The organism is Bacillus sp. NEB1478 (assembly GCF_031582965.1).
In the GTDB taxonomy this organism is placed as follows: domain Bacteria; phylum Bacillota; class Bacilli; order Bacillales; family Fictibacillaceae; genus Fictibacillus.
Genome location: NZ_CP134049.1, coordinates 1,441,787 through 1,498,315, shown reverse-complemented (window position 1 = coordinate 1,498,315; position 56,529 = coordinate 1,441,787). Strand labels below are relative to the sequence as shown.

The 56,529-nt window shown below is 34.7% G+C and carries 64 protein-coding genes and 2 pseudogenes (2 of these 66 only partly in view); 25 read left to right on the top strand and 41 right to left on the bottom strand.

Translation table 11 applies throughout. From position 1 onward, the window contains the following. The 8 genes in view from RGB74_RS07235 to RGB74_RS07200 are tightly spaced (at most 14 nt apart) and all read right to left on the bottom strand, a layout consistent with a single transcriptional unit that may run on beyond the window. A protein-coding gene (locus tag RGB74_RS07235; RefSeq protein ID WP_310762317.1) for a class I SAM-dependent DNA methyltransferase crosses the window boundary here: on the bottom strand, nucleotides 1-686 show its 5' portion. Its footprint begins 58 nt before the window's first position; the window shows 686 of its 744 coding nt (coding positions 1-686); its start codon is at nucleotides 684-686; its stop codon lies beyond the left edge, outside the window. Beyond that, nucleotides 686-1,054: a ribosome silencing factor gene (rsfS, locus tag RGB74_RS07230; RefSeq protein ID WP_310762316.1), complete on the bottom strand. Its 369-nt coding sequence runs from the start codon at nucleotides 1,052-1,054 to the stop codon at nucleotides 686-688. Before rsfS ends, RGB74_RS07235 begins: the two co-directional genes overlap by 1 nt. Nucleotides 1,055-1,068: 14 nt before the next feature. Further along, nucleotides 1,069-1,641 carry a bis(5'-nucleosyl)-tetraphosphatase (symmetrical) YqeK gene (gene yqeK / locus RGB74_RS07225; protein WP_310762315.1) on the bottom strand — a complete coding sequence of 191 codons (573 nt, stop codon included), beginning with the start codon at nucleotides 1,639-1,641 and terminating at the stop codon, nucleotides 1,069-1,071. After that, entirely contained in the window at nucleotides 1,634-2,212 is a 579-nt protein-coding gene (locus RGB74_RS07220) for a nicotinate-nucleotide adenylyltransferase (RefSeq protein ID WP_310762314.1), read from the bottom strand. The genes yqeK and RGB74_RS07220 overlap by 8 nt, the downstream gene beginning before the upstream one ends. 12 nt (nucleotides 2,213-2,224) lie before the next feature. Further along, complete coding sequence (yhbY, locus tag RGB74_RS07215; RefSeq protein WP_310762313.1) at nucleotides 2,225-2,515, bottom strand: ribosome assembly RNA-binding protein YhbY; 291 nt, start codon at nucleotides 2,513-2,515, stop codon at nucleotides 2,225-2,227. Between the two features lie 2 nt (nucleotides 2,516-2,517). Next, complete coding sequence (gene aroE / locus RGB74_RS07210; protein ID WP_310762312.1) at nucleotides 2,518-3,345, bottom strand: shikimate dehydrogenase; 828 nt, start codon at nucleotides 3,343-3,345, stop codon at nucleotides 2,518-2,520. A gap of 12 nt (nucleotides 3,346-3,357) precedes the next feature. Then, on the bottom strand, nucleotides 3,358-4,461 hold the full coding sequence (gene yqeH / locus RGB74_RS07205) for a ribosome biogenesis GTPase YqeH (protein WP_310762813.1): 1,104 nt from the start codon (nucleotides 4,459-4,461) through the stop codon (nucleotides 3,358-3,360). Beyond that, entirely contained in the window at nucleotides 4,458-4,973 is a 516-nt protein-coding gene (locus tag RGB74_RS07200; RefSeq protein ID WP_310762311.1) for a YqeG family HAD IIIA-type phosphatase, read from the bottom strand. The genes yqeH and RGB74_RS07200 overlap by 4 nt, the downstream gene beginning before the upstream one ends. Nucleotides 4,974-5,383: 410 nt before the next feature. On the opposite strand from RGB74_RS07200, the gene RGB74_RS07195 reads away from it, so the two are divergent. Further along, the gene (locus RGB74_RS07195) at nucleotides 5,384-5,527 is read left to right on the top strand and encodes a sporulation histidine kinase inhibitor Sda (RefSeq protein WP_310762310.1); all 144 of its coding nucleotides are present in this window, start codon (nucleotides 5,384-5,386) and stop codon (nucleotides 5,525-5,527) included. 8 nt (nucleotides 5,528-5,535) lie between these two features. Here RGB74_RS07195 and RGB74_RS07190 read toward each other — a convergent pair whose 3' ends face one another. Next, nucleotides 5,536-5,952, bottom strand: coding sequence for a hypothetical protein (locus tag RGB74_RS07190; protein ID WP_310762309.1), 417 nt, complete (start codon nucleotides 5,950-5,952; stop codon nucleotides 5,536-5,538). Between the two features lie 174 nt (nucleotides 5,953-6,126). Between RGB74_RS07190 and RGB74_RS07185 the strand changes: the two genes are divergently transcribed. From RGB74_RS07185 to pssA, 7 genes are all read left to right on the top strand, one after another. Then, the gene (locus RGB74_RS07185; protein WP_310762308.1) at nucleotides 6,127-8,475 is read left to right on the top strand and encodes a Na+/H+ antiporter subunit A; all 2,349 of its coding nucleotides are present in this window, start codon (nucleotides 6,127-6,129) and stop codon (nucleotides 8,473-8,475) included. Continuing rightward, entirely contained in the window at nucleotides 8,475-8,813 is a 339-nt protein-coding gene (locus RGB74_RS07180; RefSeq protein ID WP_310258130.1) for a Na(+)/H(+) antiporter subunit C, read from the top strand. Before RGB74_RS07185 ends, RGB74_RS07180 begins: the two co-directional genes overlap by 1 nt. Next, complete coding sequence (locus RGB74_RS07175; RefSeq protein WP_310762307.1) at nucleotides 8,806-10,281, top strand: Na+/H+ antiporter subunit D; 1,476 nt, start codon at nucleotides 8,806-8,808, stop codon at nucleotides 10,279-10,281. The genes RGB74_RS07180 and RGB74_RS07175 overlap by 8 nt, the downstream gene beginning before the upstream one ends. A gap of 4 nt (nucleotides 10,282-10,285) precedes the next feature. Beyond that, complete coding sequence (locus RGB74_RS07170) at nucleotides 10,286-10,762, top strand: Na+/H+ antiporter subunit E (RefSeq protein ID WP_310762306.1); 477 nt, start codon at nucleotides 10,286-10,288, stop codon at nucleotides 10,760-10,762. After that, complete coding sequence (locus RGB74_RS07165) at nucleotides 10,759-11,049, top strand: Na(+)/H(+) antiporter subunit F1 (RefSeq protein ID WP_310762305.1); 291 nt, start codon at nucleotides 10,759-10,761, stop codon at nucleotides 11,047-11,049. Before RGB74_RS07170 ends, RGB74_RS07165 begins: the two co-directional genes overlap by 4 nt. Further along, entirely contained in the window at nucleotides 11,030-11,374 is a 345-nt protein-coding gene (mnhG, locus tag RGB74_RS07160) for a monovalent cation/H(+) antiporter subunit G (RefSeq protein ID WP_396136027.1), read from the top strand. The genes RGB74_RS07165 and mnhG overlap by 20 nt, the downstream gene beginning before the upstream one ends. A 107-nt stretch (nucleotides 11,375-11,481) precedes the next feature. After that, on the top strand, nucleotides 11,482-12,027 hold the full coding sequence (gene pssA / locus RGB74_RS07155) for a CDP-diacylglycerol--serine O-phosphatidyltransferase (RefSeq protein WP_310762303.1): 546 nt from the start codon (nucleotides 11,482-11,484) through the stop codon (nucleotides 12,025-12,027). Between the two features lie 138 nt (nucleotides 12,028-12,165). On the opposite strand, the gene RGB74_RS07150 is transcribed toward pssA, so the two are convergent. Then, the gene (locus tag RGB74_RS07150; RefSeq protein ID WP_310762302.1) at nucleotides 12,166-13,947 is read right to left on the bottom strand and encodes a M3 family oligoendopeptidase; all 1,782 of its coding nucleotides are present in this window, start codon (nucleotides 13,945-13,947) and stop codon (nucleotides 12,166-12,168) included. 309 nt (nucleotides 13,948-14,256) lie between these two features. Next, nucleotides 14,257-14,538, bottom strand: a complete 282-nt coding sequence (locus tag RGB74_RS07145) for an alpha/beta-type small acid-soluble spore protein (RefSeq protein WP_310762301.1) — start codon at nucleotides 14,536-14,538, stop codon at nucleotides 14,257-14,259. A gap of 190 nt (nucleotides 14,539-14,728) precedes the next feature. Between RGB74_RS07145 and hpt the strand changes: the two genes are divergently transcribed. Then, complete coding sequence (gene hpt, locus RGB74_RS07140) at nucleotides 14,729-15,256, top strand: hypoxanthine phosphoribosyltransferase (RefSeq protein WP_310762300.1); 528 nt, start codon at nucleotides 14,729-14,731, stop codon at nucleotides 15,254-15,256. 307 nt (nucleotides 15,257-15,563) lie between these two features. On the opposite strand, the pseudogene sigK reads toward hpt, so the two are convergent. Further along, nucleotides 15,564-16,085: pseudogene (gene sigK, locus RGB74_RS07135) on the bottom strand (RNA polymerase sporulation sigma factor SigK); the annotation flags it as partial. After that, a complete protein-coding gene (locus RGB74_RS07130; protein WP_310762299.1) occupies nucleotides 16,037-17,713 on the bottom strand; it encodes a recombinase family protein in 1,677 nt (558 codons plus the stop codon). The gene RGB74_RS07130 and the pseudogene sigK, both read right to left, overlap by 49 nt. Nucleotides 17,714-17,939: 226 nt before the next feature. On the opposite strand from RGB74_RS07130, the gene RGB74_RS07125 reads away from it, so the two are divergent. Further along, nucleotides 17,940-18,344 (top strand): hypothetical protein, encoded by a 405-nt coding sequence (locus tag RGB74_RS07125; protein ID WP_310762298.1) that lies wholly within the window; start codon nucleotides 17,940-17,942, stop codon nucleotides 18,342-18,344. 32 nt (nucleotides 18,345-18,376) lie between these two features. Here the strand turns inward: RGB74_RS07125 and RGB74_RS07120 are convergent, their stop codons facing one another. Beyond that, nucleotides 18,377-18,520, bottom strand: coding sequence for a hypothetical protein (locus RGB74_RS07120; protein ID WP_310762297.1), 144 nt, complete (start codon nucleotides 18,518-18,520; stop codon nucleotides 18,377-18,379). 215 nt (nucleotides 18,521-18,735) lie between these two features. Here RGB74_RS07120 and RGB74_RS07115 point away from each other — a divergent pair, with 215 nt between their 5' ends. After that, complete coding sequence (locus RGB74_RS07115; RefSeq protein ID WP_310762296.1) at nucleotides 18,736-19,377, top strand: hypothetical protein; 642 nt, start codon at nucleotides 18,736-18,738, stop codon at nucleotides 19,375-19,377. A 167-nt stretch (nucleotides 19,378-19,544) separates the two neighbouring features. Here the strand turns inward: RGB74_RS07115 and RGB74_RS07110 are convergent, their stop codons facing one another. From RGB74_RS07110 to RGB74_RS07100, 3 genes are all read right to left on the bottom strand, one after another. Next, nucleotides 19,545-20,414: a GIY-YIG nuclease family protein gene (locus tag RGB74_RS07110; RefSeq protein ID WP_310762295.1), complete on the bottom strand. Its 870-nt coding sequence runs from the start codon at nucleotides 20,412-20,414 to the stop codon at nucleotides 19,545-19,547. 176 nt (nucleotides 20,415-20,590) lie between these two features. After that, nucleotides 20,591-21,370 carry a hypothetical protein gene (locus RGB74_RS07105; protein WP_310762294.1) on the bottom strand — a complete coding sequence of 260 codons (780 nt, stop codon included), beginning with the start codon at nucleotides 21,368-21,370 and terminating at the stop codon, nucleotides 20,591-20,593. 89 nt (nucleotides 21,371-21,459) lie between these two features. Continuing rightward, nucleotides 21,460-21,897, bottom strand: a complete 438-nt coding sequence (locus RGB74_RS07100; protein ID WP_310762293.1) for a hypothetical protein — start codon at nucleotides 21,895-21,897, stop codon at nucleotides 21,460-21,462. Nucleotides 21,898-22,039: 142 nt separating this feature from the next. Here RGB74_RS07100 and RGB74_RS07095 point away from each other — a divergent pair, with 142 nt between their 5' ends. Together RGB74_RS07095 and RGB74_RS07090 are read left to right on the top strand one after the other, a co-directional pair. Next, on the top strand, nucleotides 22,040-22,375 hold the full coding sequence (locus RGB74_RS07095; RefSeq protein ID WP_310762292.1) for a YolD-like family protein: 336 nt from the start codon (nucleotides 22,040-22,042) through the stop codon (nucleotides 22,373-22,375). Between the two features lie 536 nt (nucleotides 22,376-22,911). Continuing rightward, a complete protein-coding gene (locus tag RGB74_RS07090; RefSeq protein ID WP_310762291.1) occupies nucleotides 22,912-23,682 on the top strand; it encodes a hypothetical protein in 771 nt (256 codons plus the stop codon). 481 nt (nucleotides 23,683-24,163) lie between these two features. Here RGB74_RS07090 and RGB74_RS07085 read toward each other — a convergent pair whose 3' ends face one another. Both RGB74_RS07085 and RGB74_RS07080 read right to left on the bottom strand, forming a co-directional pair. Then, nucleotides 24,164-25,339, bottom strand: a complete 1,176-nt coding sequence (locus RGB74_RS07085; protein WP_310762290.1) for a DNA cytosine methyltransferase — start codon at nucleotides 25,337-25,339, stop codon at nucleotides 24,164-24,166. Nucleotides 25,340-25,481: 142 nt separating this feature from the next. After that, nucleotides 25,482-27,068: an AlwI family type II restriction endonuclease gene (locus RGB74_RS07080; protein ID WP_310762289.1), complete on the bottom strand. Its 1,587-nt coding sequence runs from the start codon at nucleotides 27,066-27,068 to the stop codon at nucleotides 25,482-25,484. A gap of 164 nt (nucleotides 27,069-27,232) precedes the next feature. On the opposite strand from RGB74_RS07080, the gene RGB74_RS07075 reads away from it, so the two are divergent. Next, on the top strand, nucleotides 27,233-27,649 hold the full coding sequence (locus RGB74_RS07075) for a very short patch repair endonuclease (protein ID WP_310762288.1): 417 nt from the start codon (nucleotides 27,233-27,235) through the stop codon (nucleotides 27,647-27,649). Nucleotides 27,650-27,697: 48 nt separating this feature from the next. Here RGB74_RS07075 and RGB74_RS07070 read toward each other — a convergent pair whose 3' ends face one another. The 3 genes from RGB74_RS07070 to RGB74_RS07060 are packed head-to-tail and all read right to left on the bottom strand — an operon-like array spanning nucleotide 27,698 to nucleotide 30,425. Beyond that, the gene (locus RGB74_RS07070) at nucleotides 27,698-28,711 is read right to left on the bottom strand and encodes a hypothetical protein (RefSeq protein WP_310762287.1); all 1,014 of its coding nucleotides are present in this window, start codon (nucleotides 28,709-28,711) and stop codon (nucleotides 27,698-27,700) included. After that, nucleotides 28,665-29,156, bottom strand: coding sequence for a hypothetical protein (locus tag RGB74_RS07065; RefSeq protein WP_310762286.1), 492 nt, complete (start codon nucleotides 29,154-29,156; stop codon nucleotides 28,665-28,667). Before RGB74_RS07065 ends, RGB74_RS07070 begins: the two co-directional genes overlap by 47 nt. 6 nt (nucleotides 29,157-29,162) lie before the next feature. After that, nucleotides 29,163-30,425 (bottom strand): hypothetical protein, encoded by a 1,263-nt coding sequence (locus RGB74_RS07060; RefSeq protein ID WP_310762285.1) that lies wholly within the window; start codon nucleotides 30,423-30,425, stop codon nucleotides 29,163-29,165. A 296-nt stretch (nucleotides 30,426-30,721) separates the two neighbouring features. Between RGB74_RS07060 and RGB74_RS07055 the strand changes: the two genes are divergently transcribed. The 3 genes from RGB74_RS07055 (at nucleotide 30,722) to RGB74_RS07045 (ending at nucleotide 32,454) form a co-directional block, all read left to right on the top strand. Then, entirely contained in the window at nucleotides 30,722-31,375 is a 654-nt protein-coding gene (locus RGB74_RS07055; RefSeq protein WP_310762284.1) for a hypothetical protein, read from the top strand. Continuing rightward, the gene (locus tag RGB74_RS07050; protein WP_310762283.1) at nucleotides 31,375-32,067 is read left to right on the top strand and encodes a hypothetical protein; all 693 of its coding nucleotides are present in this window, start codon (nucleotides 31,375-31,377) and stop codon (nucleotides 32,065-32,067) included. Before RGB74_RS07055 ends, RGB74_RS07050 begins: the two co-directional genes overlap by 1 nt. A gap of 165 nt (nucleotides 32,068-32,232) precedes the next feature. After that, a complete protein-coding gene (locus RGB74_RS07045) occupies nucleotides 32,233-32,454 on the top strand; it encodes a hypothetical protein (protein WP_310762282.1) in 222 nt (73 codons plus the stop codon). Between the two features lie 13 nt (nucleotides 32,455-32,467). Here RGB74_RS07045 and RGB74_RS07040 read toward each other — a convergent pair whose 3' ends face one another. The 3 genes from RGB74_RS07040 to RGB74_RS07030 form a co-directional block, all read right to left on the bottom strand. Then, complete coding sequence (locus tag RGB74_RS07040; RefSeq protein ID WP_310762281.1) at nucleotides 32,468-32,611, bottom strand: hypothetical protein; 144 nt, start codon at nucleotides 32,609-32,611, stop codon at nucleotides 32,468-32,470. Between the two features lie 137 nt (nucleotides 32,612-32,748). Further along, a complete protein-coding gene (locus RGB74_RS07035) occupies nucleotides 32,749-34,128 on the bottom strand; it encodes a recombinase family protein (RefSeq protein ID WP_310762280.1) in 1,380 nt (459 codons plus the stop codon). Beyond that, nucleotides 34,125-35,543 (bottom strand): recombinase family protein, encoded by a 1,419-nt coding sequence (locus tag RGB74_RS07030; RefSeq protein ID WP_310762279.1) that lies wholly within the window; start codon nucleotides 35,541-35,543, stop codon nucleotides 34,125-34,127. Before RGB74_RS07030 ends, RGB74_RS07035 begins: the two co-directional genes overlap by 4 nt. Here RGB74_RS07030 and RGB74_RS07025 point away from each other — a divergent pair. After that, complete coding sequence (locus RGB74_RS07025) at nucleotides 35,459-35,929, top strand: helix-turn-helix domain-containing protein (protein ID WP_310762278.1); 471 nt, start codon at nucleotides 35,459-35,461, stop codon at nucleotides 35,927-35,929. The two genes, RGB74_RS07030 and RGB74_RS07025, sit on opposite strands and share 85 nt — an antisense overlap. Nucleotides 35,930-36,132: 203 nt before the next feature. Here the strand turns inward: RGB74_RS07025 and RGB74_RS07020 are convergent, their stop codons facing one another. From RGB74_RS07020 to RGB74_RS07010, 3 genes are all read right to left on the bottom strand, one after another. Beyond that, the gene (locus RGB74_RS07020; protein WP_310762277.1) at nucleotides 36,133-36,576 is read right to left on the bottom strand and encodes a hypothetical protein; all 444 of its coding nucleotides are present in this window, start codon (nucleotides 36,574-36,576) and stop codon (nucleotides 36,133-36,135) included. A 214-nt stretch (nucleotides 36,577-36,790) separates the two neighbouring features. Then, nucleotides 36,791-37,453, bottom strand: a complete 663-nt coding sequence (locus RGB74_RS07015; protein ID WP_310762276.1) for a hypothetical protein — start codon at nucleotides 37,451-37,453, stop codon at nucleotides 36,791-36,793. Between the two features lie 27 nt (nucleotides 37,454-37,480). Continuing rightward, on the bottom strand, nucleotides 37,481-38,830 hold the full coding sequence (locus RGB74_RS07010; protein ID WP_310762275.1) for a tetratricopeptide repeat protein: 1,350 nt from the start codon (nucleotides 38,828-38,830) through the stop codon (nucleotides 37,481-37,483). Nucleotides 38,831-39,035: 205 nt separating this feature from the next. Between RGB74_RS07010 and RGB74_RS07005 the strand changes: the two genes are divergently transcribed. The 3 genes from RGB74_RS07005 to RGB74_RS06995 all read left to right on the top strand — a co-directional run bounded on the left by RGB74_RS07005 (nucleotide 39,036) and on the right by RGB74_RS06995 (nucleotide 40,902). Continuing rightward, nucleotides 39,036-39,779 carry a hypothetical protein gene (locus RGB74_RS07005; protein WP_310762274.1) on the top strand — a complete coding sequence of 248 codons (744 nt, stop codon included), beginning with the start codon at nucleotides 39,036-39,038 and terminating at the stop codon, nucleotides 39,777-39,779. A 226-nt stretch (nucleotides 39,780-40,005) separates the two neighbouring features. Continuing rightward, entirely contained in the window at nucleotides 40,006-40,629 is a 624-nt protein-coding gene (locus RGB74_RS07000; RefSeq protein WP_310762273.1) for a hypothetical protein, read from the top strand. Nucleotides 40,630-40,695: 66 nt separating this feature from the next. Beyond that, nucleotides 40,696-40,902, top strand: coding sequence for a hypothetical protein (locus RGB74_RS06995; protein WP_310762271.1), 207 nt, complete (start codon nucleotides 40,696-40,698; stop codon nucleotides 40,900-40,902). Between the two features lie 472 nt (nucleotides 40,903-41,374). On the opposite strand, the pseudogene RGB74_RS06990 reads toward RGB74_RS06995, so the two are convergent. After that, nucleotides 41,375-41,575 (bottom strand): annotated as a pseudogene (locus RGB74_RS06990) (RNA polymerase subunit sigma-70); the annotation flags it as partial. A gap of 206 nt (nucleotides 41,576-41,781) precedes the next feature. Here RGB74_RS06990 and RGB74_RS06985 point away from each other — a divergent pair. Then, a complete protein-coding gene (locus RGB74_RS06985) occupies nucleotides 41,782-41,913 on the top strand; it encodes an ImmA/IrrE family metallo-endopeptidase (protein ID WP_310762270.1) in 132 nt (43 codons plus the stop codon). A gap of 356 nt (nucleotides 41,914-42,269) precedes the next feature. On the opposite strand, the gene RGB74_RS06980 is transcribed toward RGB74_RS06985, so the two are convergent. Both RGB74_RS06980 and RGB74_RS06975 read right to left on the bottom strand, forming a co-directional pair. After that, complete coding sequence (locus tag RGB74_RS06980) at nucleotides 42,270-42,539, bottom strand: AbrB/MazE/SpoVT family DNA-binding domain-containing protein (RefSeq protein ID WP_310762269.1); 270 nt, start codon at nucleotides 42,537-42,539, stop codon at nucleotides 42,270-42,272. Nucleotides 42,540-42,916: 377 nt separating this feature from the next. After that, nucleotides 42,917-43,267: a winged helix-turn-helix transcriptional regulator gene (locus RGB74_RS06975; protein WP_310258146.1), complete on the bottom strand. Its 351-nt coding sequence runs from the start codon at nucleotides 43,265-43,267 to the stop codon at nucleotides 42,917-42,919. Nucleotides 43,268-43,471: 204 nt separating this feature from the next. On the opposite strand from RGB74_RS06975, the gene hxlA reads away from it, so the two are divergent. From hxlA to RGB74_RS06960, 3 genes are all read left to right on the top strand, one after another. Further along, nucleotides 43,472-44,104 carry a 3-hexulose-6-phosphate synthase gene (gene hxlA, locus RGB74_RS06970; RefSeq protein WP_310762267.1) on the top strand — a complete coding sequence of 211 codons (633 nt, stop codon included), beginning with the start codon at nucleotides 43,472-43,474 and terminating at the stop codon, nucleotides 44,102-44,104. 8 nt (nucleotides 44,105-44,112) lie between these two features. Next, complete coding sequence (gene hxlB / locus RGB74_RS06965; RefSeq protein WP_310762266.1) at nucleotides 44,113-44,670, top strand: 6-phospho-3-hexuloisomerase; 558 nt, start codon at nucleotides 44,113-44,115, stop codon at nucleotides 44,668-44,670. A 115-nt stretch (nucleotides 44,671-44,785) separates the two neighbouring features. After that, the gene (locus RGB74_RS06960) at nucleotides 44,786-45,505 is read left to right on the top strand and encodes a 3-ketoacyl-ACP reductase (protein ID WP_310762265.1); all 720 of its coding nucleotides are present in this window, start codon (nucleotides 44,786-44,788) and stop codon (nucleotides 45,503-45,505) included. Nucleotides 45,506-45,564: 59 nt separating this feature from the next. On the opposite strand, the gene RGB74_RS06955 is transcribed toward RGB74_RS06960, so the two are convergent. The 10 genes from RGB74_RS06955 to RGB74_RS06910 all read right to left on the bottom strand — a co-directional run. Continuing rightward, the gene (locus tag RGB74_RS06955; RefSeq protein WP_310762264.1) at nucleotides 45,565-45,828 is read right to left on the bottom strand and encodes a hypothetical protein; all 264 of its coding nucleotides are present in this window, start codon (nucleotides 45,826-45,828) and stop codon (nucleotides 45,565-45,567) included. Nucleotides 45,829-46,157: 329 nt separating this feature from the next. Further along, complete coding sequence (locus RGB74_RS06950) at nucleotides 46,158-47,288, bottom strand: polysaccharide deacetylase family protein (protein ID WP_310762263.1); 1,131 nt, start codon at nucleotides 47,286-47,288, stop codon at nucleotides 46,158-46,160. A 585-nt stretch (nucleotides 47,289-47,873) separates the two neighbouring features. Further along, nucleotides 47,874-48,392 carry a YbaK/EbsC family protein gene (locus RGB74_RS06945; RefSeq protein ID WP_310762262.1) on the bottom strand — a complete coding sequence of 173 codons (519 nt, stop codon included), beginning with the start codon at nucleotides 48,390-48,392 and terminating at the stop codon, nucleotides 47,874-47,876. Nucleotides 48,393-48,572: 180 nt separating this feature from the next. Further along, on the bottom strand, nucleotides 48,573-49,760 hold the full coding sequence (locus RGB74_RS06940) for an iron-containing alcohol dehydrogenase (protein WP_310762261.1): 1,188 nt from the start codon (nucleotides 49,758-49,760) through the stop codon (nucleotides 48,573-48,575). An 812-nt stretch (nucleotides 49,761-50,572) separates the two neighbouring features. Further along, complete coding sequence (locus tag RGB74_RS06935) at nucleotides 50,573-51,637, bottom strand: Ger(x)C family spore germination protein (protein ID WP_310762260.1); 1,065 nt, start codon at nucleotides 51,635-51,637, stop codon at nucleotides 50,573-50,575. Continuing rightward, nucleotides 51,634-52,758 (bottom strand): GerAB/ArcD/ProY family transporter, encoded by a 1,125-nt coding sequence (locus RGB74_RS06930; RefSeq protein ID WP_310762259.1) that lies wholly within the window; start codon nucleotides 52,756-52,758, stop codon nucleotides 51,634-51,636. Before RGB74_RS06930 ends, RGB74_RS06935 begins: the two co-directional genes overlap by 4 nt. Next, nucleotides 52,755-54,251: a spore germination protein gene (locus tag RGB74_RS06925; RefSeq protein ID WP_310762258.1), complete on the bottom strand. Its 1,497-nt coding sequence runs from the start codon at nucleotides 54,249-54,251 to the stop codon at nucleotides 52,755-52,757. Before RGB74_RS06925 ends, RGB74_RS06930 begins: the two co-directional genes overlap by 4 nt. A gap of 839 nt (nucleotides 54,252-55,090) precedes the next feature. Next, nucleotides 55,091-55,870, bottom strand: a complete 780-nt coding sequence (locus RGB74_RS06920; RefSeq protein ID WP_310762257.1) for an aminoglycoside phosphotransferase family protein — start codon at nucleotides 55,868-55,870, stop codon at nucleotides 55,091-55,093. A gap of 78 nt (nucleotides 55,871-55,948) precedes the next feature. Further along, nucleotides 55,949-56,083, bottom strand: coding sequence for a hypothetical protein (locus RGB74_RS06915; protein ID WP_310762256.1), 135 nt, complete (start codon nucleotides 56,081-56,083; stop codon nucleotides 55,949-55,951). A gap of 410 nt (nucleotides 56,084-56,493) precedes the next feature. Beyond that, on the bottom strand, nucleotides 56,494-56,529 hold the 3' portion of the coding sequence (locus tag RGB74_RS06910; protein ID WP_310762255.1) for a phosphotransferase. It continues 1,092 nt past the right edge of the window; 36 of the gene's 1,128 nt are visible here — the last part of the coding sequence; its start codon lies off the right edge, out of view; the stop codon is at nucleotides 56,494-56,496.

The following is a 56,529-nucleotide window of genomic DNA, read 5'->3' as shown; positions in this document are numbered from 1 at the left end:
TCTTTAAAATCGCCGGTGATACTCAGCACTTGAAAGTTACATTCTTCAAGCCATGCAGTATATTTTTCAACAGCAAAAGTTCTTTGTGTATGTAATTCATCATAACGTTCGTAACAATCACCAGATTGGATAAAAAAAGACAGATCGTGTTCAACGCTGTTTTCTAATTCACCTTCATAACACTGCCATATATATGATAGATGATCATCATTGCTTCCAAATGTATTGCCCATAAAAATATGATGGATTTTATGTATAGAATGAACATCAAATAGTAATAGTCCTTCGGGACGCAAATGTTGGTTAGCTGAATCAAATACCTTCTTCACATCTTCCTCGGTCAAAATATAATTAAGAGAATCACATAGAATGGTAATAATATCAAACTGTCCAAGTCCTTCTAGTTCTCTCATATCCTGCTGAAAAAGTGAGAGTGCAACATTTTCATTATCTGCTTTTTCTTTTGCTACTGTCAGCATATCTGCGGATAGATCTACACCAGTTACTTCATAGCCTTCTTTTCCTAAAAGAACGCTTAATGAGCCTGTTCCGCAGCCTACATCTAATAATCGTTTTGCGTTTAAACAATAATTTTTGGATGCAGATTTAATAAAAGACAGCCACTTGGAATATGGCGCATCTTCCATGAGCTGATCATAAAGATAGGCAAATTGATTGTAGCTCATTATAGGTTTTGTTGTGGTGCAACAATTGAATCTACATCTACCGAAGATGCGTCACCCCATAATTTTTCTAAATTGTAGTAGCTTCGTTCTTCACGATGAAAGACATGAGCAACTACTCCGCCTAAGTCAATTAACACCCAGCGTGCATGGTCATACCCTTCCATCCTGCGTACTTGAACGTTATTTTCAAGCGCTATTTCTTTAATTTCTTTTGCAATTGCCTGTACTTGCTTTTCTGAATTACCATGACAGATCATAAAATAATCCGCAACGAGGGAAATACCCTCCATATCTAAAACAACAATATTTTCTGCTCTTTTGTCATCTGCTGTTTTTACAACCAATTCCATTAATTCTTTTATCTTCATCCAGAGCACTCCTCCTATTTCTTTTTGTTTACTTCATCCATAAGTGCATTATAAGCGGCAATTGATAACGGGTATATTTTCTGGTTTTGCCTTATTAAAAATTGGATCGTATTTCTTACTGCCATTAAACAAGCTTTATCTAAATCTAATATTGCAGCTTCTCTAACTTCTTCTACACCTGAAAAATGACGATTTGGTTCAATATAATCTGCTAGGAAAATGATTTTTTCTAAAAGGCTCATATTTACATTACCCGTTGTATGATAATAAATAGCTCTTAGAATCTCTTCATCATCTATTCCTGCTTCTTTTTTTACTAAACAAGCTCCAACAGGTGCGTGAAGAAGTTCTGTTCCATAATAAAGAAGATCCTCTGGAAGACTTTCTTCCTTTACGATTTGTCTCATTTCTTCCTTAGGTCGAAACTTGGCATAATCATGGAAAATGGCAGCCATTTCTGCCTTTTTAACATCAGCACCATATTTTTCAGCCAACATTACGCTCACCTCTAATACACCTAAAGTATGAACGTAACGATGATCTGTCAATTTCGGTCTGACAATCTCCAACGCTTCCTTTTTATTCATAAAGCCGGTTCTCCTTTATAAAACTCCAAACATCATCGGTAAGATAATATCTTATATTCTCATTTTTTTTACATTTTGAACGGATGTAAGTGGATGAAATCGCTATGTGCGGTACTTCAACATGTTTGACGTTATATTTCTCCCAATGATCATCTACAGGGTAATTCTCTCTTCCTACACCTGCAAATTGAACCATATCCTTAAGAAGATCAATTTGATGCCAGGTATCTAAAGAATGAACCATGTCACCGCCCATAATAAATGTAAAATCAGTGTCTGGGTATTTATCTTTTAGAAGACGCATTGTATCAATAGTATATGAAGGACCGCTTCTTTCAAATTCAAGCAATGAAAGGGAAAATTGATTATTGTTTCCAATAGTCTTCTCCACCATTCGAATACGATGCTGATCTGTAACTTCATTTACTTTATTCTTATGCGGAGGCTTAGAAACCGGCATCCACCAAACTTCATCCAGTTTTAATTGCTTACATGCTTCTTGAGCAATTATAAGATGACCTAAGTGAGGAGGATTAAATGTTCCGCCGAATAATCCGATGTGCTTGCCCACTTTTATCACTCCTTATGGGAGTTCTATACGTTTTTGATTGATAGATTCTTTGTAGAGTACGATTGTACTTCCGATGACTTGTACCAATTCAGCTTTTGTTCCATCAGATAATTCACCAGCTACTGTCTGTTTATCATCTTCACAATTTTGAAGAACGCTAACTTTAATCAATTCTCTTGCTTCTAAAGCTTCTTCAACTTGTTTTACCATATTCTCATTTACCCCGCCTTTTCCTACTTGAAAAATAGGATGGATATGATGAGCCTTTGATCGTAAATAGCGTTTCTGTTTTCCTGTTAACATAATTACCTCCTAAGTTGTTTCAAAACGGTTTGTTTCATTTTCTCTGTATCCGGGAAAGTGCCTGTCCATTTTTCAAAAGCCATGGCACCTTGCATGACGAGCATTGACACCCCATTATCCGTTACTGCGCCTTTTTCTTCTGCTTCCTGCAGCCATTTTGTCTGTAAAGGGTTATAAACAATATCAGAAACAACGGCATTATCTTTTAAATGATTTAGCTTTAACGGTACTGAATCCAGATCAGGATGCATGCCCGCATTTGTAGTATTAATGAGGACATCGAAATTACAAAGCAAAGTTTCTGCTTCCTTCAGCGTCAATGCTTCAATATCGGGATTCCCTAAGTCATTTAATAATTTCACCAGGCGTTCTGTTGTTCGATTCGCCACAGATAATTGTTTTGGTTCTTCTTTTAATAGAGCATAAGCGATCGATCTTGCAGCTCCACCTGCACCAATCAAGAGTATATTCAGCTCATTTATGGGACGGGAAATTTTTTCTTTTAATCCAAGTAAAAAACCTATTCCATCTGTATTGTACCCTACAAGATGTCCATTTTTGTTTACTATAGTATTTACTGCACCAATCCTTTTTGCCTCAGCATCAATCTCATCTAAAAAAGGAATGATTGCCACTTTATGCGGAATCGTTACATTACATCCTGCATACTCACTATCTCGCAATGATTGAACAAAACCTTGTAGTTCATCTGGAACAACTCGTTTTTTATCATAATAACCTTTTATTCCTGTATGATTAAAAGCTTCGTTCTGCATAGCAGGAGAAAGAGAATGTTCGATTGGGTCACCTATTACAAGTGTTTTTATCATGTATAAAACTCCTTAAATCAAGGATTTTCTTATCGTGACTGAAACACCTTCTGGAGCATAAACTGCTACCTTTGCTCCTGCTTCAGGAAATGTAATCCACCCTAGCCCGGAAATTACAATATCTGTTTTGCTTTCTTTTATCATCCATTCGGACCTTTTTAGCTGAGGAAAGTTTGATGTTTCTTTAGGTGGAGAAAGCATTTCACCAAGGTGGTTACTATAGAGTTCATCAGCATTTTCAAGTTTTGTCCGATGAATATTAATCATGTTTGAAAAATGACAAACAAAAGATTGTTTTCCACCCTTTAAATAATCAAATCTAGCAAGACCTCCAAAGAATAGTGTCTGCTTTTCGTTTAACTGAAACACCATTGGTTTTATTTCTTTTCGAGGCATGATTAAATTAAGTTCTTGTTTGGAAACATAATGTGCCATTTGGTGATGATTGATAATACCAGGGGTATCGAACATATGACTGTTTCCGTCTAATGGAATATCAATTAAATCTAATGTGGTTCCCGGAAACTGAGAAGTTGTAATAAAATCTGCCGTTTCTTCACCGAATTGTTTAATCAAACGGTTTATAAAGGTAGATTTCCCTGTATTCGTACATCCAACGACATAAACATCTCTTCCGTCTCGATAATGATCAATGGCTTCAGCCAATTCTTCAATTCCCTTGCCTTTTTCCGCAGAAATTAAATGAACATCAATTGGTTTTAAACCTAATTCTTTGGCTTCTTTTTTCATCCAATGAATAACTTTATTCGGATTAACGGACTTTGGCAGAAGATCGAGTTTGTTTCCTACTAATAAAATGGGATTCTTACCTGCATAACGATGTAATCCGGGCAGCCAGCTGCCATTAAAATCAAAAATGTCTATTATTTTCACGACAAGAGCATCTTCGTCCCCAATCGCAGAAACAATTTTACGATAATCATCATCTGTCAAATTAACATCATGAATTTCGTTATAGTGTTTTAAACGAAAACAGCGCTGACAGATAGGCAACTCTTTCGTTAAAGCTGAAGGAGGTGCATACCCGAGCGCTTCTTTGTCTTCCGTTTGTATGGATATGCCGCATCCCACACATTTTACTTGTTCCAAATCTATTCCTCCCAATGAATCATACCTTTTCTCTTCATCCAAGAAAGGATAATTCTTTCCAATTTACGGTTGAATCTTGTCCAAACTCCATCACTGCTTGCAACTGGTACTACTAAAATTGTATGTAATCCTAATCTGTTGCCCCCTAATACATCTGTTAAGAGCTGGTCTCCGATTACAACGACCTGTTCATTTCTTAATTTCATATCTCTCAGCGCTCTTTTAAAAGCTTTCGTCATTGGTTTTCTTGCACTGTAAATAAAAGGTATCTCCACAGGATCCGAAAAGCTTTTAACTCTTTGCTGCGTATTATTAGAAACAATCGTTATTAAAATTCCTTTTTCTTTAATGGATTTGAACCATTTAATTAATTCAGGAGTTGCTTCTGGTCGATTCCATTCTACTAATGTATTATCAAGATCCGTTACAATCCCTTTTACTCCTCGTTTAACTAGCATCTCCGGTGTAATATCCAAAATATTTTGGACATGTTCATCCGGCAAAAAATGTTTTAACATTCCAGCACCTCTTTATCATTCCTAATGAACGTTTCTATTTTACCAGTAAAATATAGAAGAACAAACGGTTTTTCAACTTTATTTAGACAAAATAAGAAGTAATTACATATTAAATGAAAAACTTTTCGACAAATTGTTCCCCTGCTCAACAATGTGGATAAGCTTATACACATAATCCACCTAGCCATACGTTGACTTTTATTAAGATGTTAACATTTTACCCACAACTTATCCACCAAACGCTGTGGATAAACGAACGATTGTTCTATTTTACAATACATGGTAAGCTTCAAAGTACATAAACCAATAACTTATTATTTTATAACTTAGATAGCATTTTAGAACGCAGCATAAAAATTTTATTTTAAAAAACAGGAGGTGAGTAAGCCGCTTAAAAAACGGCCTATTTCATGGAAAAACTTTCGGACGACCTGTTAATCGAATCTTACTTAAAAGCTAGAGAACTCCAGCTCAGCAATGACTTTATCTTATTAATAAAAAAGGAAATAGACAGAAGGTCGCTGCATTCTAAACTCCAGCGCATTTTAAACTAGAGCGTATATCACGCTCTTTTTTTTGTTTTCAAAAGATTTTCCGCTCTTCGATAATCAATGGGAGAATACGTGATTTCAATAGGAACCTTCCATTTATCTTCCCAGTATTTTTTATACTGGCTGCTCAAGCTCTTTCCATTTTTGACTTGATAGGCTTTTAATTGCAGAGCGACAAAATATGTTTTTTCTTTTTTAATCACTATGGCATGTTTAACGAGATCTTCATTAGTAATTTCCCTTTTCATTTCATCCGCTAAAGAGGAAGAGCTATAAAATCCTGTTTCTGAAAAGGGAACATGATTTCTGTAGTATTCCCTTGGTTCAAATCTTGCACTATCTTTCTCTTCCCGATAAACCGAATGATTAAAGCAGCCGGTTAATTGAAACAAAATAATTCCTAGCACGTATATATAAGATAGCCTCATTTACTATCACCTCTCAAATAGGTTAGGTATTTTTTGGGAATGATATTCAATAATTACAACGGTGATTAAAGTTTTCCTATATATTAAATGATTTGATTAAATGGAAAGGTTTTGCTTACAATGTAGTGGGACTATAACGATTATGAGGTTCGTTAAGGAGGTTTACCGGGTTATATGCTGCATTTCAACATATTCATTCCTTTTTTAGCTGCGTTAGTGATCGGATTAGCTGCTAATAAAGTGAACCGAATACATACTGGTTGGCTGGTTCTGCCTGTTCCAACATTTCTATTTATCTTATTTTGTACAAAGCTGCCATTATTAGCTGAAGGAAGAGCAGTAGAAAGTACCGCAAATTGGATTCCGTCACTGGATATACAATTAAGTTTTTATTTAGATGGACTTAGCATGCTTTTTTCTCTTTTGATAACTGGTATTGGGTCGCTTGTTGTTTTGTATTCCATTTATTATTTATCACGTAAAGAACAGCTTATCCATTTTTATGTGTATCTACTTTTATTTATGGGTTCGATGCTTGGGGTTGTATTATCGGATAATGTTTTTGTTCTTTATACCTTTTGGGAATTTACTAGTATTTCCTCATTTCTATTAATCGGTTTTTGGTTCTATCGTGATCGTTCAGTTTATGGTGCTCAAAAATCCATGCTTGTAACCGTTTTTGGCGGATTGGCATTGCTAGGTGCACTTATTCTTCTTTCTATCACTGCTGAAACAAACAGCATACGGATGATGATTGCTAATCGTTCAGATATTATTCAAAGTGATTTATTTATTCCCATCTTGATTCTTTTATTGTTGGGGGCTTTTACAAAATCAGCTCAATTTCCGTTTCATAGCTGGCTGCCTGATGCAATGGAAGCGCCTACACCTGTTAGTGCTTATTTACATTCAGCAACAATGGTCAAAGCAGGTCTCTATTTAGTAGCCCGCTTCTCTCTATTATTTAATGGTTCAGATTTGTTTTTTATCATCGTTTCTGGAATCGGCCTTATTACCTTATGTATGGGGTCATTTCTAGCATCTAGACAAACAGATCTTAAAGGAATCCTAGCCTACTCAACAATTAGTCAGCTCGGAATGATTATGACTATGCTTGGTTTTGGTACAGGTCCTGCTATACTTGCTGCTATCTTTCACATTTTTAATCACGCAACTTTTAAAGGCAGTCTATTCATGATTGCGGGTATCGTAGATCATGAAACCGGTATAAGAGATATCCGAAAACTCGGCGGACTTTATACGGTAATGCCTATTGCAGGAACATTAGCAGTAATTGGCGCTTTTTCAATGGCGGGTGTACCACTTCCTATATTTAATGGCTTTTTAAGTAAAGAAATGTTTTTCGACTCGTCTTTGAAATTAGGACAAACATCTGGAATAGCAGGAACTTTTGCAGAGTGGATTCCGTTATTTGTTGTGGTCGGGAGTATTTTTACTTTTGTTTATTCCATGTACCTTGTATTTGGTACGTTTTTCGGAAGACAAGATTTAAAGAGATTTGAAAAAAAACCGCATGAAGCACCAATTGGAATGCTATTATCACCTATTATTCTTGGTGTGCTTGTCGTACTTATCGGATTGCTTCCAAATCTAATCAATGAACCTATTTTAGCACCCGCTGTTGCTGCTGTTACTGGGGACCTTCCCCATATCCATCTTGCCTTTTGGCACGGAATATTTAATAATCCACCATTATACATGTCGTTAATCGTAGTTATCATCGGAGCTTTACTTGCATTCACATTAAAAAGTTGGCAGCCCGTTTACAAATGGATACCAGGCAAAATATCGTCGGATCAGTTGTATCAAAAAATGATTAACGGATTATTAAAGTACTCAAAGACGGGTACGGAATTCTACATGACTGGTTCATTACGTTTGTACTTATCAATCATTCTATTATTTATGGTTACTGCTACTTCAGTTTTCATGTACTTTACGAACGGTTTCGTCATATTATTTAATGATTTAGCACCGGTCACTTGGCCGGAGGTACTTGTTGGAGTTGTTATGGCTGTTGCAGCGTTCGCTACCATTTTTATGACACAAAGAATTGCAGCAATTATCGTGATTGGTGTAGTTGGTTATGGGTTATCTTTATTATTCGTTTTCTTTAGAGCACCAGATCTTGCTTTGACACAGCTCATTGTGGAAACTATCACGGTCGCTTTATTCTTACTCTGTTTCTCCCATTTACCCGCTTTAAAAAAATCAGATAAAAAGCCTGCAGAAAAGTTAATAGACATGATTATCGCAGTTTCTGCAGGAGCAATTTTAACGATTGTTGCAATATCGGCACATAGCTCAAAATCGTTCAATTCAATCGCTGATTACTTTATTGATAAGTCATATAAACTAGGCGGCGGACACAATATTGTTAACGTGATACTCGTAGATATACGAGGACTGGATACACTTTTCGAGATTACAGTACTGGGTCTCGCAGCTTTAGGGATTTATGCCATGATAAAATACCGGGATAAAGGAGACATGAATCAGTAATGGAAATTCTTATGTCTATACTTGCCGGAACTTTATTTGCGGCCGGTGTCTATCTTTTACTTCAAAAACAATTATTAAAAATCATACTGGGGACTGGTCTTCTCTCACATGGAGCCCACTTATTTATTTTAACGATGGGGAAGTTAAACAGAGGTGCTCCCCCAATTTTGGAAAAAGGGATCAAGACCTATACTGATCCACTTCCCCAAGCTTTAATTTTAACGTCCATCGTTATCAGTTTTGGTGTTACCAGCTTCCTGCTTGTACTGGCTTACCGGACATACCAAAGCAACAAAACAGATATGATGGATCAGCTAAGGGGAACTGACGATGAGTAATTTTGTATTTTTACCGATATTTTTACCTTTGTTTTTCGGTGCGCTATTAATCTTTTTTAATACGAAACACAAGCTGACAATCACTATTACTTATGTTGCTGTTGTTATAAATTTAGGAGTTTCTATTTATTTAAGCTATTTAGTCTTTTCAAGTGAACCTCTTGTTCTTGAAACAGGTGCTTGGAAAGCCCCATACGGAATTACTCTTGTCGCGGATCAGTTATCCGTAATCATGATTCTGTCTGCCAACGTCATCGCGCTAGCTTCTGCGATCTTTGCTTCATCATCCATATCCGGCAAAATGGCAGAGCATTATTTCTATCCACTCTTCTTTCTGTTAATTGCAGGAGTTAGCGGAGCATTTTTGACAGGTGATTTATTTAACTTATTCGTATTTTTTGAAGTGCTCTTGATGGCATCTTACGGTTTGATCATTATTGGAGGTTCAAAACAGCAATTCCGTGAATCCGTAAAATACATTTTGCTGAACTTGTTTTCTTCTATTCTATTCGTTACAACTGTTGCCTTCCTTTATTCTGTCGTCGGTACGGTAAACATGGCACAGCTCGGACAAAGAGTAGCAGAAGTTCATCAGCAAGGGGTTTTAACAGGAATAGCTATTCTCTTATTTGTCGTGTTTGCTACTAAAGGTGCCCTTTTTCCTCTTTACTTTTGGCTGCCTAAATCTTACATTGTGCCATCACCAGTCGTTTCAGCTTTATTCGGAGCCTTGTTAACAAAAGTCGGTGTTTATTCGATGCTTAGAGTATACACACTGATCTTTTCACACAAACTTGAGCTTACACATACATTCTTTATCTGGGTCGCATCGATCACCATGGTTATCGGAGTCTTAGGCGCATTATCTACAACGAATGTAAAATTAATTATCGCTTATAACATTATGCCTGCTATCGGATTCATGCTTTTAGGGATTGGCACTTTTTCTCCTGAATCACTTGCGGGAACAATCTATTATTTGGTCCATGATATGGTCATAAAAGCTGCTTTGTTCTTTTTAGCTGGACTTCTTGTCTATCACGCAGGAACCTCAAACTTGAACAAAATGGGCGGGTATATAAAAACCTCACCCTTATTGGGCTGGATGTTTTTCGTAGCCGCACTTGTACTTGCTGGAATCCCGCCTTTTAGTGGATTTGTCGGCAAATACCTTTTATTAAAGGGAGCAATGGATGAGGAACATTATATCGCTGCAGGAGTCGGACTCTTATCCAGTTTATTGATCCTGTTTTCCGTTATCCGAATTTTTATCGGTGCATTCTGGGGAGAGCTAAAAGAAGAACCGAAAATGAAAGTGAAAACATCCGGTATTGCGGCATCAGGGCTATTAATCGCGATATCTATTGTTTTAGGAATCGGCGCAGAATGGTTCTACCCTTATATTCAGTCTGCCGCTGACAATCTTATTGATCCTCAAATCTATATTGATTTTGTATTAAAGGAGTGATTCCATGACTTTTCAACTTATGTTAAATTTGCTGATCGGTGTTATTTGGATGTTTTTATCTGAGAGCTATTCATTCGCAAGTTTTTTAGTTGGATTTGTGATTGGTGCTGCTCTATTATTTCTTTTGAATCGTTTTATTCCTGACTCCTATTATTTTAAATACGTGAAAGCCATACTATTTTTAATCTTCTTATTCTTAAAGGAACTTATTTTGGCTAATTTGGAAGTATTGAAATGGGTGTATAAACCGAAGCTTGATTTCCAGCCTGGTATTATTGCCCTTCCGATCGATGTTAAAAAAAATTGGGAGATTACATTGCTCGCAAATCTCATAACATTAACACCAGGAACTCTCTCGGTAGATGTTTCAAGAGACCAGCGATTTATTTATATTCACGCAATTGATTTACCTGATGTGAATGATACAATTGTCGGAATTAAAAACACATTCGAAAAAGCAATAAGGGAGGTAACACGATGACAGATTGGTTTTCTATCGTAGTCTCGATTTGTCTATTCGTGACAACGATCTCTATCCTGCTTCTTTTATATCGAGCGGTTGTAGGACCATCAAATCCTGACCGTGCAGTAGCACTTGATACGATCGGGATTAATTTGATCGCTATTACAGGATTGATGGCTATCATATTAGATACGGTTCAACTAAACGATATTATTTTATTAATTGGTATTCTTACATTCATTGCAACAGTTGCCGTTGCAAAATTTTTGGAAAAGGGTGTTATCATTGATCAAGATCGTAATTAGTATCTTCCTTGTCATTGGCACCTTTATCATTTTATCGGGTACGATTGGTGTACTGCGTTTTCCCGATGTTTATTCCAGACTTCATGCTGCAACGAAAAGCTCCACACTTGGTGTATCAGGTGTATTGATCGGTTCTTTTCTATATGTATTATCAGATATGGGCGTTTTTAGCGGTAAGCTGATATTAGGAATTCTATTTGTATTATTAACCGCTCCGGTTGGCGGTCATATGATTTCGAGAGCTGCCTATCGTTCGGGAGTGCCTTTATCAGAAAAAACGGTATATAATCAACTTGAAGAAAATAACAAATCGAAGGAATCATAATCCAATATTTTATTTCAAAACGTGTGCGAATGGCATATAATGGTTCAAATAGGTATATACTTTATGCATTAATCCGTCACGCTGTTTACCATTTGGGGAGTGATTTTATGTTCATGCTCGAAAGAGAGCGCATTGATTCAACATTTAAAAAGGTGAAGGCGCAATCAGCAAACTTCTTAACATTGATTAACCTTTCCCTTGGAGCTTTGGCTTTATTATTTTTGATAAACGATGATTTAAAAATTGGCTTTATTTTAATTTTTTTAGCAGGATTATTTGATCGGTTTGATGGAATGGTAGCTCGAAAACTTAATATCGAATCTGAGTTTGGTAAACAATTGGATTCCTTATGTGATTTAATATCTTTTGGAATCGTACCCGCATTTTTAATATATCAAGCTGTCTTGCATCAATTTGGTGTTCCTGGCATGATCTTTACGATTATCTTTATTGTATGTGGAGCGATTCGGCTTGCACGATTTAACATTACCGTATTTACAGGATCGTTTGTAGGTGTCCCGATTACTGTTGCAGGATGTTTAATGGCCGCTGCGTACTTGACGATCAGCTTCCTTCCTGCATATTTCTTCATGTTTTTAACCATTGGATTATCTTTCTTGATGATTAGTACAATCTCAGTTAAAAAGCAATAAAAGACACCCTGTTCCGATATTTAGAACAGGGTGTTTCTCTTATTAAAGTCGATATTCCAAAATGTTTATGCCTTTACCATGCTTTATTCTCAAAAATAAAAACCGCTGAAATTTCCATTCAGCGGTTTCCTTGTTTTTTTATGCTTCTGTAAGCTCTAAAAATTCTTCTACATCTTGCGCAGCTAATTGGATTCCTTTTAACCAGAAATCTTGTTTCGTAATATCAATTCCTAAATGCTTTTGAGCTAATTCCTCGACTTCCATCTTTCCAGTGTCTTGCAATAAAGCAATGTACTTTTCTTCAAAAGAAGGACCTTCTTCTTTTGCTTTTGCATAAATACCTGCGCTGAACAAGTAACCGAATGTATAAGGGAAGTTGTAGAACGGAACATCTGTAATATAGAAATGCAGCTTAGATGCCCAGAAATACGGATGATACTCATCTAGTGCGCCGTTAAACGCTTCTTTTTGAGCTTCTTCCATCAATTCACAAAGACGCTCTTCTGATAACTGTCCATTTTTTCTTTCTTCGTACATTCTTGTTTCGAATAAGAATCTTGCATGAATGTTCATAAAGAAAGCAACAGATCGTTGTGCTTTATCTTCGAGTAAGGCGATCTTTTCTTCTTTTGATTTTGCATTTGTTACAGCTGCATCCGCCACGATCATCTCAGCAAATGTAGAAGCCGTTTCAGCAACGTTCATCGCATAATTCGTCGCATAGTACGGAAGCTCTTTTAAAACATCAGAGTGAAAAGCATGCCCGAGTTCATGCGCTAACGTTGAAACGTTGCTTGGAGTACCTGAGAACGTCATGAAAATACGTGTTTCTTTTTTTGTAGGGAATCCTGTGCAGAATCCTCCAGGTCTTTTTCCAGATCGGTCTTCTGCTTCAATCCATCCATCTACAAAAGCTTTTTCTGAGAAAGCAGCCATCTTTGGTGATAATGTTTTAAACTGTTCCACGATAAATTGAGCCGCTTCATCGTAGCTCATCTTGCTATTTGCAGAACTCAGGGGTGCATCAACATCGTACCAGCTTAATTTTTCTAATCCTAAAAGTTTCGCTTTACGCTCTAGATACTTCACGAAGATTTCCTTTTGTGAAGAAATCGCATCCCACATCGCAGTGAGTGTTTCTTCTTTCATTCTGTTTATTTCAAGCGGTTCTTTTAACGTTTCTTTCCAACCTCTATGATTATAGATTTCATTTCTGAATCCTGCAATATGGTTGATGGAAGCTGCACAGAAATCTCCTTCTTTGTTCCATGCTTCAACGAACTTTTCAAACGTATCTTTACGTACTTTACGGTCAGGACTGGAGAATTTGTTTTCAGCTTGACCAACAGAAAGTTCTTCTTCTTTACCGTCAATCGTCACTTTTATGTTAATTCTTCCTACGACAAGGTCATATAGTGTTGACCATGCGTGATAACCATCCACTGCTAAATCATTAATCAACGATTCCTCAGAGATACCAAGTTTTTCTTTTGCTTGCATTCTTCTTTCATTAAGAGAAAACGCGATGTCTTTATACTCTGGCAGACTTACAAGTTCTTTCCATGTATCTTCTGAGATTTCCATCAGCTTTTGATCTACTAAAGATCCAACATTGGAGAATCCTGCATAAACAGATTCTAGTCTCCCACGAAGCGCCATCGCCTTTTTGTCTTTCACATCTTGAGCAATTAAGCATCCTGTAAATGATCCTGCTGTTGAAAGTCGTTCAGAGAAATTTTGAAGTTCTTCAATAAGATTCAAGAAATTTTCCTTCGTAAATGTGAACGCTTCCGCTTTTTGAAATAATACCTTCACTTCATCTTCAATCCAACTTATTTCAGCTAATAACTCTTTTGACCCACTGCCGCCAGGAAAAACCGAATCCAATTCCCATTTTTGCCTTAAATCTTGCAATAGCATAATTCTTCCCCCTTATATGTACTTATTTACTCTTAATTCATATTATAAAAAATATTCTAATAAAAATCGACTATGAAGTTTATTTTTTTCTTTTTTTTTACAAAAATAAAAACCTTCCACTAATAGGAAGGCTCATTTAATAGTAATTATTCAGCAATTATTCAGCGATTGCCGCATAAACAAAATAGGCTAACATTACAACAAACGATCCATACAGAACAGCTTCTTGCATAAACAACGCCTCCTGTTTTTTACCTATTGTATTCCCTGTTTATTTATTTTAAACCCTTAACTATCATTACGAATAATTTATCGAACTTGCTTTCCAAGATTCGCTTTCGCTTGTTGAATAAGTTCTTTAACCATTCTTCCCCCAATTTGTCCGCCTACTTTGCCTGCATCTTTGGAAGTAATCTGACCATTGTACCCTTTTTGCAATTGGACTCCCATATCTTTTGCCACTTCGTATTTCACATCATCGGGTGCTTGCTCTGATACGTTATATCCTGCTTCTTTCATTACTCTTGCTTTTAATTTATCAAGTCCTGCTCTAGCTTCTGGAACCATTGGCTGTCGTTTTCTTCTTGCCATATTAAAAAACTCCTTTTTTCTTTAGTTTGCCCATAAACAAAAATAAAAAGGCTGTAAATGTTACCAGCCTTGTTCATATTAATGTTCAAGCATTTCTTTTCGATCTTTTTTTATATATGCTTATAACATAAAGATTTCATTTAATAAATTAACAACAGTTGTGAAAAATAAGAGATGAAAAGGTGAGATTATGGGCTACGGAATAGATAGCATTTTAATAAATGAAGAACAATTGAAGCAAAAAGTGAAAGAAATTGGATTGCAAATAAAACAAGATTTCCATGATGAACCCATCGTATTAATTGTTGTTCTAAAAGGTGCATTTGTGTTTGCGTCAGACTTAATCCGAGAACTAAACGGAAAAGTTACAATTGATTTTGTAGTGGCATCAAGTTATGGCAATCAAACAGAGACCACTGGAAAAGTCCGTTTACTAAAAGATATTGATGTAAATATTACTGATGAAAACGTCGTTATTGTAGAAGATATCATCGATTCAGGTTTAACACTAAGTTTTTTAAAAGAACATTTGCTGCTTCATAAACCAAAGTCCATGAAGATTTGTACGTTGCTTGATAAACCAGAGCGGAGAAAAGTTGATTTAAAAGCCGATTATGCAGGATTTATAATTCCAGATAAATTCATTGTCGGATATGGCATTGATTATGCAGAAAAGTACCGAAACTTACCGTACATAGCAACTGTAAAGGAAGTATAATGTTTATCAACTTAGATGGAAAGAACTTTAAGCTGACTCAAAAGTGAATCCCTCCACTTTTGAGTCATTTTTGTGAATAGTGGACTCATTTTTAAGTTAAATTTTAATAAATGGAGACCTCAAGCGCATGAATTTCATTAATCACCCATAAAAAGGCTTTAATTGTCATTAACATTATTCGAAATTTCATTATTTCCACGGTAAATCGAAATATTCCCACGTTATTTTACAAATAACCACAAGTCGACACCAAGACGTAAAATTCGACACAGACCATTTATCATATTTTTGTAACTTTGCTTAGTAATTAACGTTCACCTTGCTGTCGGCTTCTATAGAATTCATGGAAAAGCTTCATCAATGCCCTCTTTTCAATCCTGGAGACATAGCTCCTAGAAATGCCTAGCTGCTTAGCGATCTCTCGTTGTGTTTTTTCTTTTTGCAGATCAAGCCCAAAACGCCCCACAATAACTTCTTTTTCTCGATCATCGAGCACATGAATGTAATCATAAATTTTCTTCTTTTGCATTTTTAACTGAATGGCATCAACGACATCTTCTGTATCGGCTTTAAGAACATCAATCAGCGTGATTTCATTTCCTTCCTTATCCGTACCGATCGGATCGTGTAGGGATACATCTTTTTTTGTTTTTTTGAGAGCTCGTAGGTGCATGAGAATTTCATTTTCTATACAACGAGCAGCATACGTCGCAAGCTTCGTCCCCTTCCCCCTGGAATAGCTCTCGATCGCTTTTATCAAACCGATTGTTCCGATTGAAATTAAATCCTCTGTATCTTCACCGGTGTTTTCGAATTTTTTGAGGTTGTGTACTCAACTTCATGTTCATCAAATAACGAATTGGCTTCATCGTCATTCAAAAAATCTCCTAGTGCCCCAACGATTTTGACGTTCAATTCATTGTTCTCTTCGTTGTAGCAGATCGCAATCTCATCGATTAATTTTTGAAGAATGAATTTCTTCTCCTTGAAATCAAGTCCATCATTTTTCAATAAGTCCTTCGCAGCGGTAAGCATCATTTTTTTTCTTTCTTCTGTAAGAGCTGTCTTCTCCTGGATCGAGAGTAGCTTTTCAAATTTCTTTATCTCATTGTTCACGATCAATATTTCGTTATTTATTTTTTCCATATCTTTTTTAAGTTCTTCTTGAGAGATTAAATCATCCAAATATAAATTTTTGAGTTTTTCTTTTTGCTTTTCTTTTTGTTTTATATGTTTTTTCTTATTTATGATGTCATTTTTAAAATCTGAATGGGTATCCGTTGAGAGTTCATCCAATACTTCTTGATAATCTTGAGGGTTGGATAATGTCTCTATGATAAGGTTCCAGATATAATTATCAAACAGTTCAGCACGAATAGACGGCATGGTGCATTTCTTTACTTCAGGGCCATAGTTTTTCGGTGCTTTGTTCGGACAGCGGTAAGCCGCGTACTTTTTCTTTTCTCCTGTCTCAGGATCTTTTCTTCCGCTGTAATTCGTGGAATGCCAAATACGCCCACAAGAACAGCGGATGATCCCTTTTAGAAGGTATTCGTTCTTTAAATTTCCTGACTTTATCGTGTTTTTTACCTTTTGAGTCTGTGCAAGTTCAAACGTAATATCATCGACGATTGCTGGCACTTCAACAAGAAGCCAGTCTTCCTCATCTCTCATTTCACGCGTCTTTTTAGGACGCCCGCTCGCGGTCACTTCCCCTTTAATCTTCTTCGATTTACTGCGGTTGTAATAATATTTACCGATGTATATCTCGCTCGTAAGCATACGTCTGATGCTCGATGCGTTCCAGTTGCGGCTTTCTTTCCGCTTCGGCATCGCCCCTAACTCATAAAGCTTTTCACCGATTTCGCGCATTGTCATTCGTTCTTCGATATACCAGTGATACACCATACGTACAAAATCTGCTTCTTCTTGGTTGATGACCAATTTTCCATCGACAAAATCATACCCGTATGGAGCACTTCTCATTGGCATGATTTTTTTATCTTTATCGACGGCACGCAGCCTTCCGCGCACCGTTCTCTTTTTGATGAGAGCAAGTTCATACGCTGCAATCGAGCTGATGATGTTAAAAAAAAGCACCCCTTCAGGGGTTTTCGAAAATTCCGTATCAGTAAATACAAGCTCTACATCGTTCTTTTCAAGCTCACGGCAGATGATAAGTTTATCCGTCATGTCACGGCTCAGACGGTCAGGATGCTGAACGATGACGTGTCTGATAACGCCTGAAGCTAAATCATCCCTCATTTTTGACATGGCAGGACGGATATCGATATCTTCTCCTGAAAACCCTTCCTCTCTATATACTTTAATTTGATCTTCCCTATATCCCAGAGTACGAGCTTTCTCTATACAGATTTGTGTTTGCCCATCCAAACTCGTGCCATCCGTTACTTGCAAACCCGTCGATACACGAGGATAAATAGCGCAATAGTACATATGAATTACACTCCTTTTTATTTCGTGTTTATATTAAATATTACTTATTGTAAACAGAAACCAACGTCGTTATCAACTTGTGAAATAACCCTCTAAAAGCAACATTTCCCAATTGGTTTTCGAAGTGTTTCCTAGCTCATGAATTGAGATAGTAGCAATGCCTGTCATATCACTCATACTAGGAAAATAGGATGAATTATAACCATCAAAAAAGGAGTGAGCATCTATGAGCAGCGACTTCAAGTGTATTGTTTGTAAAGGAACGCACTTTCGTAAAGGTTATTATGAAATTGATGTTGATGTTAGTATTTATCCCAGCGCAAGTAATGATGTGGATGTCACCAAAAGGTCTTATGACTGTGATTGTGATTTTGACGTTGATGTCAGAACAACCATCTATAATGAAATAGATTCAAGTGGAGAAGTAGGATTCCGACTTATTTCAGAAGATGAATCAAAATATGGTAGTCGATTTGATGATTGCAGTGACATTTTTAAATATATATGCGAGGATTGCGGATATATCATGAGCTTTGCGAAGGAAAAGAATGTTGAAAGCTATCATCAGGAGAAAAATAGAAAACAAAAAGAAAATACGTACGACTGGTCTGGATTCGGAAAAAACAATTAATTAATTGTATTCAAAAAATTAAAACCTAGCCGTTACGGGCTAGGTTTTTCTTCATCCATCACTTTTCGAAGAAGGAACGTTATGATTTCCCTTTTCACAGTTAACGCTTGATCCTTCTCGGTAGCTGTGGTGGAGTGAGGCACTAGCCTGAACGTTATCGGTTTATGATTTCCCAAACGGCTCACCTCATTTAAATCTATGCGAGGCAGACTTGTTTAATTTACAAAAAATATTTATAAGGAAATAAGTATACAAACTCTCTCTAACCCTCTTTAGGAACCTCTTAAAGATATCCTTTAAGAACTTTTTTGTTGACAGCATTTGGATAAAGCATTATATTATCTTTAGAGATGCCCTTAAGGTGTCCCTTAAGAACAAAGGAGGGGTTTAGATGAATATTTTTCAGGTTAAGAGTAAACCAGGAAATGAAGAAAGAATCGCAGAATTTATTAAGGATAACTTTGTAGCAATTGGTTGGACAGAAACAGGGTCACTTAAAGGAGCAGATAAGGAAACTATTAGACAAAAACTTGTGAATCTAAATTATGAAGGCCAATCATTGAGAACTAACCTTGGAACTATTAATTCATTTGTGAACACTATGCATAAAGGGGATATTGTTCTAGTTACAGAAGGTGATTTTGTCCATATCGGAATATTAGAAGAATATAATTGGGAAAAGAAGTATATTGATATCCGCTGTGCACATATGCGATCCGTTGAATGGGTGGCAAAAGCCAAAAAAAGCGAATTGAACGGTGAAGTTCAAGCTCTTTTACGGAACGGAACCTCCGTTACAAAATTCAAACACCCTTTCAATGTTGCTGAGCTAGGTAGATACCTAAATTTTAAAAATGATGGTTTTCAAACTCAAAACAGTCAACTGTCAGAAGAAGGAGTACCCATTGTAGCGGAACAATATAGTGAAATTGCAGATAAAACATTAAAAACACTAGAGGGATTATTAAGTTCTGAGAATGAACAGATTAAATTAGAAGCTGCAAAAGAATTGCTTAATTTCTTAAAGAGATAATTTCAGAAAAAATCACCAACTATTATGGTAACTGGTTCTCTTTTGGAGTACAAAAAGTTAAAAAATAATGTAAATTGCATATTAATTTGCAATAAAAAAAGCAATGCAAGTAGCATTGCTTTTTACATTATTGTATTTGAGTCATAGAAGAATATTATATTATTCAATTAGACCCCCGTTAAATATATAATTTCCAAATCTTCGTTGTCATAATTCAGTCCCAACTTTTTTAACACTATCATATCGTCAGGATTACCAATACCTTGTTCCCAAAGAGAAATCATGAAACCTTTATGAAATAAGCATTTTCTTATGAATTCCCAATCGGATTTTTTGTACTCTTTTTTCTTTTTAGCTAATATTGCTTCACAAATTTTCACTTCATCCTGAAGTGATACGAGTTCATCTTTAGTAAATTCATGATAGACTTCACCATCAGAAATGGAGAAGTAACTATATCGTCCTTCATTAACCATTGACAAAAACGATCTTAATGATTGATCAATAATATCAAGCTCTTCTTCAACCTTTTGTTTTATAAATTTATCATTTAAGCTTTCTATCAAAAAACTCTCTATAAATCCATTTTCTTTATTATCTTTAAATTCATTGAACTGACATCGTGCGTCATAACCCAAATTTCGCAAATACTTTGCAAGCCTGTATTCAATAGACGTGATTTGACTGTTGATCGAAAGGACTTCCTTATCTGTTAAGATTTCGTCTAATTCCACTATAAATAAAGCATTGACTACAACATCATTATTAGATCCCAATATTTGATCTCTTGCATGGGTAATCAATCGTTTTTTAATATTTTTAGTTATACCAATGTACATTTGACTAGTGAACTCATTTAAGAGTATATACAAATTATAGCGAGTAATTTTCCCTGAATTACTACCTACTTTTTTACAAAAATAGGTGTAATCATTGATTTTGGTTAATTGAAAGTTATTGTACGTTAGTTTATTAAATGCCTTTATAAGAACTTTGTTAATTTTTTCGTCTACAATTATTGGCTCAAAGGTTTTCATTAAATTTCCTCTTTATCTCTTCTATTGAAATTCGAACATCTTTCACAATATATCATCGAAAAAATACTGAACTATTTGCATTTAGCTAAACAACGATAAACTAATGCAGTTTAAGTATCAGTACGCAATCGGATGTTGAAGTTCTTTCTTTTTACGAATATTGATTATGATGTCACTTAAATTGTATCGAATACCTTACTTGTGACTTTATTATAGAAACCGACACACAATTCGTAACAATCTTCAAAGAGCTTCTGCATTTCCTCTTCATTATAAGTTTCTTTACCTTTTATAAATTCAGGCATTACAATTTCGATCGTACCGTCATATAACGATACACTCGCTTGAGGTGAGATTAATCTTACGTGCTTATTCATATTATCTATACTATTAACATAAGAAAATGAAGGCTTTATAGTGTATTCCTCTATTGCATCTGATACAGATTTATATGTAGCATCTATAAGGAGTTCATTCCGAACTTGATAAAAGTATAATCTTTTAGGGATTTCTTTATCTGGGTACAAGCAAGCATAGAGAAAATGTCCGTAGTTATCAAAAAAACTATGAAAAGAATTAAAGAAGGTATAGCTTATTTTACTTAGTAGTACTTCAAGTGGAACATGTGTTGAACAATAATCCACTTTAAAATTTGGAGGGCCCGAAACTTTCTTTTCACTGAATAGCTTTTTATTCCAATCACTATATGCTTCGCGATACTCCTTTAATGAATAATAAAATGTATTAAGGTCAAGAATTGCATATAGAATTTTCTGTTGGGCACTTTCTAGGTATGATATTATTTCTGAAACTTTCTGTCTTACAATTTCTTCGGTGGCAGCCACCCCAGTTACTGTATTTTTATTTTGTAGCCCTTTTACATTAGATACCATTATATACAGCTTACTTTTCCATTCTGAAGATATGGTTGTTGAAAAATCTTCTTGCGTCTTCATTTTAGTACCTCCTTTATATTAATGTCTTGAAATGAGTAGTGATCATAATTAAAAACGAAAAATTTATTAAGGATATACTCATCATTTGTTTATTTATTACGAATTAAATTCGAAACTTTTTCAAGGTATTCTTCTTTCCCTTTCTCACTAAGCCCATCTACATTAATGGATTCTAAGAAATCATCTATTTTCACTGGCTTTTCTCTCGCTGCGTAATAATTCTCAGCAAAAGACTCACTATTAACGAGTAATTTTTTTAAAGACCGTTTGATCCACGGCTTTGAAAAGTCATCGTTTCCTGCCTTATAATGCCAATCTGTAATAAATTCTCCGCCAACCGCACATATGCACATCGCATGGTTAAATACAGGATGATTCTCAGGATAAAATTCATCCTTGTGAGTAAAATAGCGTTTAATTCCATCTACAATAAAGAGCCAATGGTGATAATCTGTATTGTTTTTTAAGATTGCTTTCGTGCATCCTTTAATAAAATCTAGTTCTCCCTTTGATAATCTCTTCTTCATGTCATCCTCCTTAAATTACAATTACTGGTACTATTCGTTCTTTTACGACAAGATTCCTCCTAAAAAGACTAAAAAAATACAATAAATACCAGTTTAAAAAGAACGTGTGTTCGGTTATTATAATTCATAAGGAGTGATGACGATGACCTTACGAGATCGCGGAACCATCAAATGGACCAGTATGATGCTGCCTGAACACGTTAAAGAACTGAGAAAATACATAAACGAAGACTATTATGATATCCCCGAGCCTATTATCGATGAACAACAAATGGATGAAATGAGTGATTTGATACTTGAAGCTATGGAGTACAATAAACCAGTGTCTTTTACTGTTTATAAAAACAAGCGATTAATTACGATAAACGGTTTCACACACTATATAGATCAAAACAAAAAGCAGTTAAAAATAATGGACAGCAACAGCGAACTGCATACAATAAGCTTTTCATCTATTAAGAAAGTAATTAGAGATTAAAACGATAACCGATGACTAAATAAAAGTTCGCAATAAGTCGTTTCAACATTTAATCTGTTTGATGAGGTCTTTTCTGAGGAGTATAAAATAGCCAACGTTTTAACAATCAATATTACAAAAAAAATAATAAATAAAGCTGCCTTTTAAAGACTAAGTAGTTCAGTTTTTGTGGAGAAACAGTATAAATGGCGTATGAATTACCATACCTATTAACACAGTAAATAGAATAGTATTTTTTATTGATTTATCAACGTTTTATAAGAAAATATCAATAAAACAACATTGCAAATAGCACCCCAAATAACGTCTTGACAATGGATATTGTCATAGTGTGAATTAAGGTGCTATTTTACTTGTTATTGTGGTGCCACTTAAAAACTGCTCCAAGAAGACTCAAGCATTTAAAACATTATATGGTAAAATATACTCAAAGAGATTATGGAAATTAGTTATTCAGTTAATTAACACATAAATTGTAATTTAGCGAGTTGTTTATAAAAAAATATGTATAAATCAGAATAGGATGGTGATTAAGAATGCAGGATTTATCTAAAGTAATGTCCGTAAATGATTTAGTGGTGAAATATAATAAAACAAATCTTATACCTATCATTAATCCTCAAATTGGTGCAAATGAAGGTATACGAGCAATGTTAATGTATAGAATTAATTCAAAGTTGCAAGAAATAGATTCAAGCCCAATTGTAAAAGCGGCTTATTGGTTTTGTTTTAAAGATATTCCTTGTTATGCAGACACAACTTTAAATGCACTTAATCCTCTTAAAACATTTTGCATTTTTAGGTTAATAAAGTTGAGAAAAAATAAGAATGGTGAATCAATATATCCTTTAACTTTTGATAAAGAAAAGGATGAATGGACTCTTCGTAATAATCTGTTACAACTTATACTGGATAATTTAGACGAAATCTTTGATGGCTATGGTGAACTAAAAGACAAATTTGATTCTTTTTCCAATCTTATGTACTGCTTTGCAAATTTGATTCCAGTACCAAAAGGCTACAATGGTATTAATCAACAAAAAGGTGATTATAAGGACAATAACGATTACCCATACTTTTATTATCAAAGTTTAAAAAAACGTGAAGACCCTATGTTGAATTGGGTGGATGAACATTTAGAAGATTATCATATAACTGGCTTATATAATCTGGAGCCACCATTTAAAAAACCAGACCATAGGTTTGAAGATGGAGATTTAGACAACTTAACTTTATACATTGAAAGAGCTATAAGTGCAATTGAAGAAAGAGCAGATTGGTTAACCGAAAAATATACAAAAAAGTAGGTTAAAATTTATCTTTACTTAAAGAAATAGGTAGCCTTTCACTCTCTAAATGGACTACATAATTTTATTAGCTTTCTGATTCAACTAACTGTGGCTTTAATTGAACAAGAACAATATATTTAATTAAAAAAAGCTTGGGATGTCCCAAGCTTTTTTAGTGCGTTAATTGTATTATTAACTCCCTTATTATTTATGTTACGAAAAGTTATGTTATTTGAGTTGCGATTTTAAGTTTTCTCCACATTAACTGAACTACTTATTTAAAGACAGCTTTATTTTTTAATTTTTTCATATTATTCTACACAGCGTTTATCTACTTACCAAAGTCATATGGTTGAGAATATTTTTCCGCATTCCAAACATTCCACATCACATAAACGGTTGTATATTAGTTTATTTTCATTTGATAAATCTTTTGGAGGTTCCTCAACAGCAACAACACTTAAAATCCCACCACAGTCGCATACCATAAAATCACCTCTTAATCCGTAACACTTTGAAGTTGTTTATCTAAATCAAGTTGTTTTCCTTGTGCTTTTTCTTTACGTTTTTGAATGTTTTTTTCGAGTACATCTTTTATTACACCTTTCCATTTAGGTTCGATGTAATCATAAGGTACGTTTGCAAAAGACTTTAATACTGCTTCAACAATCACTTTCGCACCTAATGGCGGAACAGCCATTCCGATTTGTTTTCGTGCAGATTCTTTCCCTCCGATAAACTCAAAATCATCTGGGAACGTTTGAAGTCTAGCTCTTTCACGGTTCGTTAATGCACGCGGCTCGTCATAGTGATACATATGAGTTCCGCCCCCTCCAGATCCAGTTACCGTATATGATGGCAAGTCAGGGTGAAGGCGTTTGTATATATTGCTTAAACGGGCTCCTTTTACGTTCAACCTAAGGTGTTCTGGAATCTCTTCAGACCATGCATTACCGCCTTGAGGGATATGAGTAAGCATTTCCACAACTTTACCCTGATGGCGTGTAAAATCATGATTTAATGCATTATCTAATATAGGTGGATTTTCTATCGCATACTTTGATGACACCCAAGTTGAAATATCTTCATGAGTAGGCTTTGGGATTTTGAATTCAACATCAAGATCACTTCTGATACCCACGATAATAATACGGTGACGAGCTTGCGGCACACCGTACTGTTCAAATTTGTAGAGATGAGGGGTTAATACGTATCCGCCGTGCTTCCCTGCACTCTCTAAATCATTCAAAATTTGAAGAAACGCGCTGCCTTCATTAGCGCTTTCTAATCCACCTACATTCTCGGCTAAAAACCACTTTGGGCTAAAATGATTTAATACATTTACTCCGTATGTATAGAGAGGACCAAATTTACCTGTAAATCCTTTCTTCTCCCCTACATTGCTGAAGTCGTTGCATGGGAATCCGAAAGAAAAGGCATCAATATCTTCCAGTTCAGTAATATCAAGTGTTCGAACGTCCTCACATACAACTGAATCAGGTTTATCAGGACAAATATTGTGAATGAATGTTTTACATGTATTTTCATCAATATCATTTGCCCATACATGCTCGACAGAAAATTCTTCACCATTCTTACTTACTGCATATGCGTTACTTGCTCCTAGTGACAAGCCCCCAGGACCACAAAATAATTCACCTTTACGAAATTTCATTAACTTTCACCTACTGCTTTCTTTGAAAACAACTCTCGATGCTTTTAATACATAATTTGTTTATATAAATTTTATTTTAGCTTTTTTATCCTCATTAGACAATGAAAAGGTAAGAAAGGTATCCCGTTATGGGATACCTGATTCAAAAGGCTTGGATATCTTTTGTTTTGACGACTTTGTTACACTCAAAAAGGTTCTTTAATTTTTGATGATGTATAGGTTGCTGCTTATGTTTTCTGAGCAACCTCATCAAGTCAGCCGCTCGGATTCCGCAGCCATTCACACCTGTTAATTGAGCAATTTTTTGGGCTTGCTGATCAAAATTCTTACCGAATCCCCCTGCAATGTACATGAAAAACGAAAGGTTCGGATGATTCTTTTGGAAAGTCGGAATATATGAGTTGATCATTTTCAATTCATAGTCATGTGTTATGGAAAAAACATGATACGCTTTATTATCAATGATACCAGCAAAATTCATTGGGGATTCCACTAAAACATCTGGATGGCGCGGCTGTGTACCAACATGCCATGTTTGAAACCCTAATTCACGGAACACATCGAGCGTGGCATGTTCAAATTCAGCTGCCAATTCTCTTCCGCTGTGTGCCATATCAACATAGTTCGTTTCAAACAAACTAAAAGTATCCACTCTAAAATGGTCCAAAATATCTTCGACTTGTACCAATGGTATACCCGTTTGTTTGGATACTGTGTGAATAAGATCCTCAGTAATTTCGGATATTGGATTCTTTCTAGCGATAGTAAGAAATTCATTAAGCACTATACGTTCAACGATGATGTTTTCTGTCACCTTATCATCTTCAAAACGACGGTTATCTCGATTTTTCCCAGGCAACAGCCCAAAATTTCTCTGGAAATTTTCTTTCCAATACTTATTCTTTTGATTCAGAGGTTTTAGGCTCGTGCCGTCATTAATGAAAGCATTTGCCTCATCAATTCGCGGATCGGGTATGTATATTGGCTTTCTTGGGTCATCTCTAACAATCAGCTGTGTAAACTCCAAATAATTAATAAACGTGTTTGCATTGTCTTCTAGCGCTTTAATCGTAGCAGCTCTAGTCCTAATTCCTGTATTAGTGCTGGGAACATTAACTTCAAACCCTTGAGGCAATGAATCGTATTTATATTTACGAAATTCTAAGATCCTATCTACTATATGTTCATAACACGCATCAGACTCGTTCTCAGCCTCAACAGAAATGATGCATCCGATCTCGCTCTTTGTAAGATAAGGAGTATTCATTTTAGAACCCTTTGCTAATCGATCATCTAGCAGTAATTTAATTAGAAACCGAAATGGTCTTATTTTAAACCTCTCATTAATCTGCACTCGGCTTCTAAGTGAATATGGTGATGGATATTGAAACTGCATGAGTTGCTTGGTCATGAGAGGAACAGGAGGTTCACCGTTCACAAGTGCTTCTCCAATCATCGTAAGCCTTGTTTTATTGCTCTCTGACTCTTCAAAAGTCAATCCTAATGATGAAACCCAAGCCTCATAAGTTCTCGCTCCACCACCTCGCTGATCTCTTCTCACACCTTTTCGCTTTAGACCTTTCTCTTCTAAAATTTCTTCAAAATCCAATTGTCTGTTTAGGTCCTTTACCCAAATATCCCCTAGGTTTTGAAGTGAAAAAGCCGAAAGTGATGGAACAATGGGATACAGTTTTCGTTTATTTCTAGGAACATGCCAGTTATTTATCAAAGTAATCACCTGAAAGATATATTTTTTGCTTAAGGGCAATATTTCGACAATTATGGGCAATAATCCTGCGATTAATAGGGTATAAAAAATATAAAAATAATTTTTTAAATATTTTTAGTCATACAAATAAAGATAAATCTATATAGAAATGCAGGTTTTTGACGATGGCGGATAATTTAACGAAAGAACAAAGAAGAAAAAACATGCAGGCTATTAAATCGCATTCTAACCTTGAAAAAAAAGTAACTCAAGCGCTGTGGAAAAATGGGATTCGCTTCAGGAAGAATGTTAAAACGTTACCTGGTAAACCAGATATTTCAATCAAGAAATTCAAAATCGTTATATTCATAGATTCTTGCTTTTGGCATCAGTGCAACATTCATGGAAATATGCCGAAATCAAATTTAGAATACTGGACAAAAAAATTAAAAAGAAACTGTGAACGTGACATCGAAGTTAATGATTTTTACCAGAAAAGAAATTGGAATCTGCTTAGAGTATGGGAACATGAGCTTAAAAATGACTTTATAGGCACTGTAAATAAAATTATTAGCTTCATAAATGAAAACAAAAAATCATGATAAAAAAGAATCCTTTCTCAAGAGATTCTTTTATAAAAACATATTTATTTAATTTTTCACTATATCAACGAATGGTTTTAATCCTCTAATGTCATTCTCTATCTCTGTCGGCAAATCAATACATGATTTTGGTTCGAGCATTGATACATTGTAAATATCATTTTGTTTTTCTATTCTGCTGTTGTAACAGAATAATTTTCCTTCAACCATTATGACTTGTAAAACCCTCATATCGCTACTATTCACATTATGAAAAAACCTTTGTATATCGACTCTTTGTTGTTCAGTTAATGACATGTCCACTTTATTGGACAAAGTTGAAGAATGCTCCGTGGGTATTGGTGTACTCAAATAAATTTCATACTCTAGGGATTCTATATACAAAAGCAAAGAATAGTTATGTATACCATATTCGCTGGTAATTTGAATTTGAGTATAAGGCTCCTCGCCAGTAATCAAAAAGCTCCAAGTAGTATTATTCATATTTAACAAATTAGTTAAATCGAAATTTTTTTCAGCCAGATTTTTAGCATTAAATAAATCAGTCACAGTTAGGATTCTTGTGCCTTCCTCTTCCGTTTCACTCAGTTTCGATAAAATTTTAATCAATCTGATTGAAAAGAAAATAAATATTGCCGTCACGATTAAGATTAACACCAAAGATAAAAAATGAACGGTTCCTTTATTCGCCAAAATTAAAAAGAACTTAGAAAGACCAGCAATGAACCATATGGGCACTATTCCCCAAAGAACAATTATGCTTGTTACAACGGCTTTTAAAAGTACCTCTGGGGACTTACTGTAATACTCAAAGTCCACAATATTTTGTGCAAATTCATCTTGATCCTTTTTTCGGACATTATTTTTCATCATCCATGTCAGTTTCGTCAATTCAGAGGTGTGATTCTGATATTGATGAGATAAAAAAATAGTGAAAACACCTAATACAGAAAAGATACTAGCCGTTAACCAGCTCGTATATTCTACTGTTTCTTCTGCGAGGATGAGCTGATTCTTAATTCCAACAAGTACTGCTCTCAATATTTCTATCATGTCTGCCAATTGCATCACCATTTAGTAGTATTTCAATCACTTGAATTCTTTCATGATCAGAACGGATTACCGATGTCGTTACTTTATTTGAAAACCGCTGTTTATACATCCCCGTCATAACGCTTTTTCCATCTCTTAATAAAAGGGAATGGATGCCTAACTCATAAGGACTGGTATTGATATGCAGCTTCATTCGCATGCTTTGAAAAACATAATCCAATAATTCTTCATTTTGCGTAAATACAATGATGAGATTTTTACTCTCATTGATCCAGATAGCTGCTTCGTCAAAATCGATCAGCATCTGATTTGTTACATAATATGAAAAGGAATAGCAACGGAAGTCACCGACTGTTTTGACGTACTCCCATCGATGACAAATTTCCATTGATTCAACTACATCAGGGATATCTTGTTCCAATTGAAAAAGATAAAACCCATTGCAATACCTCACTCTATATCACTCCTCGGTTAGGTATTTATTGATCACATCCAAAACATTTGCTTTATCAGCTGCACTTAAAGATAACTGATTGATATCCTCTTTAACCTGACCAAGTACGTTTACAAGGAAAGCAAAGTCCCGTACTTTTGCCCTGGCGACAATTTCTTTAAGGCTGGCATCTACTTCTTGTTCTTTATAGACCTTAGTTAAGGATTTGTTGATTTTGGATATTAAATGTCTGTTGATGTTACAAACGTTTAATTTGTTATTTAAATTTGTATATTTAATCTTTAGAGTGGCTTGAAAATCAACTGAAACGTTGACCATTTCAATCATATTTTCTCCTGTTTGAAACCGCAGTTGAAACCGAACCGATTTAATCTGATCTCCCAACCTCACACGATCACCAACTTCATAACTCTCCAAAAGATTGTTGCCGCTTAATCTAACGGAACGGACTTTCTTATTTTGCTTTTTATTTGCAAAAGCGACACTGAGGTAATCGTTTATTTCATGACCGTCCTCATTGATGGTTTTCTCGATGTAATCAAGTAAGATAATGGTCTGTTTATCCAATGCATGTTCATTTTCAACAGTTGTCCGTAACTTCTTTCTGCTAACAGAAAAAGGATCGAAAGAATTAAAAATTCTGGTGACATGCTTATGGATTACTCTATACGCTACATTAGCCTGCGTCTTCTCTCCACATTGTATGAAACATAGTTCAGTCGAAGAATCAAAAACAACATCAAACGTTGTTTTGCTTTCAGAGTCCCCTTTACTCTTAAGTCCTCCGAAGTCAACTCTCTCTTTAAATTTTTCATAGGTAACAGGAAACTTTAAAAGATCTCCGTCAAGAATGGTTACTTCTCCTACTCTTTTGATATAAGTGTAGATATTCTCGCGATATGTTTTTTCTGCATTCAAAGGAAGGCATGTTTCAATTTTGGTTTTAAGTTCGTTAAGCGCATTGCCATCATTCAGTTTGTACTCGTAGATAAAGTTGGGATAACCTTGTGAAAAGGATTGGTCAAGTTCTTCATATATTCCAATAAGGATTTCCTCGTCCACATCATCTGTTCTAAGATAAGTTTTCAATTGTTCGACGTTGCTGATTGCTTGATTGACGCCATGATGCCTTAAAAGATAATGCTTTACTACATCTAATTTTTTCTCCGTTTCTTTTTCGAGTAAGCTTTCAATTCTTTCAATTTCTTTATCTTTATCCACGTTTTGAATAACGATGGTCTCTACATTCTCTTCAATATCAGTACTCATCTATCCGCCTCCGCTTACATTTTTTCTACATAAATTTTACCATATTATTAGATTGATAATATTAATTAGTAAAAAAATAGTAATAAAAATCTAATTACTTGAAGTAATTAATATCGTTACAGATTCAGTACTTATGCTAAGTTTTTCTATCTATGGAAACCCGTCAATCCATGTTGTTGTATAAAATCGCTAAACTTGAATATTTAAAAAACATAAGTAATTGCATTTGCTTTTTTAAGTTCGGTGTTATGGTAAAATATTCATATACATATCTATAATATAAAGGAGTAATTCAATTGAGCGGTGTAGATTTGAATCCTAATCAACAGGAACTTCGTAATAAAATCGAAAGTTATTTAAAGGTTTTAAAAGATGATATACCAAAGAACGAGCTAACCCATGAAGAAACTAAAGAAATATTTGACAACATGGCAAAATTAGCACACGAATTGCACATGCAGCTTGAACCTAAACCAAAACACCACAAATATATGATAGAGAATAGAGGCTTACTTCCTGATCACCCTGATTTTTATCGCCATATACACCCGACAGAGGATTTAATAGATTATTTAGATAATACGCATGCAAATGACGATCCAGAAGATGTAACTATTGGAAATACTTTCAATTTAAAAATATTTTCAAAACGATGGGGACATGATGATTTATATAAATTAGTCCGAACTCCTGAAGGTTGGAATTTCTCATTCCTAAGCTATGATGGTCCTTGTGATAAGCAAGGTATACCATTCTTATATAAAGCTCTGAAACATGATTCTATTAGTTATCCAATTGACCTCCCAGGCTTCCTAGAATGGCTTTGGGATCAAGCTGAAGAGCAGGGTCTAAGTAAAGATGAAGTACAATCTGCGATGGATGATATTTCTGAATGGATTAGAGTGTGTGAAGTAAATACCCCTAGAGGAATATTTAGGGGGTACAAGTAATGGCAGTTAGTTTAGAGAAGAAAAAAGAAAAAATTGATATAGAAGTTAAAAACGGAGCAGTTACCTTTTTAGATGTTTTAGGATGGAAAGGGATTTGGGAAAAACAAAAAGACGCTATTAATTTATTACACGGTCTTGTCTATTTAATAAAAGAATTGGCTACTGAGATCACTTTCAAAATTAGTTCAGAAAATCCAGAAGCGAGAGGTATAAACACTACCGTATTAAGTATTTCGGATACTATTGCCATTTTCACTCCTGGTATTGCACGTTATGCCTTACAAATTCATGCTGAAATATGTGAAAGAGCTATACCTGAATCAATTAAACGAGCCATCCCTTTAAGAGGAGCTACATCCTATGGTGAGTTTTCATTCAAAGAAAATATAATGGTTGGCGCAGCCGTGGATGAATCTGCTAGCTGGCATGAGTCTACTGACTGGATTGGAGTTATCTTAACTCCTTCACCAATATTCCACCTGGGTAATGAATATCCAGAAACATGGATTAAATACGACCATATTCCTTTTAAAAGGTCAGTAAGAGGTATGGATCGATGTGTAAAATGGGAGTTTAATGAAAAAGAGTTGTATAAACTTTTTACTGATATGGGGCCATTTATACCTGAAATCGCACCTAAGTATACAAATACAATTAAATTTTTGGAAAATACGCAGAATTTAAAACCTTAAGATTTAAAGGACCGATAATTATATCGGCCCTTTCCTTTAATATAGATTTATTAGAAAAAAAATAGAAGCTAAAGTTACATGTCCATTTAAGAAAAAATGTAATCAATGTATATAAAAAAATCAAATGGTTACAATGATATCCAAAACTAACTCTACGAGGTAATAATGGACTTAAATCGAGTTTTATTAGCTTCTAAACTAACCGATATAACATTAATACCTATCGAAAAAGTTTTACTTATCAAGAAAAAAAATATCAATGTTGCTAACAAGAGTATACACATCAATTCTAAAGAGTATAAAATTGACAATATTTCAGTTTGGAATTCTATTGAAGAAATAATGGGTGAGCACCCTGATGATAGTTATTTATTTTATAAAGAGTAGTAAATTAATCAATCTATGGAGTTTTCAATTTTTCTTCAACTTCTTTAAACAAAGAAGAATTCATTGAGTAACGAAATAAAAAATCAACTTGATCTTTTATAGGTGAATTTATAAACTTAACTATCCATTCATCATCTTGCTTACTTGAGCCTTTCAAATAAACTACACCTCCTATGTTTATATTATTTATTAATTTTTCTGATTTAATACCAAGAATGGGCAGACCGTTATAACGGTCTGCCCATTCTTTTTATTAAAAAATTAAGGGTAAAGGAAATCTGCGTTCCTTTACCCTTAATTCACTAGTGTGACATTCTCATTTTCATCCAATGTAAATTTCATTTTTTGATTTCTTATTTCAGTGGCCAAAAGTTTGTATTCTCTTCTCTCTATCAATTCAGAGAAAGTTTTAGTTTTCCCAATTACCTTAAATTCTTTCATTTGGGTTTCTTTAAGCTGATTTTCTATTTCAGCAATACATTTTTCATAAGAAGAAGAAGATAATTTTCCTTTCGCATAGTTGATTTCTAATTTAGACTTCTTTAATAAAAGACTATTTTTATTCTTAATTTCCAATACATTACGATCAAGATTTACCGATTTTTCATCAACAGGTAGTACATCCAATTTCTTTAAGAATTCAAAAACTTTTTCTTCGATATCATTTTTTTTCAAAGAGAATAGACACGATTTTTCGCCATTGATTTTCCCTCTACATACATACCTATCGGAACGGTATTCACCATACATTACAGAAGAACAAAATGGACAACATAGACATCTAGACAATAAATGAAATTGCTTTGCTCTACTATAACCTATGCTTCTACTACTTTTAATTTCTTGAGCAGTATCAAACAATACCTCGGAAATAATTGCTGGATGGGGATTGGTAGAAGCAGGAGTGTTTTCTAGATAAATTCTTTTTTTAGAATGTGGCTTTTGTAAGTGAGATTTCTTATATATTCTGCCTGTATATGTCCTGTTTTTCAAAATATTATATGCATGATGTCTAGTCAAATATGAACCATCGGGTTTAGATATTTTGTTTTGTCTCAAATATTCTTCTATTTGTGCAGTATTAAAACCTTCTATAAAAAGCTCAAATACCTTCCTTACAATTGTAGCTTCTTTTTCATTAATTTCTAAAAAGCTTCCTGCATTCTTTTGATAACCGAACGGTACAGTTCCATATGCGAATTTCCCCTGTTCTAAAGCCTTTTTCCATCCTTCTTGAGTGACTTTTATTCTTATATTATTTTCCATCTCTGCCTGAAGACTTATCATGGCGATCTGTAATGGACTTAGATTTTCAGTTACAAGACCTTCGGAAACACTTACGAATTCAAGATTCCTTTTTTTTATAACTTGACTTAGTAGCATTGCGATTTCATATGATTCCCTGCCTAACCTGTTTGAAAATGAAACCATAACTGTATCTATTTGTTCATTTTCTATTGTTTGTCTAAAAAGCTTATATTGTTCACGATTGTCGACCGATGTTCCAGTTTTCGCCTCATCAATAAATATTTTTAAAAGATAGACATTGTTTTTTTTACAATGTTTTTTTATCTCCTTAATTTGATTAGGGATACTTTCTTTGGGATTTGATAAACTTGATGTTCGAACATACGCAACACCATATTTTAAAATCTGATAGATATTATTCTTCATATCTTTGATTCTGAAACTCCTTTCAAAAGTGACTTATCATGAAATACTATTTCAATTACACAGTCAAACATATCTATGACGATAAGATAAGGAAGCTTTAATATATAACTTTCAAGCTCCATGGCCATTTTCTTTTGTAAATCCCTTGGGTCCGTTTTATTTAGATTAGAAATAATTTCATCTGTAAAAAACAAATCATTTTTGTATTTCATCAATTCCGTTGTGTTCGCTTCAAGCATATTCTTTTTGCTGTTTGAATCTTCCTTCAAATCAATTCTTGATTTTATTTCTTCCAACATCATTATTTTTCTTAATATCTTCGTTTTCTTAAACTCAATAATACTTAGAGAATTTTGTAACTCTGAATCCCATTTAAAAGATGAAAAACCGTCCTTTAAAATTTCTTGAAGTGCGTCTTGAATGATATTTTCAACAACCTGTGCATCAACTGATTGGTTGCACACATGGCAGCGTATTTTACCATTAATTTCACACAACATAGATAAACAATTTTTACACAAGTTAAAATTCGGCAATCGATTCAAAACTTGTTTTTTTCTTCCAGTGGTATTATATCTAAAGATATTTTGTACAAATTCAAACAGCAATGGATCAATCAGCGGTTCAACATTTGCATCTTCATGAAAATAGAATTCATACCCATCAATCTTTCCTTTTAATTTGCCTGTATAAACAACATTTTTTAAAATATAACGTACGGAACTGTAATCCCATAAACAGCCTTTGTTTGTTAGGCCAAAATGATTATTTAAACTTTTTGCTATTTTTGATAAGGAGACCCCCATCAAAAAGCAATAAAAAATGTGTTGAACTATTACCAAGCCGTTTATTTCAGCTTGATCGTCTGTATTCAATTTTGTTGCAGGAATCAACTTCGCATTTTTTACATCACCTATTTCTTTAGTAAAACCCGTAGGAACAACCGAACCAATAAATGTTTTTCTTTCAAGTATTTTTTTTCTCCTGCCAAGAGCTGTGGTCTTTAGTACATTTTCGCGTATCATCTCAGACATTCCAGATAACAACAAAAACATTGGTTTGAAATGAAAGGAATCAGTGGAAAGATTCTCCGAAACAAAAATTATCCTTTTTACATGCTGCATTATTTCTAATAAGACTGAAATATTATTTCCAATTTCTCTTCCCATTCTATCAACAGAAAAGAACAATATCGTATGAATCTCCATTGTTTTTACGTCATTTAGCATTTTTTGAAAGTCAGGTCGTTTAGTGGTTATTCCTGAATATCCAACATCACTATAATGCTTAAGAATATTAATTTTATTTTTTTGGCCGTAATTATCCAAATATGATTGTTGGTAACCTACGCTATCCTTTTCTGATAAGCCAGGAATTTTTATTGATTTACGACTATAAGCGAGACCAGTTTCCATTTTTAACACTCCAATATAATCTTTACAAAGATCTAATTTTAGGTTTGTTAACTAAACCTATTTTTCTCATTTTTCATGCAAATATACCGAAACAGGTAATGCAAATTATTCTTCCATGTATAAAGCGATTTTATTCTGAAATAATGGAAGAAGGGGTGATTATTATGTCTTTTGGTAGCAATTTAAATTATTACCGCGTCAATAAGGGCCTTACACTAAAACAACTTTCAGATGAACTAAATGTATCCGTTAATTATTTAAGTACCTTGGAACGTGATAAAGGAAAAATTAAGCCAGAGTTTATTCCAAAACTGTGTACCAAATTACATATTGAAATCAAAGATTTGTTTCGCGAAGATCTACCGAAAATCTTTCAGAGGTGGTAAATATGCTACACCTGCAATATATCAAGTGTAAAAACCTGCGTCATTGGTAATAGTCGACCATCAAAATAAAATCAAAAAATAAATTTTGATGTAATTTTATTATGTTTTTTTCAATTCATATTTTTTTCTTTAGCTGATTTTTACATTTAAATATTATTTTTTTGTTTGTAATTTGTTAATAAATAGAAAAAAGACGGAAATTTTTATCCGTCTTTTTTTATTTCTAAAAAGTCTATTAATTTATTCATATTTTCCATGAACTCAGTACTATTTGGATTTTCACAAAATTTAACGGTAGTTCTAAATAACACTCGAACTTTTGTGACAATATGTTCATCAGCTAGATGTTTTTTTAATTCTTTTGATATATCAGTTACTGTTAAAATCTCTGTATAGTTTATTTCACTAAATAGTATCTTGGATAGAACTCTTTTAGATTCTAAATCTTCAATTGCTTCTAAAAGACCGTTAAATGTTTTTGTGTTCATTCCGCCGCTTTTCTCTAAAAATCTTATCAAACTTCGATTAGTACTATCTTTATTTCCATCAATTTTTTCATTAACTTTAGACAGCAGAATTAACCTATAATATTGATTTTCTTTTTCTTTCATTAATATAAAATTTCTTATTTTCTGTATATAATTCATAGTAATACCTCGATATTTTTTTACCAGTATTACCAAAAAAATAATGGATAATAATCAATAAACATGTTCTTTTGCTATCGTATTATCATAAATTGTACGAATGAAAATGTGCATTCTTTTATTTTAAAATATTTTTTATCAGTGTGATATTTATATATTTTTCAATGCCTATAATAAAAAGCCCTTATTAAAAGGGCTACTTGTAAAAGGGCTTTTATTTTTTAATTTCATTTTTGCTCATTAAAAAATTAAGTTGTCTACATAGAAAATCATGATTATTATTTAAGACCAAATAATTATACCAAGGGAATTCAATTTGAATTTTATTCAACATTCTCTCATTCTCAACAGAAGGTGTACTGTAATAAATAGTTAGTGCTCTGAAATCACCTTGTTTTTCATAAAGGTTTTCAATACGGTTAATATCTTGTACGGATACTGGAATGGTATCGTTAATGTCGATCGCGCCAAGTAGTTTTTTCACAATTGGGCTATTCACATCATCCAACTCTGCCTTCGCTCCACCAGGATTCGCCTTGATTGAAAACAAGTATTGAATCTTTCCAGCAGTTTCAATAGTAATGTCAGGCGACTGTGTTTTTACTTTTGATGAATTTTTGGCTTGCATACGCTTTCCATCATATCTTTTACCTGCATGAATTACTGCACCTGAAGGCACACAATGATGGTATAAGAAACGATAAACCAGCATCTCGGTAAAACCTGTAAAATTAGCTTTGCTTTGAGCAAATTCTCCGAGTAATCCTTTTATTCTCTCTTGTGTTTCAAAAATCTCATGACAAGTCAGCGTGTCTTTTTTGGAGACAATCGTTTCATCGATCTCCTGAATAAATGAAGCAAACGTATCGGTAAACAATTTAGCTTCTCCCCTAATTCTTAAATATTAGCCAACATCAAGTATAATTTGGTCTTCTAATTTGATATTAATTTCTTCAATTAAACTTATATATCTTTGTTTATCGTCATGTGTTGCAAATCTCAAAAATCGTTGTAAATCTTTTTTTCCCAATAAATTGTCCCCTTTAAAGCTGTTTATCCATGCTAGGCACAGATAAAGATGGTATTTTTCTGGTTCAATTTCTAATATATATTCTATAAATTGTTCTATTTCAATTAAGATAAATTCATTATTTGGCATTTTTATTGCTTGCCTGTAACATTTTATTGCCTCAGTAATTTTACCTTCATATGCAAATAAAAAACCCATATTAAACTTATGACTAGAATCATTAATAGATTGCACATTATCCAGTAACCCTTTTGCTCTATTTATATTTCTGTTTATTAAAAAGGAAAAAATGGAGTGATAAATGGCAGGAGTATAGCGATCATCACTTACAGATTCGTACAATTCAATATATTTCTGTGATGCTTCTAAATTTTGATAACATTTCGTTTTCCAAAACATTTTATATTCTTTTATTGCTGAGAGAAGGCAAACATTAGAGAAATGAAAATTTACTCTCTTTTTTATTTCTTTTACAGGTTTGAAAGAATTTTTTTCTTTTTGAAGATCCTTTTTTAAACTTTCAAAAACTTTAAATGATGTATTGGTATCATGTGAAATTAACGCTGCAAGACCTACAAAATAACGAGCATATGTGGTAAGCCAATTTGATGAAAGTTTATAAGAAGTTAGTGAATCCTCTTTATCAATTAACATTGAATTTGTAAAATAATTTAATTCATTTTGCAAACCACTTAGTGTGTCTACTGCTAAAGGTTTATGTCTAATCATACTAAACATTTTAATTTCGTATTTTTCTTTTCCTTTTTTCTTACCTTCACGACAAACACCATAAATCAACATATGTGCTTGTGTTTTGTTCAGACATTTTAGCATTGAATCGTCATTTGGATTTAATTCATTACATCTATTATATGGGAGGTTGATAACCGTAAAACTCTCTGCATCTAAACTCTCTTTTATTTGTTGAATGAAGTCATGCTGTAATTTATTAAATTGATGAACATTTTCAGTTTTAAATGCTAGAACTATCCCGATTTTCCCATTTTTACATCTCTCAAGTCTTCTATAATAAAACCAAAGAATTGTAAGAACAAAAAAAATTAGTATGTATACAAACCAAAAAAGTTTAGAAATTTTATTACTATCAAATCCTATTGCAACAACCATAGCAACAAAAATAAATATATATGAAAAGAATAAAGAACTGATACGGTGCCAGTTATTTTTTATCCATATATATGCATCATCAATTATCTTTTGCATAATAACCCCCGTTGAATTTCTTTAATTTTCTGTCTTTATATTATATGATTAATCGACATTTTTTTCCATACAATTAAATGATTTTGTAAAAAAAAGCACTCCATTAGTAAAACTTGTGATTTATTATTTAAACCCATTTAAATAGCTGCTTGTTCTAACTATTTCTTTAAATCATAAACTATATGGATTAAAGGAGGGTTTGAGTATGAGTGTTATAAGATATTGTGGTGATCCACATTCAACTGTGAAGTTTGTACGCGGAATATTGCCTGTCATTGGTAATGTGACAAGCTTTCAAGTGTATTTCGAGAACGAGGATATACCAGCTAGTTATAGAAGAGTGTCTGATTTTGGGGTATCCGACGGGGAGCCATATGAAAAAGAAACTAATTATACATTAATCTTGCGAAACGATGAATGGGACTTAGAAGTGTGGTTATCTGGAGCAACATGTGGATATAGTGGTTCTGGTCCATCAGCAACCATTAAAATATTGCAGTTACTTGGATTAAAAATAAACTATGATGAAATCAGTGAAAAGAAAAAAATCATTTTATCAAATCTTACGCCACATCATGATTTGAATATACTTGTTTATGAAGGTGACATTCTAAATGGAGAAAGGAAAAAACGGGTAAAAGCATCCTACTCTTTTAAGAGTGCACAGGATAAATGGAATGCACGAGAACAATTGAAATTATTAGGTCATTTTAATCCATTAAGTAGTTTGTTACGATTTGAAAAATGTCATAGAGATGAATCACATTACTTTCCCCATCTTTCTTATGATACATCGAAAGAGTGGGCTGATTATGCAACAAATTGTGCATTGAAATTAAATAGAGAATCAAACAGTTTAAACAACAATCAAATATACAATTTGCTAGACCTCCTTGGATTTAATTGCAAAGCAAAAAAAATTGATATCAAGGAATATGTTTCAAATTAAATGTCTCCAATACAGCACACATTTTGCGTGCTGTTTTTTTAAGACTCATTTCGCAAAGTTTGTTACTATTATGATAACTAACTGATTGAACGGCATCTAAAATAGATGCCGTTCTTCAATTAACACACCGATTACCTGAAGAAGCAAATCATTTCTTTCCTGCATAATGTAATGCATAATTTACTTACAACCTTATAAGATATAAACTATTTATGAGGTGGATTATTTGGGAGACATACTTAGAACAAATGAATTAGATAATGCAATAGATTACTTAGAAAAAGCTGCTTTTTACTTCAATAACAGAGTTGATAATTATTGGTTTAAATGGATGATCATTTCATTACATGGTGCTCTTTATGGCTTTGGTGTATGTGCGATTAAAGGTACTAGTACAGAAAGAGTTCTAGAAATGAAATTAGGAAAAAAGAAACTGGAACAAAAGAAAAAAGAAATTATCGATTTTTACAAGTATGAATTGGGTTTTGATGTAGAACAAGGCAGTAATTTATTAGATAGCACTGTGGAATACAATTCAAGTCAATTATTAAGTATTAAAACTATACTCGAACACTGTCAGAATGAATCATACATGATGCAACAATTCGATAGTAAGATTTTAAAAATTAGCGAACCACAGCAAAATGCCATAGATAAAATGATACTATATAGGAATGATTTTGCTCATTTCAAACCAAAAGCATTATCAGTAATTACACAAGGTGAAGATTGGATTGTTAAAGAAGTGGTTGACGTCATAAAATTCCTTGCTCTGGATTCGGGAAATGTTACTTATTTCGAGGATAGTATTTTTGAAAAAGTAAAATATCTTATTAATCGATTTAAGTAACTAGCAGGGACTTTATCTCTAGTTGTTGAATATTGAAACAAAATAATATATAGCGTGAGGTCTATCATGGAATACAATTTCTTGTATTTAATTGAATCAGGTAACAATAGTGTAGTTGTGTCAGCTAAAAACAGTATAGAGGCAATTGGTCTATGGATTGAACAAAAAAATAAAGAAATTGAAGAGGACGGACGTCTAGTAAAATTTAACCCCACAAATTATTCCGTAAAACAAATCGAGCGTGAAGATTTGATTATACGAGCACCCAAGTAAATTGAGTGTTTTTTTATTTTTTGGGGGGTAAAGGGATGAAGGCAACTATTTTATGCAAGTGTTTATTTGTAGAAAAAAGACCTTGGCAATGTCTTTAACGGGTTCTCTTTTGGAGTACAAAAAGTGAAATAACATAGAGAATCGCATATAAATTAGCAATCGAAAAAGCACTGCAATTCGCAGTGCTTTTAGCATTTTCTTGAATTGTTTTTTCGATTATCTTCGAAAATGCAAATTCTAATTCCATCAAACCAACATCCTAATTTTAACAAATAAAAGCAAGACCATCTAATTAAAGAATCTCCATACCAATATAATTGATTGACTAATTTTTCATTATTATATAAAACTTATCTTATCTTTCCCCTTATGTACGATTGCTTTTTCGTATTTCAGTCTTCTTCTAACTATGCTAAAACTCGATGATATAAGGAATCCTGATATATAATCTGACATTGTGTTGTGTTTATATCCTTTTTACAATATGTGCCACCAATCTCAGGTTATGCTCGATCAGCAATCCCCGGGCATGCTCATCGCCATTTGCCATATCTTTTAAGTACTGCTTTTCTTCATTCTCAGACAGCGGCTGTGGAAAAGCGTTGTTTTTTACATATGAGACAAAAAGCATAACTTCTTTGAAAAAATAAGCCAACACACCTACTAATGACATAACAGCACCTCCAAGGCATACTTACTTCTTTATGTTTATGCGGAGCTGGGCTTGGCTGTGTCTGTACATTTAAAATGGAAGCGTGAACCTTTTTGAGGAATCGAAGATCTTTTTTAGATGATGAAGAGGAAGGGAAGCTGGGACATATTGCTTTAGATCATGCAGCATATATGAATGACATTGATTTAACGGACTGTCAGTGAAAAGTGATCGAACGTGAAGCCGATGTCTTTGCACGTGAACTTTTGTTGCCGGAAGCGATGCTTAAAGAAAAGATTGAGCTGCCAATCAGTCTTCAGCAAATCGGTAAAACATCGAGTGTGAAAGTATTAACGTGACGGATGCATTATATTGCGAGTACTGTGGAAACAACACCAGGTTAGGAGTAGTGACTAAAAAGTAAACATTGTATATTATCTAAAAGTTCATTAAAAAAGTAAGTATTCCTAAATAATGATGCTACTTAGTTTTTTTAATTAGTGCCATTCCAATTGAATATCCTCTTATTGCATACATACTTAATGATCCACTTTTCCATAAAAGCACTAGATCGTGAAAGAATAGTGTTAATAACGATTGCTTGAATGAGTTGCTCTTTCATGCATTTACTTCTTTTCATCCCTCATTTGCGAACGATTACCATAAAAAAAAAAGAAAAGCAGCACAACGCTATGGTTATGCTGCTTCAAACAACTTATAATGTTTTCAGTTCATCCAGAAGGGATTCTGCACCATTAGGACTTAAAATAATTTTTCCATTGAAGTACATCTTATTGTCATTTGTTACTTCACCTGTCACAACACAAGCATTATTTGCTTCATACTTCTTTAATATGACCTTTTCATTTTCTACAAATATCTCTAATCCATCTTTTTGTTCGATCTCCATAATTCTTCGTAATTCTATAGGGATGACAATCCTCCCTAATTCATCTACCTTTCTTACAACACCGGTACTTTTCAAAATGATACTTCCTTTCGTTACAATCAAAGATTTAAACGTCACTATTTGTTTGTCTATATACTTCGTATTAGTATACAACTTTATGGAACTAATCTATTGGAATCATTTTACATGTTGATTAAAAATAAATTAACATAAGTTCCATTAGAAAAGGCGATAATCCTTATTAGATCATCGCACCAGTTAACTTAAGTGAAACCCTTCACCATATATTGAAAAGAAACCTAAACAATCCTCTCTAAATGGCAACACAATGAATCTCGCGTACGTTCTTAAATACACAGTAATATAAAAACCACGGTTAAAAATAGCTTAACCGTGGTAAGTTATGATTGTCTTACAGGATGCAAGGAAACTTTTTTCTACTTAACAGATGATCAATCCTCCGTTTCCTTTTCCAATACATTCTCAATATAATCTTTTCCCCATTCATACATAGCATCTATGATCGGTAAAAGTCTTTTTCCATGCTCAGTCAATGAATATTCAACTTTCGGTGGAACTACAGGGTAAACTTCACGATGTACTATTAAATGATCTTCAAGTTCGCGTAATTGATTAACAAGCATTCTTTGGGTAATTCCCGGCATAAGGGATTTTAATTCACCAAATCGTTTCGTTCCTTCTTTGCCTAGATGCCATAAAATCAACAATTTCCATTTACCACCAATTATTGAAAGTGTTAATTCTTTTTCACAGTTGAAAGTTTTCTCTCCTAAATTTGGCATTCACTTCACCTCCCCCTTATTTTATCCAATAGTATACTTTTTAGCACTATATGCGATGAAAGTGCGTACTTTTAATTTAATAACATACTGAGTATACTGAACAACGTGCTAGTGAGTAAATATATTTTCAAATGGAAACATTTACACCTGTCTCAGGACAGCTACTTAGCACAACAAATTAAAATTCATAAGGAGCGAATATAAATGAAATTACAATTAGCATTAGATCTTGTCGATATTCCGGGAGCAATTGAATTAGTGAAAGAGGTAGAAGAGCATATTGATGTTGTAGAAATTGGTACACCTGTGGTGATCAATGAAGGTCTTAAAGCAGTGAAAGAAGTAAAAGCTGCATTTCCTAACTTAACCGTATTAGCTGACTTAAAAATTATGGATGCAGCTGGATATGAAGTAAGCCAGGCATCTGCTGCAGGTGCTGACATCATTACGATTCTTGGAACTGCAGAAGACGAGTCAATTAAGGGTGCAGTAGAAGAAGCTAAAAAACAAGGGAAACAAATCCTTGCTGATATGATCGCTGTTAAGGATATTGAAGCCCGTGCAAAAGAACTAGATGAACTTGGCGTTGATTATATTTGTGTTCATACTGGCTACGATCTTCAAGCAGTTGGAAAGAACTCTTTTGAAGATTTACAAACCATCAAAGGTGTTGTAAAAAATGCTAAAACTGCAATCGCAGGTGGTATTAAGTTAGAGACACTTCCAGAAGTTATCAAAGTACAACCAGACCTTGTCATTGTAGGTGGCGGGATTACTGGACAAGCTGATAAAAAAGCTGTTGCTGCCAAAATGCAAGAAATGATTAATCAAGGGTAATTCAGAACATGAATACAACTCAATACCTAGCTGAAATCATAAAAGAGTTAAATCGCTCCGTAGATTTAATATCGAATGATGAAGCTGAAAAATTAGTTAATGGGATTCTTGAATCCAAAAAAATCTTTGTTGCAGGCGCAGGTAGATCTGGATTTATGGCCAAATCATTCGCTATGCGAATGATGCACATGGGGATAGATGCCTATGTGATTGGCGAAACAGTAACTCCTAACTTTGAAAAAGATGACATCTTAATCATTGGATCAGGTTCAGGAGAAACGAAAAGTCTAGTTTCCATGGCTGAAAAGGCAAAAAGCATCGGTGGGACGATTGCAGCTGTAACCATTTTCCCTGAGTCCACTATTGGACAATTAGCGGATATCACAATTAAGTTGCCTGGCTCACCTAAAGATCAGTCGGAGAGTGATTTTAAGACGATTCAACCAATGGGATCATTATTTGAGCAAACACTTTTATTATTTTACGATGCTGTGATTCTTCGGTTCATGGAGAAAAAAGGTTTGGATACCAATAAAATGTACGGTAGACACGCCAACTTAGAATAAATATATTATTCCTCGAGTTCTAAATAGGAAAGACCGCAAGCTGTTTCCATGCAGTATTGTGGTCTTTCTGTTAGAATGTACTACTTCAATTTGTAATAATTTTAGGAGTGATAAAATGATTTCTTTAAATGGAAAAACTGCAATAGTTACTGGCGCAGGAAGAGGTATTGGACGTGCTACTGCTATCGCCTTAGCAAAAGAAGGCGTTCATTTAGGCCTAATCGGCTTAAATATGTCTAATCTAGAAAAGGTAACTGCTGAACTAGCACAATATGATGTAAAGGTTTCTGCAGCAACAGCAGATGTGACCGACCTTGAATCCGTTACACATGCTGTTGAACATATCAAATCAGATTTAGGCCCAATTGATATCCTAATCAACAATGCTGGTGTTGCTAAATTCGGTGGGTTCCTTGATCTAACACCAGAAGAATGGGAAAAAATCATCCAAGTCAATTTAATGGGTGTGTATAATGTAACAAGAGCAGTATTACCAGGAATGATCGAAAGAAAATCAGGAGATATCATCAATATCTCTTCATCTGCTGGTCAAAAAGGTGCTCCTGTTACAAGTGCATACAGTGCTTCTAAATTCGCTGTTTTAGGGCTAACTGAATCACTTATGCTAGAAGTAAGAAAACATAATGTCCGTGTTACTGCTTTAACACCAAGTACGGTCGTTACAGATTTAGCAATTGATACAAATCTTGTTAAAGGCAATGAAGAAAACGTGATGCACCCAGAAGACCTTGCAGAATTAGTCGTGGCTAGTTTAAAATTTAATCCAAGAGTATTCGTTAAAACAGCTGGATTATGGTCAACAAATCCATCATAAAACGAAGCAGATCCAGTGGGGTCTGCTTCTTTAGTTCGTATAAAATACTCTTATATGTATTAGTGATACAAGGACATTACTTTCTCTAAATCAACAATTAACTGGTTAACCTCATTTTGTGCTAAGCGTACAAGCATTTGATCGAATAAAGTAATAATTTGCCCATCCTCTTCATGCTGATGTTTTATTAAATAATGATAAATATTATTTAACTGGTCTTCATTAAGGACCGACTCTGTTTCGAAATTCTTAACTTTCTGTAAGGAAAATTCATTGATACTCGAATCAAATTCACCTGCAATAATGTTCCCTTTTACGAACATCCTCTCACTCCTCAAAGTCAGTATAGGATAGTTTTCCCACATAATTGGTCTAACAACATTATCTATGAATTTTTATTTAAAGGATTAAAACAATAAACCCCTGACACGCTTGAACAAAGATCAATCTGATAAAATTAAAATTGATAACGTAAAAAAATAGCTATCCTTTTGGGTAGCTATTTCTTTTATAAACTGAGTAACTAACATAATATGATTATCTAAAGATAAAATATCATTAGAATTTCCGTAACCATTTTCTTACTTTTCAATAGAAAAAGAGAATATAGAGTCATGTTTTAAATAAACAGCCATTTTTATAAATAATATGATTATTGATATCTTAAAGAGTCAATGATCTCATCACTATTAAAAAATCGCGCTAAAATATCCTTTTGTTGTTCAAAAGCAACACCATCGATATGGACTCGATCCATCATGGCAAACTGTGCGTTCGATTTGAGATAAGGATTTGGTCCTACTGAACAAAAAATTGAAAACCCCTCATCCTGCAAGGCTTTAAACTTTTTATCTTCAGGCAAGACACTGCTACCATAAGGGTAAATAAAGATAGAGGTCTTCCCTATCAACGGTTCGACTTCTCTTTTCCAACTGGCGGTATCAGATCGTAATAATTCCAAACTTATGGTTCTTGTATTCAAATGTCCATATCCATGTGATGCAAATTCCCAGCCTTCTTGCTTTAATTTATTCACAACTTTCAAGGCAGCATCCTTTTCTTGAGGATAGCTGCTTTTGGTTAATTCATGTGTTTGGTACCCTAAGATCCCTTCATATCCAGTTAAAGCTAGTATGCCTCGTGCACCGTGAAAGGAAAAGTCTGGGTGTTTATTTATAAAAGATTCCAGGATAGGTACGATTTCATGTTCTCTTGAAATGGACTCGACCCCTTTCAAATCCTTTGAATACGTAGCGATCTCCCCTCCATTATCAATAATTAATTTATAGGCATTTCCGTTTTCCCTCATATATTGATAGTAATTTAAATCATCAACAGAAAGGACGAGTGGCTTTTTGTTTTTAGGCAGTTTTAACTCTTTTTTTCCGAGGATTGTTTTTCCATTCATATCTTGTACATCAAACAGATCAGACATTTTGATCAAAATATAATTTTTTTTGTATAGTGATTCAATAATTTTATTAAACTCTTTTACGGTGATGAACCAGTCCTTGTATCCTTGAGACATGGAGTCACCATCAAACGCCATCTCAGGATAAATAACGAGAGGATGAAAAAAAATATGTTCAACCGGACCGTTATACACTTCCAGTTCTTCTGTTGGTATCGGATCAGGAATTATTGGTTTTCGCTTTTTGTTATCAATTATTACGACTTTTTCGATCTTTCTTGGTTTTGTTTCTTCTGATATCGAACCTTTACTTTGAATGGAACAGCCGGACATAAGTAACAATAATAAAGTCAGGAAAATAAAATTTCTCATATCGCACCCCATGTCTTAATAACTCGGTTTCTTGATTAGTCGCATTAAGTAACCTTTCAGTTACATATATGGAAGAAATCAGGAACTAATTCTTATATTAATGTTAGGAGTACAAATTAATAATCCATATAAAGACTGTGAGATTTCGGGTCCGGTAAAGAGTTTCTGCAGTAAATTACCTTTAGGAAACTCCTAAGCGCTCATACTAATGAACTAAACATGCATAGTTTAAAAGTATTACAGTAACAGCCCATTGCCGATGACTTTTTTATTTTTATAAAGGACACGACAGTTGATAATCAATACATATTGCTTAGAATATAATACTTATTCCCTCTGGGTTAAATTTTCTCCTTCATCAACTCCTGCCCTTTTGTTGATGAATAAAATAAAAAAAGAACTTACTCCTGAATACTTCAGTAAATAACTAAGAAACAAACTCGCCATAAAAAAAAAGCACTGATCATTATTTTCAGTGCTTCATTTCACCTTTATTTAGAGTAAACATTTTCTTTGAACGTTTCCATGGAGAGGTAATATTTGTTTTTGAAACATTGATTCATGGTCAATAAATTAAGGATTTATTCAAAATCCATCGTTACTTACTGTTACTGTCTCAATAAGCTGGGACTCTTCCCATCCTTTACAAACATCTATCCAATCTTTAGCCAATGAATATTGAAATAATTCATCACATGTTAGTTCAATAGCAGAGTTTCTGGTTCCACATGCAGGGAAAAGGGTTTTGAAACGTTTCATCGAGATATCTAGATAAACGTCCATTTCGTTTTCCAATCCGAAAGGGCAAACACCACCTATCACATGTCCGGTTTGCTCTATCACTTCCTCTGGCGTTAGCATACGTGCCTTGAATCCAAATGTGGTGCGGAATTTCTTGTTATCAATTTTTGCATCACCGGCTGCAACGATCAAGATGGCTTCGTTCCCTTCCCCCCTGAAGCTTAACGTCTTTGCAATTCGAGCAGGGATGACGCCAATGGTATTAGCTGCCTGCTCAACCGTTGCACTTAATGTTTCAAACTCCAACACATCACCTTCACGATTCCACTGTTTAAAATGAATTAATACGCTTTCTAATGACATCTTATTCATCCTTCCCTTTTACGATAATACGTCAAATGATACTGCCTTTAATATGGTAAAGCAATATTAGCCTCTCGACATTATAGTTAGACTAGAATGATCCAAGTTAGAAGAAAAGGAAAAAGGAAAAAAAAACCGCTATTGCTGGTTTTTCTTCATTTCAGAGAACCTGATCCAACCTTATTTTTGCAGGCTAATTCTCGTATACTCTTTTGAATAAGCAATCTTAAATAGTTCCAGATAGTCTTCTTTTGTTATTTCCCTTGCATTGCTTGGTGTAGATCCATTCAAGTACGATGACTCGGCAAGATAATCGAAGTCATTCTCGTTCACCTCAGGTAATGAGTGGAATGTTGGGATGGATAAATCGGAAGCCAACTGCTTTAATTCCTCTACAAGGCGAGCGGTTGCATCTTTATCGGAATCGTTTGGAGGGGCGATACCGATCGTCCTCGCAATCGTTGCATGTTTTTTCAGATCCGCTCCTGCATTGAATTCGACCATATATGGCAGGAACATCGAATTTGCGACCCCATGTGGCGTATCATATAATCCACCGATCGCCTCAGCCATGCAATGAACGGATGCTACATCTGCATGGGAGAAAGCCATGCCTGCAAGGGTGGATCCAACCATCATGTTGTAACGGGCTTCTTTATTATTTCCATCATTTACAGCTGTCCTTAAATAAGGATAGATATGTTTCAATGCTTGTAATGCCAGACCGTCTGAAATAGGATTTGATGCCTTACAAGTATAGGCTTCTATTGCGTGTACCAAAGCGTCCATTCCTGTGGATGCAGTTAAGTGGGCAGGTAATCCATAGGTAAGCTCGGGGTCCACAATCGCTAAAACTGGTGCGATATTTACGTCTTTGATCGTGAATTTAATCTTTTTTGCTGTATCTGTAATAACCGATGAACGTGTCACCTCAGCACCTGTTCCAGCAGTAGTCGGAACAACAGCAATTGGGGTTACTTTTTGAGGAACGTTATTTCGCCCAGCGTAATACTGCGGCTCGCCGCCTAGGCACTGCAAAATCGCAATCGCCTTTGCGGAATCAATTACTGATCCCCCGCCTATCGCCAATATGGCATCCGCAAGAAATTCTTTAGCTTCTTCCCCGCCAGTTTTACAATCGATATCCCGTGGATTTGGCTTCACTTGATTAAATGTACGGGTTTCATAGCCTTGTCGTTCTAACATTTGAATAGCTTGTTTTACAAACCCAACTCGCTCAATTCCAGGGTCCGTTACGATAAAGATTCGAGTTCCCTTTATGAATTCTTTTAAGTATGTACCTGTTTGTTGAAATTCACCATTTCCAGCACGTATGATGGTTGGCAGATTAAATTCAATGCGGTTCATGAACATCGCTCCTTCCCATTCCTTTTCATAATCATAATGGAAAAAGAAGTACATTCAAACTAAAATTGTCTTAATTTTATAAAATGAATATGTCCTGCAAATCCAAACCCCTATCCGCTTATGATAATCTTTGAAGCATAGCTCTTTTAATTATCAACGAAAAAAGTAACCCACCCTAAAAGATGGGAATAGCGCTTGCCGTCTCTATTTCCGATGACAACAATTTCTGTTCCAAACTACTTGTCCTTAAGACAAAAACTTAAATTGCGCCTTGAGTATATAGCCATACCCCGAACAAGGTGGAATCATTGCCGGTTTACCAATTGTTAGCCTTTTAATAATCCTAGGTGATCATCTTCACTACTATACAGCAGGACAAGGGGAACCGGTTGTCCTCTTTGTTTCGTAATATTTCAAAGCTACCTGAAAGCCATCAAACCTTATGTTGATGTGCTGTCGATCCAATACTCCACACGCCCGGACAGCTTCGATCTTCAGCTAATGCACCCGACAGCTTAAAAACCGTTTTAATAATCATTATCTAACTCATCTCAAGAAAAGACTTTTTAAGTTCCTCCCATCATATTATGAACAGTGCGTGTTTACCCTGAATTATTGCGGTCGTGAAAAAACCGATTTTTACCGAACCAATCAGGGGCCACTCCTCAGTCTCCGCAAATAGCTGACCCAACGCAGTCTTAAGCTGCGCAATATCCTTGGCCGTGTGGATTACTCGTTTTGTCTATTGATTAATCTGTCTTTTGCTCCAAACAGAAAGAGCCGGCACCATTTATTTGTAAACCATATTAAAATTACAAACTCAGCGGTTCTATTTTCACCGAGTATTTGACATGAACCTTCATTTTCTCATAATGGTCCAGCCAGACTTTTCTAATCATTGGATGAGCCAAGGGAGAGTAGGTATGGGCTCCCACTTCCAACGGTTCGATCTTTAATCTTTGTGTTTCCTTTACAAGCCCCACGGTTTCACGCTGTAAATAAGATTCGATGTCATCGGTCATCCTAATCATTTCACTTCTGCTGAGTATATTCCGGTGTCCTCGGTATTCATCGATTCTTCCCTTTACCAAAACATCAATGTTTAACGTTTTGAAATGATCATCTACCTGCATATGAACCTTGGAGCGTACCTGGCCCAAGGAAACCTTTAAATGCGGGATGGGAAGATTCTTTAAATAATGGTCATTGGCAATAAGCTGAAACATTTGGTCTTCCCTTTTATTAATGGAACCGACATACTTATTTTCATTAAATAAAGCCGTTCCTTCATATGTAAAATTATCTTTGTCTGCCTTAAATATTGGAAGCACTGGATCCGAGTAAGGAGAATAGACCTTTTCCATAAATTCATGCAAATTGACGATGCTCATTTCCCCTTGATTTCTTCTTTCATAATGCCGAAACATCCGGTAAAGGTAATAATCGAGGTTCTTCTGCACTTTCCTTTCGTTTTCTAAAAAATCTTCAAAACTCCCTCTGACCAGTACAAGAAAAAGGCGCGGAGATACATCAGGATCTGAAAGGATCGTATCAATTAACGAGATGATTTCTTTTTTTGCCAGCTTTTCATTAATGATCAGCATGCGAAGCTGGCCAAGCTTCAATTCCCGATAAAACTTTAGGTTGAATTCTTTTTTCCCCTGCTTTAATAAATCCACATTCAGTGTCAATACCTGTTTTTTCTCATTGGTAACTGGAGGGACGAGGGTCGTAATTTCCAATTTCCCTCCTTCCCCTTGATTCAGGGACCAAAACGTGACGGGAGCAATCTCCTCAACCGTATTGTCTTCAACAAAAGGTGATGAACAGCCCGAAAAAACGAGGAGGATACAAAGAGTGTACAAAAGAGTCTTCATCTAGACTGCCCCCTTTTCCATTTCATTGCAATGGCAAGTACAGAAGGAACCAAAAGGTAAGTTATTGCACCCAGCCATAACTGCAGTGTCATCCATACATTTAATTCCTGTCCTTCCCTCCAGTACCAGCCATTAATGACCAGCATACCTATAAAAACAGCAATTACACATACTAAAAAGCCCTTGCGATTCGTATTGATGTTGATTCGCCCCGCCGCGATCCTTATTGCTCCATACAAACATAATAAGAAAAGGGCAATAAAATAGAGAAAATAGATCATGTTTAGAGAAATTAATATAATATCCACCCTTTCAAAAACAGGTGACTGCAGATAACGTATCATGTTCACAACAGGGAAACTGATTTTCTCCAAATAGGTTGAACCATAATAGAGAAGACACGCAGCAAACAGAACAAGGTATTCAAAGACTGACAGTGCATTGCCTATACTCATTCCCCTTAAAATCTTTTCCTTCTGGCCAATCCAGGGGCCTAGGCAAACCAAATATTCAGGTCCTGAGAGAGCGGACCAAACCATCAGCAGCCCGTACCATGAATGAAGTAAACCCTCGCCTGGCACTAAGGGATACAGATGATGAGTTTGGGCAATTGGCGGCATGAAATATGGAATATAGACAAGAATCACCCAGATCGTGGCCAAAAAACCGATAATGGACAAACGAATCGTTTTCTCCATCCCTTGAGAAGCGATATAAAACCCGGATGCGATCAAGACGAAAATAAGCCAGTTCGTCTTCATCGAGGGAAACATAAATTGATGGACAATTTCGACATACCCCAAAGTGGTCACGATTACTTTCATTAAAATGAAAAAAATCCCGAGAAATGCAAAGAATCGGACCATCTTTTCGCTAAATAATTGGACAAAGCCGTGATAACCCAGAACAAAATAATTGGACGTTAAATATTTGGACAGAATCAAAAGATTGATTTGTGATAGAAAACCCACACCAAGGATTCCTGCCATCATATAAGGATGGACCAAATGTTTGGGCAAAATTAAGACGTAGTACAGCATTTGCATCCGGTTCACCATAGCAAAGATATAGCCGCTTCCCATAACAGCCGTTCTATCAAACAAGCGAAATCTGCTGCTCATTCGCTCCCCTCCCTTTTAGAAACCCGCCATTTTTTCACCGTCTTTAGATATTCCGGCCGCAGCTTTGCCCATGGCAATGGTGCCCGAATAAAAAGATCGTTCCAATCTCTCCAGTAAAGCGGAGAAATCGGTGCAAAAAATGGCTGTTTTAAGGAAGAAAGACCATTCAGATGAGCGAGCAGGAGTATCAATCCCAAGGCGATCCCCAGGATCCCAAAAAAGGATGCAAGAATAAGAATTATAAATTGAAGGACGGTAGTTGCTTTTGTGACTAAATAATTCGGCACTAGAAAGGATGCAATCGCCGAGATTCCCACGAGAACAATCAACACCTTGCTGGCAAATCCTGCTTCAACAGCAGCTTGTCCGATGACAATGCCGCCAATAATTCCGATGGTCTGGCTCGTTTTGGTCGGCATCCGCAAACTCGCTTCTTTAATAATTTCAATAATAACCAACATGATCAGCGCTTCCCAAAAGGGAGTGAACGGCAGTTTGGTCCGTGATTCCATGAGTACATACAGAATCTGAAGCGGGATCATCTGATAATGATAAGTGTTCAATGCCACATAAAGAGGAATCAAAGTAATGGCTATAAAAAAACTCAAATAACGAAGAGTACGTAAAAAACTGGCAATCACCCAGCGATGAACATAATCTTCCGGAGATTGAAAAAGATGAAAAAAGGTAATGGGGGCGATAAGAGCAAAAGGTGTATCATTCAGCAGAATAATGATTTTGCCAAGCCCCAGTGAATAGGCGCACGAGTCCGGACGATCCGTCTGCATAAACTGCGGAAACAAACTGTGCGTATGATCATCCATAAAAGCGGAAAGATTAGAGGACTCCAAAATCATATCAAAGTTCACTTTCGAAATATTTTCCCGTGCAATTTCGACGATCTCGGGATTGGCGATTCCATCCATATACAGCATCTGAACCTGGGTTTTAGTATTCGAACCAACTTGGAATTTTTCTACTTTTAGCTCAATAACGGGCAGACGCCGCCGGATCATGAACACATTCTGCTCGATCCTTTCCGTAAAGCTGTCTTTGGGACCATACATTATCGTCTCGGTTTCGGAATTTTCGATCGCCCGGCTGAGCGAATTCTCCAGTTTTGCCGCCCACCATTCATTATTCCCTTGATCATGGATGAGCACAGCACCAAACAGCATGTATTCTTTGGCTTCTTCCATTGAATGGATTCTTAAAACGCTGCAGGTCGATATACATTGAATAAACGCCTGATCCTCACTCTGAAGAAGAGGCTGAATAATGGCTTCGTTCAGCCTCTCCCTGTCGATTAACGTTTGTATGTATACAAGCCCAAAAGTAGCACCGTTGTTTGTTTTCCGCTGAACAATTTCAGCATCATCCATTTTCGCTGTTGCCTGTTTTAATAAATCGAGCTTCACAGCTTCACTCGGCACCCTGTTTTTCTCTTCTTTTTCTTGCTCATTGGCTGCTGTCTTTTTCTTTCTAAAGAACATCAATACATACCACCTGACTGAACACCATGATTGTTTCAGCATTTATTATGTTCAGGTGAGTGGATTTTAACCTAAGAATAATAAAAGGCCGAGCCATGTTCTTTGCGATACACAAGAAAAACTGCCGGTCATAAACATTTAATATCGATTCTAAACCGGATGAGGAGATGATAATGAATTATGTTGCCTATGGAAAAATATTTCGGTAAGTTAGAACTCGTTCATTCATTTTATGGAGCTATGCCTACTATTATTGAAAAGTGTTAAACTATACGTATTGAAAATGTAAAAGAAACTGGTGATATTATGTCGTTAATCGGCTATAGAATTAAATATTTAAGAGAAAAAAATAATTGGTCACAGTTGACCTTATCTTAAAAGCTAGGAATCAATAATAGTGTTATATCGAATAGAAGCTGGTAATAGAAAAGTGGAAGATGAACTCATTACTAAATTCGCAAAAATAAATCCTCCAGCATTAATAATTTCTTTTGCTATTTGTTGGAGAGTTTTTAATGTCCTTCCAACCATGAAAACTTTCGCACCCTCTCTTGAAAATGCTCGGGCAACTGCGCCACCTATCGCACCGCTAGCTTAGTAGCAATTTATTTCCTCCTTTACTTTTACACTGTTTATTTTTTTATAGATTCGGTATGTAAGTTTTTTGACCTTTTTTACATTTTATAATTTCAATAGATTTTAATATAAAAAAGTGCGCTTCTCCTCGTTAGAGAGATGCGCCAGATTGCGGAAGATCAAGATGATGGTTATGATTACTGCTTTAACCAGACCTACCCGTTGAACAAAGAGTAGCCTATCGTGTTAAGTTTTTTATCCTTTTAATTAAAAACTTTTTTCAAGTCAGACCGAAAGCTCTCAGTTCTTGTACAGGCATCAAGGTTCAACTTTAGTAATTCGAGTGTTACTTCTTCTGATTTTACAAGACCTTCAAAACGTAAGTCCTTAATCCACTCCCAAATATCTTCGAGTTTCCTCTTTAAGAAATAAAATTCAAAGGCATCAAAATCAGGAGACTCATACATCATATATTTCCTGTATTCATTTAAGAATTGTGCAGCATATGGTTCTGTAATGATTAAAATCAGATCTTGTTCTTGTGGAGCAAGTTTCAGACATTCCCAGTCAATAAGCATAAGGTATTTCCCTTGCATAACATTCCAATTATGAGCATCTGCATGGGACAATACAAACTGGTATGGTTTGCTTTTCAAAATATTTGATAAATACCTCATCCTGTTAATCTTTTCTAATAAAGTGCCTGTATATGGCTTCACAATTTCTAAAACGATATCATCTGTATTATCTAAATCGTTATTAATAAAAGAAGATAAGTATTCGCAGAAATCTATGTCAAAACTTTCGTTTATTTGTTGCTGTTTTAATTCATTAGGGATGTTTGAAGTGTTTTTATGAAGTATTCCAAGAATCTTAGCAAGTTCATTTACCTGATTTTGACTTAGCTGTTTGTCACCAATTGTAGTTCCCTCTATATATTCTGAAAGCAAAAACACGTACTGTTCGTCTTCACATTTATTACTTTTCAATTTCGTAAAGATTGGATTGACGAGATTGTTTTTTAAATCAGTATGTTTATGCAACCACTTTACTAAGGGAGTATATCTATCAATTGCATCAATCCACTGAGCAATGGACGGCTTTCTTTTGTTATATACTTTTTAAAAATACTTTTCACATTTATCTTCCACGAAATATGCTAAAGCCGACCAGCCGCCTGGACGTTGTTCTATTGAAGTTGCTTCAATTCCATAGTTATCATTCAATATAGCAGTAATCCGATTATTAATCTCCATCTGGTACTCCTTTTCTTATTAAATGTTTTTAATTTCTAAAGGATATTATTCTTTTCATTATGGAATTCTTCTTTCTGCAAACTGCTCCGTTTAGCCTAAGTACAATCTTCACAAGCTTCTCCAGACTTTAGCAATATATAATTTTCTTATAAATAAAAATCACTTTACATAAAAGTGGGATTGACATTTGGAATTGATTTCTCTTATTTGATCGTAGGTATTGGCTTGTTTATCAAACTTTTTAATTAGTCTATTATTGTTCATGCCTGCCTCCTTCTTAACAACATAATGAGAACACCTTAATCCTTTTTCATAATACTGCCGATTGAATAGAATCTTACTCCACAATGCTGCGCTTTAATTCAATAAAAAGGTGCACTTCTCCTCCTTGAAGAAATGCACCTGCCGTCTTATAAAAAGTTCTCTGTAATCTGTTTTAATCGGTT

What these genes read in the sequence shown, in the direction of transcription:
- RGB74_RS07185 (WP_310762308.1), top strand. Translation starts at nt 6,127, where the DNA reads ATGCTGCATTTCAACATATTCATTCCTTTTTTAGCTGCGTTAGTGATC.
- RGB74_RS07045 (WP_310762282.1), top strand. Translation starts at nt 32,233, where the DNA reads ATGGACTTAAATCGAGTTTTATTAGCTTCTAAACTAACCGATATAACA.
- RGB74_RS07010 (WP_310762275.1), bottom strand. Translation starts at nt 38,830, where the DNA reads ATGCAAAAGATAATTGATGATGCATATATATGGATAAAAAATAACTGG.
- yqeK (WP_310762315.1), bottom strand. Translation starts at nt 1,641, where the DNA reads ATGAATAAAAAGGAAGCGTTGGAGATTGTCAGACCGAAATTGACAGAT.
- RGB74_RS06960 (WP_310762265.1), top strand. Translation starts at nt 44,786, where the DNA reads ATGATTTCTTTAAATGGAAAAACTGCAATAGTTACTGGCGCAGGAAGA.
- RGB74_RS06935 (WP_310762260.1), bottom strand. Translation starts at nt 51,637, where the DNA reads ATGAAGACTCTTTTGTACACTCTTTGTATCCTCCTCGTTTTTTCGGGC.
- hxlA (WP_310762267.1), top strand. Translation starts at nt 43,472, where the DNA reads ATGAAATTACAATTAGCATTAGATCTTGTCGATATTCCGGGAGCAATT.
- RGB74_RS07195 (WP_310762310.1), top strand. Translation starts at nt 5,384, where the DNA reads ATGGAAAAACTTTCGGACGACCTGTTAATCGAATCTTACTTAAAAGCT.
- pssA (WP_310762303.1), top strand. Translation starts at nt 11,482, where the DNA reads ATGTTCATGCTCGAAAGAGAGCGCATTGATTCAACATTTAAAAAGGTG.
- RGB74_RS07190 (WP_310762309.1), bottom strand. Translation starts at nt 5,952, where the DNA reads ATGAGGCTATCTTATATATACGTGCTAGGAATTATTTTGTTTCAATTA.
- RGB74_RS06975 (WP_310258146.1), bottom strand. Translation starts at nt 43,267, where the DNA reads ATGCCAAATTTAGGAGAGAAAACTTTCAACTGTGAAAAAGAATTAACA.
- RGB74_RS07170 (WP_310762306.1), top strand. Translation starts at nt 10,286, where the DNA reads ATGACTTTTCAACTTATGTTAAATTTGCTGATCGGTGTTATTTGGATG.
- RGB74_RS07180 (WP_310258130.1), top strand. Translation starts at nt 8,475, where the DNA reads ATGGAAATTCTTATGTCTATACTTGCCGGAACTTTATTTGCGGCCGGT.
- RGB74_RS07130 (WP_310762299.1), bottom strand. Translation starts at nt 17,713, where the DNA reads ATGTACTATTGCGCTATTTATCCTCGTGTATCGACGGGTTTGCAAGTA.
- RGB74_RS07030 (WP_310762279.1), bottom strand. Translation starts at nt 35,543, where the DNA reads ATGGAAACTGGTCTCGCTTATAGTCGTAAATCAATAAAAATTCCTGGC.
- RGB74_RS07125 (WP_310762298.1), top strand. Translation starts at nt 17,940, where the DNA reads ATGAGCAGCGACTTCAAGTGTATTGTTTGTAAAGGAACGCACTTTCGT.
- RGB74_RS07095 (WP_310762292.1), top strand. Translation starts at nt 22,040, where the DNA reads ATGACCTTACGAGATCGCGGAACCATCAAATGGACCAGTATGATGCTG.
- RGB74_RS07085 (WP_310762290.1), bottom strand. Translation starts at nt 25,339, where the DNA reads ATGAAATTTCGTAAAGGTGAATTATTTTGTGGTCCTGGGGGCTTGTCA.
- RGB74_RS06945 (WP_310762262.1), bottom strand. Translation starts at nt 48,392, where the DNA reads ATGTCATTAGAAAGCGTATTAATTCATTTTAAACAGTGGAATCGTGAA.
- RGB74_RS07100 (WP_310762293.1), bottom strand. Translation starts at nt 21,897, where the DNA reads ATGAAGAAGAGATTATCAAAGGGAGAACTAGATTTTATTAAAGGATGC.
- RGB74_RS07005 (WP_310762274.1), top strand. Translation starts at nt 39,036, where the DNA reads ATGAGTGTTATAAGATATTGTGGTGATCCACATTCAACTGTGAAGTTT.
- RGB74_RS06995 (WP_310762271.1), top strand. Translation starts at nt 40,696, where the DNA reads ATGGAATACAATTTCTTGTATTTAATTGAATCAGGTAACAATAGTGTA.
- rsfS (WP_310762316.1), bottom strand. Translation starts at nt 1,054, where the DNA reads ATGAAGATAAAAGAATTAATGGAATTGGTTGTAAAAACAGCAGATGAC.
- RGB74_RS07145 (WP_310762301.1), bottom strand. Translation starts at nt 14,538, where the DNA reads ATGGCAAGAAGAAAACGACAGCCAATGGTTCCAGAAGCTAGAGCAGGA.
- RGB74_RS07115 (WP_310762296.1), top strand. Translation starts at nt 18,736, where the DNA reads ATGAATATTTTTCAGGTTAAGAGTAAACCAGGAAATGAAGAAAGAATC.
- RGB74_RS07200 (WP_310762311.1), bottom strand. Translation starts at nt 4,973, where the DNA reads ATGTTAAAACATTTTTTGCCGGATGAACATGTCCAAAATATTTTGGAT.
- RGB74_RS06925 (WP_310762258.1), bottom strand. Translation starts at nt 54,251, where the DNA reads ATGTTCTTTAGAAAGAAAAAGACAGCAGCCAATGAGCAAGAAAAAGAA.
- RGB74_RS07035 (WP_310762280.1), bottom strand. Translation starts at nt 34,128, where the DNA reads ATGAAGAATAATATCTATCAGATTTTAAAATATGGTGTTGCGTATGTT.
- RGB74_RS07165 (WP_310762305.1), top strand. Translation starts at nt 10,759, where the DNA reads ATGACAGATTGGTTTTCTATCGTAGTCTCGATTTGTCTATTCGTGACA.
- hpt (WP_310762300.1), top strand. Translation starts at nt 14,729, where the DNA reads ATGGGCTACGGAATAGATAGCATTTTAATAAATGAAGAACAATTGAAG.
- RGB74_RS07075 (WP_310762288.1), top strand. Translation starts at nt 27,233, where the DNA reads ATGGCGGATAATTTAACGAAAGAACAAAGAAGAAAAAACATGCAGGCT.
- RGB74_RS07110 (WP_310762295.1), bottom strand. Translation starts at nt 20,414, where the DNA reads ATGAAAACCTTTGAGCCAATAATTGTAGACGAAAAAATTAACAAAGTT.
- RGB74_RS07105 (WP_310762294.1), bottom strand. Translation starts at nt 21,370, where the DNA reads ATGAAGACGCAAGAAGATTTTTCAACAACCATATCTTCAGAATGGAAA.
- RGB74_RS07150 (WP_310762302.1), bottom strand. Translation starts at nt 13,947, where the DNA reads ATGCTATTGCAAGATTTAAGGCAAAAATGGGAATTGGATTCGGTTTTT.
- RGB74_RS07020 (WP_310762277.1), bottom strand. Translation starts at nt 36,576, where the DNA reads ATGAATTATATACAGAAAATAAGAAATTTTATATTAATGAAAGAAAAA.
- hxlB (WP_310762266.1), top strand. Translation starts at nt 44,113, where the DNA reads ATGAATACAACTCAATACCTAGCTGAAATCATAAAAGAGTTAAATCGC.
- RGB74_RS07090 (WP_310762291.1), top strand. Translation starts at nt 22,912, where the DNA reads ATGCAGGATTTATCTAAAGTAATGTCCGTAAATGATTTAGTGGTGAAA.
- RGB74_RS06950 (WP_310762263.1), bottom strand. Translation starts at nt 47,288, where the DNA reads ATGAGAAATTTTATTTTCCTGACTTTATTATTGTTACTTATGTCCGGC.
- yhbY (WP_310762313.1), bottom strand. Translation starts at nt 2,515, where the DNA reads ATGTTAACAGGAAAACAGAAACGCTATTTACGATCAAAGGCTCATCAT.
- RGB74_RS06930 (WP_310762259.1), bottom strand. Translation starts at nt 52,758, where the DNA reads ATGAGCAGCAGATTTCGCTTGTTTGATAGAACGGCTGTTATGGGAAGC.
- RGB74_RS07175 (WP_310762307.1), top strand. Translation starts at nt 8,806, where the DNA reads ATGAGTAATTTTGTATTTTTACCGATATTTTTACCTTTGTTTTTCGGT.
- RGB74_RS07025 (WP_310762278.1), top strand. Translation starts at nt 35,459, where the DNA reads ATGATTGTTGGTAACCTACGCTATCCTTTTCTGATAAGCCAGGAATTT.
- RGB74_RS06940 (WP_310762261.1), bottom strand. Translation starts at nt 49,760, where the DNA reads ATGAACCGCATTGAATTTAATCTGCCAACCATCATACGTGCTGGAAAT.
- RGB74_RS07050 (WP_310762283.1), top strand. Translation starts at nt 31,375, where the DNA reads ATGGCAGTTAGTTTAGAGAAGAAAAAAGAAAAAATTGATATAGAAGTT.
- RGB74_RS06955 (WP_310762264.1), bottom strand. Translation starts at nt 45,828, where the DNA reads ATGTTCGTAAAAGGGAACATTATTGCAGGTGAATTTGATTCGAGTATC.
- aroE (WP_310762312.1), bottom strand. Translation starts at nt 3,345, where the DNA reads ATGATAAAAACACTTGTAATAGGTGACCCAATCGAACATTCTCTTTCT.
- RGB74_RS06915 (WP_310762256.1), bottom strand. Translation starts at nt 56,083, where the DNA reads ATGGAGATTAATAATCGGATTACTGCTATATTGAATGATAACTATGGA.
- RGB74_RS07060 (WP_310762285.1), bottom strand. Translation starts at nt 30,425, where the DNA reads ATGAGTACTGATATTGAAGAGAATGTAGAGACCATCGTTATTCAAAAC.